The sequence below is a fragment of the Bradyrhizobium sp. MOS001 genome (assembly GCF_004634465.1).
Taxonomy (GTDB): domain Bacteria; phylum Pseudomonadota; class Alphaproteobacteria; order Rhizobiales; family Xanthobacteraceae; genus Bradyrhizobium; species Bradyrhizobium barranii.
Window position 1 is genome coordinate 1 of record NZ_SPVJ01000041.1, and the last position, 55711, is coordinate 55711.

Below are 55711 nucleotides of genomic sequence, written 5' to 3' on the forward strand. Positions count from 1 at the left end.
TGATTGCGGGACATCCCGCCCTCGATCGCGGACACGACACGCTTGCGAAGATCCAGAGAATAAGGCTTGCCCATCCATGCTGGCCTCCAACCCAGCCAGAATGGTGAATCAGAAACACACCGATTTGGGAATCCCAAATCGATTCAACCTAACCCCATCCCGCTTTAGGCATTCTCGCCAGCCGATGCCGTCTCTGCGCTCTTCGCCAGCTCCAGCTCGCCAATCGTCGCAGGCGACTGCGCAGCCTTTCGCCATTGCGCGGGAGTGATGCCCATGTGGCTCTTGAACGCCCGCTGGAATGCCGCCTCGGACAGATATCCGACCGCTTCAGCCACCGCTCCGGTCGAGAGCGAGGATTTCCTCAGTTCGTTCGTTGCCAGCGTCATGCGGATGTCGGTCAACAGCTCGCTCGGCGAACGTCCGACCTTCTCCTGGAATTGACGAGCGAGTGTCGCACGCGACATGTTGGCGAGCTGCGCGAGCTCGGGCAGCGTCCATGCGCGCGCGGGCGCGTTGAACATGGCCGCGACGACCGGCGCGAGGCGTGGGTGACCTGCGAGCGCAAGCAGCCCGCGTGGCGCGTCTCCGGTCTCGCTGGCGAGGCGCAGCACGAGCGCGAACATCGCCGTCGACAACGCGTTCAGCATCGCGCGGCCACCCAGCTGATCGTCTGCGGTCTCGCCGCGCATCAAGGCAACGAGACCCGCGAGCTGCCCCGCCGTGTCCCGCTCTCCGGCCTGCGCGCCGGCCCTCACGATCAGCACCGGCGGCAGATAGTTGCGCAGCAGCCGGTCGTGCGGCGGGGCGATCGAAAAATGTCCGCACAGCAGATCGAGCCGGGCGTCCGAGCCGGGATTCTCGCTGATCGTGAAGTTGAGTGACGCGCGGTTGCGGGCCTTCAGCGGCGCGGCTCCGCTGCCGTCGTGCATGACGTGCCGGGGGTTGCGCGGCAGCAGCAGAATGTCGCCGGCCTCCAGTAGCAACGGCCGGCCTCCCGCCGGATCGTCCAGCACCGCCGAGCCTACGAGCACCGCATGGTACGGGATCTCGTTGACCTCGCCCGGCCCCTGCTCGATCCGCCAGGGCGCGCCGTAGGAGCAGCGCAGGTCCAGACGGCCGCGCACCGGCATCATCTCGAACAGCCGGCTCAGCCAATCCATCGTATTCGCCTCTCAGTACGTCATTTGAGACGATTGAGCATATACACAAGCCTATAAAGCATTCAACATCTCACATCGCGACCCTACTGTCACTCCGCAATCGTTCACCACCCCAACACGGAGTGCCATCATGTCCCGACTTTCCGTCCCGAACCTCGAAACTGACGCCGGCCCCTCCGGCCAGGTCTATGCCCAGATCAAGAAGGCCATCGGCAGCGTGCCGAACACCTTTGCGGCCATCGCCGCCCATGGCCCCGCTGCGCTCAAGGCCGTGCTCGCTGCCGACACCGTGCTCGCCTCCGGCGGACTGACCAAGTCCGACAAGGAGATCATCAAGCTCGTCATCAGCGAAGCCGCCGGCTGTGACTATTGTGTCGCCGCCCACAGCCATCTCGCAAAGCTCGTCGGGCTGGCGCCGGAGATCCTGAAGCAGATCCGCGATGGCCGGCCCACCGGTGATGCCCAGCGTGATGCGCTGGTCGCTTTCGTCGACAAGCTTGCGCGCACCAGCGGCACCGTCAGCCACAAGGATTTCGTCGCGATCAAGGCCGCCGGCTACAGCGACGCGCAGCTCGTCGACATCAGCCTCGCCTTTGCCACCACCGTGTTCACCAACGTCTTCAACCGCATCAACGATACCGAGATCGACTTCCCGGCGCTCGCCTAACGCGACGGCCGCCACGTCGCTCATCTCACATCAGGGATCACGACCATGACCACGCTTGCCAACACCCACACCGCCCAAAATCCTCTCGTCCGCGCCCTGCAGGGATCCGGCCTGCTCGCGGAAGATCTCGACTACCATGTCGTCCGCGCCTCGATGGTGATCATGTTCTTCTTCTTCGGTTACCAGAAGTGGTTTCCGTACGAATTCGAACGGTTGGTCCCGTTCATCAGCAACGGCCCGTTGATCTGGTGGCTCTATCCCGTGTTCGGCCATGCCGGCGCCAGCTATTTCCTCGGTGTCTCCGAATGGACCTTCGGCGGGCTGCTGCTCGCGGGCTTCTGGAGCCACCGGCTTGGCGTGCTCGGCGCCCTCGGCTCGACCGGCACCTTCATCGCGACCGTCACGATCATTCCCTTCATGCCGGAGGGCTGGGACCTCGCCGCGGGAGGCTTCCCCGCGATGACGGGCAACGTGCCCTTCCTGATGAAGGACGTCGTGCTGCTCGCAGTCTCCTTCTATCTGCTAAGGCAGGATCTGGTTCGCCTGACGCGGTAACAGGTTGCATTCTGCCCAGGGCGACGCGTCGCCGGCGAGCTTTCCCGCTCGCCGGCGATGGCACGTCGCGACGATCACGGCAGTGTGCCCGCAAGCAGCCGCTTTCGCAGAGCATCAATGAACGCTCTTACCCGGACGGGCATTTGCGCGCGAGTCAGGAAAACCGCCCATATCCCAAGCTCGACCGGCGCGGCATCCGCCAGAACGATACGCTTCAACTCTCCGCGTTCAATCTGCTCGTACACATCCCAATAGGTCATCATGGCGACCCCCACGCCCGCAAGACAAGCCGCTCGAACAGCGTCGACTGTGCTGGCCGACAGCGGGCCGGCGATCCGGATCTGCTCCAATTCGCCTCCACGTACGAACGGCCAGGTCTCCATCGCATGAAGCTTGATGCAGGGGTGGCTCACCAGATCGCCCAAGGTTGCCGGTTCGCCGAAGCGAGCGATGTATGCTGGCGATGCGCAGAGGATGTAGGGATTGTCGGCGAGCCTTGTCGCGATCATGTCGGAAGGCTTCATCGGCGCCACTCGGATCGCAACGTCGAGACCCATCGAAGCGATGTCGACGCGATCGTCGCTCAGGACAAGATTGACCCGAAGCGCCGGGTTGTCCGCGATCAGCCCGGCCACGACGGGTACGATGACCGCATGGCCGATGACGTTCGGTGCGGTGACCTTGAGCACACCTGAGAGGCCCGAGCCGGCGGACGCCACGGACTCGAATGCTGAATCGCGGGCGGCTATCAGGGCGGCGGCGTGAGGCAAGAAGGCCTCGCCCTCAGGGGTGAGCGACAGTGAGCGCGTGGTCCGATGAAACAGGCGCGCGCCGAGCTCAGCTTCAAGCGCTGCGAGCCTTCGACTGACCAACATTGGCGTGGTGCCCATCTCTCGCGCCGCAGCGGACAGGCTACCGGCGGTCACGATGCTGCGAAACAGGGCCACATCTGCGAAATCCATTTTATAACGATAATTGATAAAGTGCTTAGCTTCCAGCCGGACTTCTGTCGGCTCACGGCAAGCTCTAGATCGATTTTCAGCAAGGGAGGCGACTCCCGAAGGTAAAGGCCCTGGAGATTCAGATTATGGACAACGAAGCGAAGGCGCTTTTCACGCCAATCGATATAAACGGCCGTACCGCAAAGAACCGTCTTGCTGTTGCGCCAATGACGCGCATCACGGCGACCCAGGACGGACGGGCCACCGAAACCATGACGCGATACTACGAGCGGTTCGCGCGAGGCGAGTTTGGAACGGTCATCACCGAAGGCATCTACACAGACCAGGCGTTCTCGCAGGGCTACGTCCATCAGCCCGGCATGACCGACGACGTGCAGGCCAGGGCCTGGAAGCCGGTCGTCAACGGCATCAAGGCGCACGGAGCGGTGGCCATTGCTCAGATGATGCATGCCGGAGCGATCAGTCAAGGCAATCGCTTTCGCGACAGCACGGTGGCGCCGTCTGCCATTCAGCCCAAGGGCGAGCAGATGACATTCTATCACGGAAAGGACCGCTACATGCTGCCGGCAGCCATCACGGAAGAGCAGATCGCCGACGCCATTGCTGGCTTCGCGGGCTCGGCCGCGCGAGCGATCCACATCGCCGGGTTCGACGCCATCGAGATTCACGGCGCCAACGGCTACCTGCTCGACCAGTTCCTGACCGACTACGCCAACAGCAGAACCGATCGCTGGGGCGGCACCACGGAGAACCGCGTGCGGTTAATCGCGGAAACCTTCAAGGCGGTGCGCGCGAAGGTCGGAAGCGCGGTGCCGGTCGGCGTCCGCATCTCGCAAGGCAAGGTGAACGACTATCATCACAAATGGGCGGGTGCGGAGCGTGACGCCGAAATCATCTTCGGCAGCCTCGGCGATGCCGGCGCCGACTTCGTCCATGTGACCGAGTTTGAGGCGTGGAAGCCCGCTTTCGCCAAGGCCGGCCCGTCATTGATGCGCCTCGCCAAGCGCTACGCCCCCAAAGCGACGATTTTCGCCAATGGCAGCCTGCACAACATCGAGCAGGCGGTGGCTGCGCTCGACGATGGCGCCGATGTCGTCACGATAGGCCGCGGGGCCTTGGCGAACCCCGATCTGCCCAAGCGTCTGTTGGACCGCAGCTCTCTGGATGAGTTTGACCCTGCGATCCTCGGCCCCATCGCTGACATCAAGGACACCGAACTGATGATGTGAGCGCGTCCCGCGACGTCGATGCCGAGGGCCGACGCTCTGAAGATCGTGCACGCATCGAAAGGAGCGATCATGACGGACGCGATCTCCGATGCCTCGGTGGCGTTGTCGCTCATGCTGGAAGCATTGCGCATGCTCGATGGGCCCGAGCATTCGAAGGCTGCGGCCCACCTTCGAGCAGCCATCGAGCAGCTATCGCCTCACGCCGCGCAACACTTGCTTCCACCTCTCGGTGAGGCTCCGAGCAGGTCCTAAGTCGTCATCGGGCGTGTAACCGCGACGACCTCATTCATCGTTTCGGCACCGCTCATCTCACCGCACGACCCGTGAAGACGGCAAGGCCGTGATGGTCGAGGCCGCCTGTGATTTTGTAAAAAGACTTCAGATATAACGCATATGAATCTCAATATTAATTCTTGATCACGACTCGCGACCGAAGATCATAACTAAACCAAGTAATTGAAATTACGCATATATATTATTCGCTTCGGTCACGACAAAGCGAACCAATCCCACGCGTTCTTTGGTGTGTTTTTATAAAAACACATTTTACATAGAGACGTCCAACAGTCGGATGTAATCGAAAGGATCAATGGCATGGCCAAGTTCGCCTTCTTCGTCGAGTTGAAAGCCAATCGGGGCAAGGAAGCGGAAGTCGAAGCTTTCCTGAAGCAGGGCGCCGCGATGGCGAAGGCAGAGGCCGGAATAGCGGCGTGGTACGGGCTCAAGGAAGAGGAGCCGGGACGCTACGGAATCATCGACACGTTCAATGACGAAGTTGGACGAGACGCGCATTTGAACGGCGAACTTGCAAAGGCGCTGTTCGCGAAGGCAGGCGAGCTGTTTTCCGAAGCTCCCAAGGTGCACCGGCTTCACGTCATCGCCCAGAAATAGAGCGTCTTACCGAGGCTCTTCGCTGCAAGGCAGATGATGAGCTTGGGCGGCGCGACTTAACGAACACTTCAGCGAAGCGACCTCCTCCCGAATTCTCCCGAAAAGGACTCACGATGAACCAGGAATCGCCCAAGCCCACTGTCGTCCTTGTGCACGGGGCCTTCGAAGACGCGTCGATCTGGAATGGAGTGATTGAGAGGCTCCAGCGCGACGGCTACCCGGTCGTCGCCTTCGGCAATCCGCTGCTGGGCCCGGCAATCGACACCGCGTACCTGCGCAGCCTGTTGGACAAGATCCACGGGCCCGTGATCCTAGCGGCCCACTCCTACGGCGGGGCCGTCATCACGCAGGCCGGGGACGACCCCAAGGTCAAGGGCCTTGTCTACGCGGCCTCCATCATGCCCGCGGTCGGGGAGGCCGCAACCCATTTGCTCGAACGGTACCCCGGCAGCACATTCCCCACGTCCGTCGAGCCGACCACGTACACCCTGCCCGACGGGACCAGCGGCACGTATCTCCTCTACCAGCCCGACAAGTTCCACAGCAACGTTGCCGCCGACGTGCCCGCGAGCGTGGCCGCCCTGATGCTCGCCGGCCAACGCCCCATGAACCTGGCGGCCCTGACCGAACCGCTGACATCCGCAGCATGGACGAGCAAGCCGAGCTGGCAAGTCAGGCCCCTGCAGGATCGCGCCATTCCGGTCGACGAATACAAGTTCGAAGCCGATCGCGCCCACTCCACCGTCATCGAGGTGAACGCTTCGCACGCCGTCCCCGTCTCCAACCCGGACGTCGTGGCTGACGCAATCAAACAGGCCGCCCGCGCAGCAGCGAAGTAACGGCGTCCGCAAAGCGTGGTCGCTTGGCATCATTCAAACAGGGAGGACCCATCCGATGACGCAGGACGGTGAGCAAGAAGCAACGCCGCCCTGGGATGCGGCTCGGGTGAACCTCACATCGAACGAACTGGCCCCCGGCGTTTTCGCGGTCATGCCTGACGACGTGTTCGAGAAAGACCACGTCGCCACCACCGCCGGCTTCGTGATCGGCGAACGCAGCGTACTCGTCGTCGAGTCAATGCTGAATGGCGATCTCGCCGCGCAGCTTATCGGGCTCGTACGTCAAGTGACGTCGAAGCCGATCCGCTTCCTCGTCAACACCAGCTATCACGGTGACCATGCCTACGGGAATTACCTGTTCCCCGACAGTACTGTCGTGATTCAGCATCCGGCGACCAAGCGCTACATGGAAGAAAGCTTCGAGGACGATCGCCGTTTCATGATCAGCCTCATGGGCAAGGGGAAGGGCATTGAACGCGTGCAGGCACGCGCCGCTGACATCACCGTCCCCGACATGATTAGCGTCGATCTTGGCCGCCGCATCGTCGAGGTCCGCCACTTTGGGTTCGCGCAGACGCCAGGCGATTTGGTCATATGGACGCCAGACGCGAAGGTGCTTTGGGTCGGTAACATGATCCAAGCACCGTCTCCGGCGCTTCCGTGGCTCCTCGAAGGGCGGCACAAGGAGACGATGACGACCCTTGCCCGCGTGCGCGACTTCCTGCCGGAAGACGCGACCATCATTCCCGGCCACGGCCGGCCGATGCGTCCCGCGGACATCGAATTCCCGCTTCGCTATCTTCGCGAGCTCGACAGCGCCGTGCGCACGGCGATCGCAGAAGGCCGATCGATCGAGGCCACGCTCGAGGCGGTCGCAATGGCGCACTACGGTGAGTACAGCCTGTTCGATTGGGCGCACAACTCCGTCAACGTGCCCGCCGCCTTCCGCCACCTGCAAGAGCCGGGCGGCGGAGTGGCCTAGAGGAAGATGCATCGGGGTCGACCGCGAGCCTTGAGCATCTCGTCGCGTTCGCAACCCTATCGATGTAGCTGATGTTACATCGATTTTTCAATCGCATCGCCGGGAGAACGTCGGCACGCCGACGTGTGAACGCAGCAGCGATCGAAGCGCTTGCTGTGTGCATCACCTCATTGTCGGCTCGCAAGGCAACCCCTTTCGCTGATAGACACGGGATCGGAGGCAGCTTTCGCCATGGAGCAGTTCGACTCGCTCCGAATCTTCCGGACCGCAGGTCAGAAAGCGACTGCGGATTGGTCGGCGCAAGGAAGTCTGCCCCCGTTGTGGTCTTCGCCCCTTGGGCGATCAATTTGCGGGAGCAACCCTTGGCGAAAGGGTTACAGGAAGGGGAAATCAAGCAGGAGCTGCAAAATGGCGGGCACCTGCGCAATGTCCTCATCATCACCAAGACGATTGAGGGTATGGCCGAACACCTGGCCTATGTTCGGCCGAGCTGGCGACGCGAATTCCTGCCGCTGCGAACCTGGGGCGACAAGGAAGATCGTACCTACAAGGATCTGGACCGGCTGCTCGTGCTTCTCCGCGACGACTTCGGCTATCGGGGCTTCATTGGGCTCTACATGGATTGTGATCCCGATCTCGTGCGCTATCGCGCGCTTTCGGAAAGCGAAGAGGCCGACGACAAGCCGTAAAGTTCGGATCCGACGGTGCCGCTGCCTCACTGCGAGGCTCGCGGTGACATCAGGACTCTCACCCGCAGAATAAAAATGGCTCGCTTGATGCGAGCCATTTTCTCATCGGGACCGGTGAAGTCCGAACGTGGCGGCGGGATACACTACCGCGACCATGCTGGGACGACGCCGTTCAGCAATTTCGGGCCGCCAGGGCACGTCGCGCGTCAGCGAAGGCCGCCGGTGACGTGAAGTGTCTCGCCCGTGACGTAGGAGGCTTCGTCCGAAGCGAAGAAGGCCACCGCGGCAGCGATCTCCTCAACCTTGCCGATGCGGCCGAGCGGGGTGGTGGATTCGATCCAGTTGCGCATGTCGCCCTCGTGCAGGCCGGCGGACACGACGCCTTCGGTGGCGATCATGCCCGGATTGACGGCGTTGACGCGGATCTTGCGCGGCGCAAGCTCCTTCGACAGCACGGAGGAGATCGCATCCACCGATGCCTTCGTCGCGGTGTAGACGGCGGTATTCGCCGGCGCGATGGTCGATACGCCGGAGCTGATGTTGATGATGCTGCCCCCGTTGGGATTGAAGTGCTGCACCGCTTCCCCCGAAATCAAGAGAAGCCCGAGCACATTGAGGTCGAAATGCTTGTGGAAATGCTCAGGCGTGATGGCCTCGAGCGCCGCGAACTCGTAGATGCCCGCGTTGTTGACGAGGATGTCGATCGCACCGAACGCCTTCACGGTCTCGGCGACGACGCTCTTCACGTTTTTGGCATCGGCCAGGTTGCCGTGGACGGCGACGGCTTTGCCACCCTTGGCGATGATGGCGGCGACCACGCGGTCGGCGGCCTCTTTGCTGGCGCTGTAGTTGACGGCAACCGCCGCACCCTCGGCCGCAAGCCGGGCGGAGATTTCGGCACCAATGCCTTTGGATGCGCCGGTCACGAGCGCAACTTTGCCTTCGAGTCTCTTGGTCATCGCATGTCTTCCGTTGTTCGGCGGGATGCCGATATTCAATAGTTCAATACTAGTGAACTATTGAATGAGTTCAAGGGACGTGCTATATTTTGGACATGGTGCAGTTCGTTCACCCATCGCAGGACGAGATTACACTCGCCGGGGTGCTTGGAGCTCTCGCGGATCCGATGCGGCTGCGCATCGTCAAAAGCCTGGCCGCGCAAAACGATTGCATGTCGTGCACCGAGGCGGCGCCTTGCCCCGACATGGCGAAGTCGACCCTGTCGAACCATTTTCGGATCCTGCGGGAGGCCGGCCTAATCCGGACGTCAAAGCAAGGCGTCCAGCACCGCAACGTTTTGCGCGAAGAGGACATCAACGCGCGGTTTCCGAAACTGCTGAAAATGATCCTGAGCTTTCCAGACTGAGGGCATTCGCGCACGACAGATTTGTGGAGCGCGCAAGGTATCGGCTGATGTTGCCACCGGGCGTGTCCCAAAACAAAAATGGCTCGAGCTTCCGTCTCGGCGCAGCGCGTTGCCCGGCGTTCGCGCCATGATCGATTTTCTGGCTACAGCGCCGAAGGCCCAGGTCTAGCGCGCCGTCTCTAAGCCGACCTGCTAGGGCTGCAAGACATGTTGCTCCGCGCGCGTGACGGAGCCTCCAAGCAGGCAACCTACGGGCCGGCTGTCAGCGAAGCCGAGCCGCACCCGGATCTCGGACAACGACCCCATCGCCCGGCCCTGCATGATGGTGATCCGCGCGCTGTTGCGCTCGACCAGGCCGTTCTTGAGCAGTCCGAACGCGAGCGCCGCGGCGGCAATGCCGGTGGCAGCATCTTCCGGGTAGCCTGATGACTTCGGAAACTGTCGCGCCTCGAAGCGCCGTTCGCCCTGATGTTCGATGGCGTAGGGGTAAAGTCCGGTGGACCCGATCCGCCCGCAGCACGCCTCGATCTGCGCCGGGTCCGGCACCAGCTCATTGAGCTCGCGGACGCCCTTGATCGGGATGAGCGTCTTCACGCGCGACGTGACGGCGTTCTGCACCGGCATATCAAGCAGATCGCGGCGCGACAGCTTGAGCGTCGACAGAACGTCCTCCTCTTCGGCACGCGAGAGATCGACGACCTTGCCGACAGGCTGGCTGATCTCGACGGACGGTTCGCCCGAGTCCACACGATCGACATAGCCCGTCACCGATCCGCTGCGTGTCTCGATGCGGACCTGTTCGCCCGGCAGGCGCCCCTTGGTCGCGAGGACCCAGAGCGCGCCGATGGTCGCGTGACCGCACATTTCCATCTCGTGTCGCGGAACCCAGAACCGGAAGACGTAGTCAGAGTCGAGTCCCGGCGCCGGCAGGACGAAGCCCGACTCATGCCCGAAGTGCCGGGCCACCGACTGCATCCCCGCAGCAGTCAGGTTCGATGCATCGATGACAATTGGACAGGGGTTGCCGCCGCGCCCCGTGTGGGTGAACACGTTGACAAGGTCGATCTCGGTCATCGGATAGCTCGCTTCATGGAGTGCGCGACGGCGTCAACGATCGCGTTGGCAACGGTTTGATGGATCATGGTCAGATTCTGACGGCGCTCGAATGCCTCGCTGGGCGGAAGCGACAACCTCTGCATGTCGAATCCAAACCTGGGAAGTCGTAACGCTATTCAAGTTTTAGTGACATGTCCGGCTAGATCATTTCTTACAAGCGTCGAAATATTTGCACCGCGCCGATGTTTCTTATGCTGATGACAGCAACACCAGGATCCCCGATGCCCCCGGCTGCGCTGGTCTCCCTGGCGACGTCGGTGCCTCCCCACGTGTTTTTGCAAGAGGACGTGCTGACGGCGGCATGGGATGTCTTCGGCGCCCGCTTTCCCGAATTCGAACGGTTCTCAAGCATTTTCTCGAATACCGGCATAGTCAAGCGTCACGGCGTCAAGCCGTTCGACTGGTATCTCGAACGACGAGGCTGGCCCGAACGCACCGAGGCCTTTCTCGAGGGAGCTGAAGCGCTATTTGTCGATGTCGCCGAGAAGGCGCTGGCGAGCGCGCAACTTGCCGGCGGCGAGGTCGACACTGTCGTGACCGTCTCTTCCACGGGAATCGCGACACCAAGTCTCGAGGCGCGCGTTGCTCGCCGGATGGGCTTCCGGTCCGACACGATGCGTGTACCGGTGTTTGGTCTTGGCTGTGCGGGCGGGGTTTCGGGTCTATCGATTGCGTCGCGCCTCGCCCAAGCCCGCCCTGGCACCAACGTGCTACTGGTCACGATCGAGCTCTGCTCACTCGCACTTCGCCTGGACGAACTTACGAAGGCCAACATCGTCGCCGTCAGCCTGTTTGGCGACGGTGCTGCTGCAATCGTGTTGCGCGCGGGCGATGGCGGTGCGACGCAGATCGAGGCTGCCGGCGAACACCTTTGGCCGGATACGCTTGGCATCATGGGATGGAGTGTCGATCCGGAAGGATTCGGCGTCATCTTTCGCCGCACCATACCTGACTTCGTCACGAGGCATTTCAACTCCGCCGTGACCGAAATTCTTTCCAGAATGCGTCTTTCAGTGGAAGACATTGACCGGTTCATCTGCCATCCCGGCGGCGCGAAGGTGATCTGTGCATTGGAAGGCGCGCTCGCGCTCGACCAAGGAACGCTTTCCCATGAACGACAGATTATCGCCGACTTTGGTAACATGTCGTCACCCACAGTATTGTTCGTGCTTGAGCAGGCTCGCGCGAAAGGGCTGCCGGCGCGCTCACTGTTGACGGCGCTCGGACCCGGCTTCACCGCGAGCTGTGTCACGCTACGGCACACTGCGTGACGTTTGCTGAACTCATTCTCGGCGCCATCACGCTGCAGCGCGTCGGCGAGCTCGTGATTTCGCGCGCTAACACTCGAAAGCTCCTGGCCCGCGGCGCCGTCGAGGTGGCACCCCGGCATTATCCGTTGATCATCACGGTTCATGCCGCCTGGCTGTTGTCGCTGTGGGTGTTCGGCCGCGACCAACCGGTGAATGTCGTTGCCCTGGCCGGCTATCTTATCCTTCAGTGCCTTCGCTTCTGGGTCATCTGGACGCTCGGCTCACGATGGACGACGCGGATTATTGTTCTGCCCGAACAGCCGCTCGTGTCAGCGGGACCCTATCGATTTCTGTCGCATCCCAACTATGCCGTGGTTGCCGGCGAGATTGCCGTGCTCCCTTTGGTTCTGGGTCTGCCGCTGCTGGCCATCGTCTTCACCATCCTCAACGCCGCGGTTCTCGCGATCCGCATACGGGCCGAAAACCTCGCCCTCGCCGCATCCCGTGAGACATTGTACGTAGCGCATAATGACTGAACGGGTTACCGAGCCGAGTGCAGCTACGTGGCTTGGCTTCGTCCTGATGTGCCTCGGCATGTTCATGGCGATCCTCGACATTCAGGTCGTCGCCACTTCGCTACCCACGATCCAGAGTACACTCGCCATATCGCGAGAGGCGATGAGCTGGATTCAAACCGCGTATCTGATCGCCGAGATCATCGCCATTCCACTGACCGGGTGGCTTACGCGCGTTCTGACGCTGCGATGGCTGTTCGTTATTGCGATCAGCCTCTTTACCCTTGCCTCCATCGGCTGCGCGTTCAGCAGCAGTTTTACGACGCTTGTCAGCTTCCGCGTGCTTCAGGGTTTCGCTGGCGGCGTACTGATTCCGGCGGTTTTTTCCGCTGTCTTTCTGCTGTTTCCGATCCGTTTGCATCCCGTTGCCACCACCATGGCCGGCATTATGGCCGTGCTGGCGCCCACGGTCGGGCCGGTGGTCGGTGGCTGGATCACCGACACCTGGTCCTGGCATTGGCTGTTTCTGATCAATGTCGCTCCCGGGGTGGTCGCCGCACTCGCCACGCCAATGCTGCTGCCGCGCGAACGACCCCGGCTTTCTGATCTGGCTACACTCGACGTGCCGTCTCTCGGACTTCTTGCGGTTTCGCTTGCATGCCTGGAGATCGGTCTGAAGGAAGGCCCGCAACGCGGGTGGCTTTCTCCATTCTGCTCCATCCTGATCGTCTTGAGTGCTGCCGCGGCAACCGTCTTCGCCATCCGAACACTCAGGGCCGCGCATCCAGTGGTCGAACTGTCGACATTTAGATCGCGCTCGTTTGCGATCGGTTGCGCATTGAGCTTCTTCCTCGGAGTTGGATTGTTCGGCTCGGTCTATCTCATGCCGGTCTTCCTCGCCTATGTTCGACATCATGACGCATTTGAAATCGGCACGATCATGCTCGTCACCGGCGTTGCGCAGCTTGCCACCGCGCCGATTGCGGGCCTGCTGGAAAGCAGGTTTGATCCCCGCTGGTTGTCGGCGGCGGGGTTTGGTCTGTTCGCGATCGGGCTGGGTTGCAGTGCATTCGAGAGCCGTGTCGCCGACTTCCAAGAAATGTTCTGGCCGCAAGTCTTGCGCGGCGTTGCGATCATGTTTTGCCTGCTGCCTCCGACCCGGCTGGCGTTGGGTTCGCTGACCGCATCACGGGTACCCGACGCAAGCGGCCTGTTTAACCTGATGCGAAACCTCGGGGGCGCAATCGGCATCGCGCTGATCGATACGATCCTTTACGGGCGCACCGGCGGGCACGCCGACGCTTTGCGCGAGCGCCTGATTGCGGGCGATGTGACTGCGGCTCAGGCAATCGGGCTTGACCTCACGCTGTTTACCCACCGCCCTCCGCAGGTCTCCGATGCCACGGTTGAAGCCTATCTGCGTCCCATGGTCGAAAAGGCCGCGTTCGCGCTCAGCGCCAACGAAGCCTGGGCCCTCCTCGCTTGCGTGGCGCTGCTCGGACTGTTGCTCATTCCGTTCGCGGCCGGTCCCTTGGAAGGCACTGATGAGAATTCTGGTGATGGCGCACTCAATTGAGTGGTGAATAGAGATCGCAATTGCCGCGACGCCCCGCCCAACCGGCGAAGTTCGGCGTGGTTCGCTTACCTATCTGAGGAAGGCCGCACTGCCCGAGGGGCTCGTCGTGACCTGAGACGGTAGGTGCCCGCCCCACCAAACAAAAATGGCCCGCGTGACGCGGGCCATTTTCGTATCGGAACCGGTAAAAGTCCGAACTTGGTTGCGGGGATAGGATTTGAACCTATGACCTTCAGGTTATGAGCCTGACGAGCTACCGGGCTGCTCCACCCCGCGTTAAACCGTCGCTTTGCCTAGGCCAAGATGCCGGGGACGGTGGATGAAGTGGCCGGCGCTGTTCGCGTGGCTTGCTTCGTCCGTCCCAAAGGCTTCCTTGGAAGGCAACCCCGGGGCAAAGCCCCTCGGGTGCGAGGCGTATGTACCAACCCGGGCTGCCTTTGGAAAGGGCCGTGGGGACGTTTTTTTCGACTTTATGACAGTGAGTTGGGCCGATTTCCGGCCCGTTTGGTGCGCTCTTGCCAGAAGTTCCACAAAGGGCCAGCTTGCGGCAACAAAACGTGGGGGGCCAACGCCATTTTCAGGAGGAACGCCATGGACCAGCCCCTGGATAAGTCCCCGGCGGGCGCCCCGCTTCGGGCCCTCTACGAGGCCTTCCACGCCATGGTCGCGCGGGCGCGGGCCGAGCCTGCACCTGACCTGGCCGAGCGGCTCGACCGGCTGGCGCGGCTGCGCACTGTCGTCGCTGACAACGAGGAACGCTTCCGGCAGGCGATCTCGGCCGATTTCGGCCACCGCTCGGCCGTCGAGACCACCATCGCCGAGACGATGCTGGTGTTCTCCGAGATCCGGCATGCGACCAAGCACCTGAAGAGCTGGATGGCGCCGCAGCGCGTGGCCACCGCGCTGCAATTCCTGCCCGCGCGCAACCGCCTGATCCCGCAGCCGCTCGGCGTCGTCGGCATCATCGCGCCCTGGAATTATCCGCTCCAGCTCACGCTTGCGCCCGCGATCGGCGCGATCGCCGCAGGCAACCGGGTCATCATCAAGCCAAGCGAACTCTCGCCGCACTTCTCAGTGCTGCTGAAGGAGACGGTGGCCGCGAAATTCGATGCCACCGAGCTACTGGTGACAGGCGTCGAGGACGAAATCGCAAAAGCCTTCGCACACCTCCCCTTCGACCATCTCGTCTTCACCGGCTCGACCCGGGTCGGCCGGCTGGTCGCGGAGGCCGCCGGGCGCAATCTCACGCCCGTAACGCTCGAGCTCGGCGGCAAGTCGCCGGCGATCATCGACGCCTCCGCCGCTCTCGAGGAGGCGGCCGAGCGCATCGCCTACGGAAAGCTGCTCAATGCCGGGCAGACCTGCATCGCGCCGGACTATGTGCTGGTGCCCGAGCGCTCGTTGCAGGCCTTCGCCGAAAAAGTACGCGCGCAGATGCGGCGCATGTTCGGCACCGATCCGGCCAACAAGGACTACACCTCCGTCATCTCCGACCGGCACTATGCGCGGCTGGAAAATCTCGTCGCGGACGCCGCCCAGCGCGGCGCAAAGATCCTGCAACCGGCGAGAGCAGACGATCCGAACTGGAAAGCACACCGCAAATTCCCGCCGACACTGATCGTCGGCGCGACCGAGGCGATGGCGGCGATGCAGGAGGAGATTTTCGGCCCCATTCTGCCGGTGCTGGGCTATCGCGATCCGGCGGAGGCGATCGCTTTCGTCAATGCCCGCGACCGGCCGCTCGCGCTCTACTGGTTCGGAAAGGATCGCGCCGCCCGCGACGAGGTGCTGTCACGCACGATCTCCGGCGGCGTCACCGTCAACGACTGCCTGTTCCACTTCGCGCAAGCCAACCAGCCGATGGGCGGCGTCGGCGCATCCGGCACCGGCGCCTATCACGGCGATTGGGGCTTTCGCACGTTCAGCAAACTGAAGCCGGTGTTTTATCGCTCCAAGTTCAACCGCCTCGCCGACCTCTATCCGCCCTACGGCGGCAAGATCGCGCGGCTGGAGAAGTTGATGCGGTTCATGTCGTAGCTTGCGTCAACACCGTCATTGCGAGCGTAAAGGCAATGCAAAAATCCAATCCTCACCCTGAGGAGCGCGCCAGCGACGCGCGTCTCGAAGGGCGAGGCCACAGACCGGGCCTTCATCCTTCGAGACGCGCGTTCCGCGCTCCTCAGGATGAGGAACGGAGACGCAACAACAAAGAACAATGCAGGGGGAAACATCAGTGACTGACACATTCGACTTCGTCGTCGTGGGCGCGGGCTCCGGCGGCTGCGCGATGGCGGGGCGGCTGTCGGAGGATGCGGCGACATCCGTGGCGCTGCTCGACGCCGGCGGGCGGAACGACAATTGGCGGATCACCACGCCATTCGGGCTCGCTTTGCCATACAGCGCGGCCAACTGGGCTTTCGATACCGTGCCGCAGAAGGGATTGAACGGCCGCATCGGCTATCAACCGCGCGGCAAGGGCCTCGGCGGCTCCTCGGCGATCAACGCCATGGTCTACATCCGCGGCCACAAATCGGACTACGACCACTGGGCCTCGCTCGGCAATGCCGGCTGGTCGTATGCCGACGTGCTGCCCTATTTCAAGCGTTCGGAAAACAATTCCGATTTCGACGGCGAGTATCATGGCAAGGGCGGCCCGCTGCATGTCAACAGACTGCGCTCGGACAATCCGATCCATGACGTCTTCCACCAGGCCGCGCGCGAGGCGCAGTTCCGCGTCCGCGAGGACTTCAACGCCGAGGACCATGAAGGGCTCGGCAGCTACCAGGTGACGCAGCACCATGGCGAGCGCTGGAGCGCGGCACGCGCCTATCTGCATCCCCACATGGACAAGCGCGCGAATCTGCGCGTCGAGACGGGGGCGCAGGCCACGAAAATCCTGTTCGAAGGCGGGCGCGCGGTCGGCATCGAATATGTGCAGGGCAAGCAGACCAAGCAGCTGCGCGCCCGCCGCGAGGTGATCCTCGCCGGCGGCGCCTTCCAGTCACCGCAGCTGCTGATGCTGTCGGGTGTCGGCGATGGCGATGCGCTTGCCGCGCACGGCATTGGCGTCATGCATCACTTGCCGGGCGTCGGGCGCAATCTGCAGGACCATCCGGATTTCGTGTTCGTCTACGCCTCCGACTATCCGCACTTCGTTCATTCATCGCTCGGCCGGTTGCCATCCCTGCTCCGCGCCATCCAGCGGTATCGCCGGGAGCGACGCGGCCTGATGACCACCAATTTCGCCGAGTGTGGCGGCTTCCTGAAGACCAGGCCCGACCTCGCGGTGCCAGACATCCAGCTGCACTTCGTCATCGCGATGCTCGACGACCACGGCCGCAAGAAGCACAAAGAGGCGGGCTTCTCGTGCCATGTCTGCCTGCTCAGACCGAAGAGCCGCGGCAGCGTATGGCTGAAGAGCGCCGATCCGCTCGCTGCACCGATGATCGATCCGAACTTTCTGGGCGAGGCGGAAGATCTCGAGTCGATGGTCGCGGGCTTCAAGACCACGCGGCGGCTGATGGAGACGCCCGCGCTGCGCGCGTTGCAGAAGAAGGACATGTTCACGTCGGATGTGAGAACGGACGACGACATCCGCGCCATCCTGCGCAATCGCGTCGACACCGTCTATCACCCCGTCGGCACCTGCAAGATGGGCACCGATGCGATGTCGGTGGTCGATCCGAAGCTGAAGATGCACGGCATCGAGGGCTTGCGCGTCGTCGACGCCTCGATCATGCCGACGCTGATCGGTGGCAACACCAACGCGCCGACCATCATGATCGGGGAGAAGGCGGCGGATATGATCAGGGCGGAGATGCGGACAAACTAGCGGTGCGGCACGAACGGGACTTTTCGAGCTGCAACCGGCCGGGATAGACTGCTCATCTAGCCCGGAGAAGTTGATACGCGCCGCTGCCTCGGAGTTTTGCCTGACATGACGCGTGGACGACGAGTCGGACTTGCGGCAGCGATCGCGCTGGCGCTTTTCGTTGCCTATGAGGTGATATCGTCGTTCGTCGCCTTCACCGACGACGCCTATGTTCAGTCCGATCTGGTCGCGCTCGCGCCTCAGGTGACTGGGCGCATCATTGCCGTAGATGTCGCCGACAATCAGGATGTGGCCGAGGGCAACCTGCTTGCGAGCATCGATCCCGTACCTTTCCAGTTGGCCCTGGATCAGCGGCGTGCCGATCTTGCCGAGGCCCGCGCGCAGATCGCCTCCGACCAGCACCGGATCGCATCGGCACGGGACGCGTTGGCGGCGGCGAGCTCGGCCGCGGATTTTGCGAGCGAAAACGAAAAGCGTCTGACGACGCTCGCCTCGGCCCAGGATGTCTCCCGCGTCGCGCTCGACCAGGCGAGCGATACGCTGCGACGCGCGAATGCGGCACGCGACGCTGCACAGGAGTCGGTCGCGGCGACGGAGGCCACGCTATCCATGCATCAAGCGAGCCACGCCCGCGCCAATTCGGCGCTGGCGCTCGCAGAATGGCAGCTCGCCCGCACCAAGCTGGTCGCACCAACCAGCGGCACGGTGACGTCGCTCAGCCTGCGCGTGGGCGACACTGCACAGGCCGATGTGCCGCTGATCGGCATCGTCGATGCCCGCGCCTGGCGCATCGTCGCCAACTTCAAGGAAAGCTACATCCGCGGCTTTGCCGTCGGCAGCACGGCCTGGGTGTCGCTGGACTCAAATCCCTGGCATCTACGCCGTGCCAAGGTGACCGGCATTGCTCGTGGCATCAGCCGCGAACCCGTGCCCAATCGCCTCCTCAACTACGTGGCGCCGACCACTGACTGGATCCGCCTCAAGCGCCGCTTTCCGGTGACGCTGACGCTGGTCGATCCGCCACCCGACCTGAGACTCTATATGGGTGCCGACGCCAGGGTGGTCGTGCTGCCATGAGCGGGGCCGCGACGAGAGCGATCTCTGCATTGCGGCGGGAGTTGCTGGAGATCGATCTGGCCGGCCCACGCGGCCATCATTGCAGCCGCGTTGCACTGGCCGTCACGCTGGCCGTGATCGTGGCGCTTGTGCTGCGGGTGGACGCACCATGGTGGGCGGCGATCAGTGCCTTCGTCTCGACGCAGGTGACGGCGCCCTCTTCCTTGCGTCGCGGCGCCCTGCGCATCGTCGGTACGGCGATCGGTGCCGCTGCAGGCCTGCTCTTGAGCCCGTGGCTGATCGAGGACCAGGTTGCACTGAGCCTCGCACTGTTCATCGCAAGCAGCATCGGCGTGCTCGGCCTGCAAGTCAGTCGCCACGGATATGCCTGGCTGCTCGGCGCCGTCACGGCCGACATGGTGCTGCTCGCAACGCTCGACGATCCGACCTCGGCGCTGTCAGTCGCCTGCAACCGTACTGCCGAGGTGACGATCGGCACTCTCGCCGCCATTCTGGTCTCGCACCTGCTGTCGCCGCGCGAGGATCATGCGCCGCCACGTGCGCGGGCGCCGGGCTGGTCCGACCTTCTCGGCGCGCAATGGGCCTCGACCCAGCACGCAATGCGCGCGGGCCTTGGTGTGATGCTGGTGCCGCTGGCATGGAGCTGGCTGCAATTGCCGAGCTTCTCGCAGGCCGCGATCACGGTCGCGGCCGTGATGGCCGTGCCGGCAATATCCGACGACGATGCTGCGAATCGCGAGAAGATCGCGGCCCGTGGCACGCATCGCATCCTCGGCTGCCTGATCGGCGGCCTCGCCGGCCTGGCGGTGCTGATCGCCTCGTTCGAAAACTTCCTGCCCTGGCTTGCCGCGCTTGCCATCGGGGTCTGGGTCGGTGCGCATGTCCAGGCGAGCGCGCGCGATATCGGCTATGTCGGCACACAGGGCGCGGTCGTCTTCATCATGACGATGGTGCAGGGATCAGGGCCGCCGTCCAGCATCATTCCCGGCATCGAGCGCCTTGCCGGTATCACCGGCGGGCTGCTGATCGTCGAGATCGTGGCTATCCTGCTGACGCCCTCGGCTAGGAACGCTGAAACAAGATAATGCGGTAGCTCTTCTCCCTCTCCCCGTTCTTACGGGGAGAGGGTTGGGGTGAAGGGCTATCTCGGCAAAAACGGTGATAGCTGGACTCGCGGAGACTCCCTCTCACCCGGAATTTGCTCTCGCAAACTCCGGCCTCTCCCCGCTTGCGGGGAGAGGCGAAGTCGGGCTCAATTCAGCAGGAAACCACCATCGACAGTGATGACACTCCCCGTCATGTACCGCGACGCCCGTGACGCCAGCAGCAGGATCGCGCCATCGAGATCGGACTCGGCGCCGACGCGGCGCTGCGGGATGCGTTTGGCCAATCGCTCGCCCGCGGGCGTCGACCAGAAGGCGTGATTCATTTCGGTATCGATATAGCCTGGCGCCAGCGCGTTGATGCGGATGTTCTGGCCTGCGAGCTCCAGCGCCATCGCCCTGGTCGCCTGGAGGATACCGGCCTTGGAGATCGCATAGGGCGACACCGCTTTCAGCACGCCGGTGCCGAGCACGGAAGCGATGTTGACGATGTTGCCTTCCTGCTTGCGCGCGATCATGCGGCGCGCGACTTCGGTCGCGAGGAAATAAGCGCCTTTCAGATTGGCGCCGATCACGGCGTCCCAATCGGCTTCGGTCTGCTCGGTCGCGAGCTTCTCGATGGCGATGCCGGCATTGTTGATCAGCACCGTGATCGGACCGAGCGCGGCTTCCGTGGCATCCACGGCCTTGGCGATCGATGACATGTCAGTGACGTCGAGCGCGACCGCGGCAGCGCGGCCGCCCTTGCCGCGGATCTCCTCCTCCAGGCTCTTCAGCTTGTCGGCCTGCCGCGCGGCGAGCGCGACGGCCGCGCCATGGTCCGCCAGAACCCGGGCAAATTGCCGCCCCAGCCCCTGGCTCGCGCCCGTCACTAGGATGGTTTCTTGACTGACGTCGAATAAGTCTGACATGACGCTTGCCTTGAGTGTTTTCCCTGAGCTTTGGAGCCACCAATACAGACGATTTTAACGATCTGAAACCGGAATGATCGGTCCGGCGTTCATTCGTTCCATCGAGGCAGGCCTGACGCTCATGAACAGTTTCGATCTCGCGCTCTATGCGGCACTCGTCGTCGCGATCGGCTTCGGTTTCAGGACCGGCCTGCTCGGCAGCGCCATGACCATTCTCGCCTATCTCCTGGCCGCTCCCATCGCCGTCGCGCTGATGCCGTTGATCGTGCCGCAGGTCGCGACCAATCCGAACGCGCCACTGCTGCAAAACTGGATCTGGTTCTTCGGCATCTTCGTGGTCGTCGGCATGCTCCTTGGTTATATCGGCCGCCTCGCGCTGAACGACACGATACGCGAAGCCGGGATCGGCGACCGGCTCGCCGGCGCCGCACTCGGCGCCGTCAGGGTCGGCCTCGTCGCCACCACGCTGGTGCTGGTGTTCGACCAGATCGTGCCGGCCAACCGCCAGCCGCCGTTCCTCGCCGGTTCGCATCTGCGGCCGCTGTTCTCGGCGGCCGGCAAGATGGGCTTCAAGACATTGCCGCCGGAGGCCGCGGCCGCGATCGACCGCCTCAAGCAGGAACGGCGTATCTAGCTTATTGTCTGGGCATGATCTTTTCGGAAGACCGCTGCACACTTTTCCGGATCATGCCCGCACATTTGCATCGCCGCGCGACCGCGCCATGCATTTTGACGCGGCCCCCTCCCTTATCAGCGGCGCCACGATTGGCTAGAGTGCGGCCTGTCTAAAACCTGCCTGACATTACGGGAGTGAAACAGTGGATCTTGGGATCAAAGGTCGCCGCGCCATCGTCTGCGCATCCAGCAAGGGCCTCGGCCGCGCCTGCGCCATCTCGCTGGCGGAAGCCGGCGTTGACGTCACGCTGACCGCGCGGGGCGCCGAAGCCCTGAAGAAGACGGCCGACGACATCCGCAAGGCCTATCCTGGCGTGAAGGTCACCGAGATCGTCGGCGACATCACGACGCCTGCGGGCCGCGAGGCCGTGCTGAAGGCCTGCCCCGAGCCGGACATCTTGATCAACAATGCCGGCGGCCCGCCGCCCGGCGATTTCCGCAACTGGACCCGCGACGACTGGATCAAGGCGATCGACGCCAACATGCTCACGCCGATCGAGCTGATCAAGTCGACCGTCGACGGCATGATGGCGCGCAAGTTCGGCCGCATCGTCAACATCACCTCGGCGGCGGTGAAGGCGCCGATCGACATCCTCGGCCTCTCCAACGGCGCGCGCGCCGGCCTGACCGGCTTCATCGCCGGCCTGTCGCGCAAGACCGTGATCAATAATGTCACCATCAACGGCCTGTTGCCGGGTCCGTTCGAGACCGACCGCCTGACCGGCACCGCAAAGGCCGAGGCCGACAAGCGCGGCACGACGCCGGAGCAGATCCTGGCCGAGCGCGCCAAGCTCAACCCCGCCGGCCGCTTCGGCCAGCCCGACGAGTTCGGCTATGCCTGCGCCTTCCTCTGCGGCGCCAAGGCCGGCTTCATCACGGGCCAGAACATCTTGCTCGACGGCGGCGCCTTCCCCGGAACGCTGTGAGAGCAGTCTGGTACGAGCAAACAGGACCGGCGGCGGATGTCCTCACCTATGGTGAGATGGCGACGCCGGTCGCTGGCCCAGGCGAAGTTCGCATTCGCCTGGAAGCCTCCGGCGTCAATCCGGCCGATGTCGGCCGGCGCGGCGGCAGCTATCGCGCGATGGAATTTTCGCGCGTCATCCCGAACAGCGACGGCGCGGGTTTTGTCGACCAGATCGGCGACGGCGTAACGCGCTTCAAGGTCGGCGACCGGGTCTGGCTGTTCAACGGCCAGCGCAACGGCCGCGCCTTCGGCACGGCGGCCGAATATATCGCGCTCGCCGAGCAGCTGGTGACGCCGCTGCCGGATCATCTTTCCTTTGCGGAAGGTGCAACGCTCGGCATTCCCGCGATGACCGCGTGGTGCAGCCTGTTTGCGGACGGGCCGATCGTCGGCAAGACCGTGCTTGTCACCGGCGGCGCCGGCGCGGTTGGCCATTATGCCGTGCAGCTCGCCAAATGGGGCGGCGCGCAGGTGATCGCGACCGTCAGCTCGGCGATGAAGGGCGAGCAGGCCCGGCGCGCGGGCGCCGATCTCGTGGTCAATTACAGGGACGAGGACGTCGTTGCCAAGGCGATGGCGTTCACCGGCGGACGTGGTGTCGATCGCGTGGTCGATGTCGATTTCGGCGGCAACATCGCGACCACGTTGAAGCTGATGGCGCTCAATTCGACGATCGCCGTCTACGCCACCAACGGCAACCGCACACCCACGGTGCCGATGCGCGAACTGATGGAGAAGTGCATCACGCTCCGGACGCTGGTGCTGTTCGCGCTGCCGCCGGCGCTGCTCGCGGCGGCGCAGGCCGACATCACGAAATGGCTGGCGGCAGGGCCGCGCATTCACAACGTCGCGGCGCAGTTCGCGCTATCGGATACCGCGCAGGCGCATCTCGCGGTCGAGAAGGGTGACAAGCTCGGCACCGTGATCGTCGACTGCGCGCGATGACGACTTAGGATACCGGCGTGGTCCGCTCGTCGGTCCAGTCGATGCCGAGTTCGTCCATGCCATCGGCGAGCAGATCGCCCAGCATCGGCTCGCCCAGCAGATATTGCACCGTTTCACGACGCGGGTTCTTGTATTCACCGCGCGCCTCGGCGGCGCGGGCACGCAGATCGTCCCACTCCTCCACTTCGCCGTCGCCGCGGCCGAGCCACATCATCGTGACGAGGTCGAGCTGCTCGTCCTCGTTCAGCGCGCGGATGAAACCGGAGAGCTCGGCTGCGACCGGGTCGGAATTGGTGTCCTCGAGCACGTCGATCTCGTCATCATCAGAGGGATTGGAGCCCGAGTCAGGGTCGGACGCCGCCTCCTTGACGTCGAATTCGCGGGCCTTCTCGATGATGAAGGCGACCTTCTCGGCGGAAATGGCAAGCTCTGGCATCGTCGCTCTCTCTGGCTGTCTCGGGGTTCCCCCGATAACGCAACATCGCGACAGATGATCCATTGCGTTCGACGGCGGAAGGCCGCATCTTTCGCGAAAGCAAGAAAATTGGGATCGCCGCATGCCGTGGACCGTGGGCAAGGTCAAAATCACCAAGATCGTGGAAATGGAGACGGTCGGCTCGACCCGCTTCATCCTGCCGGCCGCGACCAATGACGAGATCCAGAAGCTGCCCTGGCTGATCCCGCATTTCGCCACCGAGGAGGGCCGGCTGAAAATGTCGATCCACTCGCTGGTGGTGGAGATGCCGACGCGCCGCATCGTGGTCGACACCGGCCTTGGCAACGACAAGCAGGGTCGCGGTGTCCCGGTCTGGAATAACCGCAGCACGCCGTTTCTGGAGACGATGACGGCAGCGGGCTTTCCCCCTGACAGCATCGACACCGTGCTGTGCACGCATCTTCATGTCGATCATGTCGGCTGGAATACGAGGCTCGTCGATGGCAAATGGGTGCCGACTTTCCCCAGGGCGCGCTACCTGTTCGGCAAGACCGAGTACGAATATTGGCGCGACTATACGGCCGAGCCGGACAAGGTCGCGGTGTTCAAGGATTCCGTGAAGCCGGTCGTCGATGCGGGCCTGGCCGAGTTGATCCCGAGCGATCACCGGCTCTGCGAGGAGATCAGCGTGATCCCGACCCCCGGCCACAGCCCCGGGCATATGAGCGTCCTGATCGAGTCCGGCGGCGAACAAGGGTTGCTCAGCGGCGACGTCGCCCATCACCCCTGCCAGATGGCGCATCTCGACTGGTGCTCGGTCGTCGACACCGATACCGCCCAGTCGGCGGAAACCCGGCACAAGGTGTTCTCGCGCTTTGCCGATACCCCGACGCTGGTGATCGGCGGCCATTTCTCGGCCGGGCACATCAAGCGGGACGGGGATGCGTTCAAATTTGTGGCGCTGCAATCGTAGGGTGGGCAAAGCCACCGGGTCGCGCGAATGCGCGCCCGATGACAGGCTCCGCGTGCCCACCATACCGGGCCATCAAAAAGAATTGGTGGGCACGGCGCTCCGCGCCTTTGCCCACCCTACAAAGGAAGGGCTGCAATGCGCCCCACTTTGAGCGGTTGAATTTCCCGCCGCCCTGTTCCATGAAGCTATTTAACCGATCGGTCCATCTCCAGGGAGAAACGAGAATGAAGCTTATTCGTTATGGCGAAAAGGGTGCGGAAAAGCCCGGCCTGATCGACAAATCCGGCCAATTGCGCGACCTGTCGGCGCACGTGAAGGACCTGACCGGCGAGGCCTATTCGCCGGAATCCCTGAAGAAGCTGGCGAGCCTTGACCCGGCCTCCCTGCCCGCCGTCTCCGGCAAGCCGCGCTTCGGCGCGCCCGTCACCGGCATCTCGAAATTCGTCGCCATCGGCCTCAACTACAGCGACCACGCCAAAGAAACCGGCGCCGCGATCCCGACCGAGCCGATCATCTTCATGAAGGCCAACACCTCGCTGTCCGGCCCGAACGACGCGGTCGAGAAGCCGCGCGGCTCGACCAAGCTCGACTGGGAAGTCGAGATCGCCGCCATCATCGGCACCCGCGCCAAATATGTCTCGGAAGCCGATGCGCTGAACTACGTCGCCGGCTATTGCGTCTGCAACGACGTCTCCGAGCGCGCCTTCCAGACCGAGCGCCTGGGTCAGTGGACCAAGGGCAAGTCACACGACACCTTCGGCCCGGTCGGCCCGTGGCTCGCCACCAAGGACGAGATCAAGGACGTCCAGAACCTGTCGATGTGGCTCGACGTCAACGGCCAGCGTCGCCAGACCGGCTCGACCCAGACCATGATCTTCTCCATGGCCAAATGCGTCTCCTACGTCTCGCAGTTCATGACGCTGTTGCCGGGCGACATCATCACCACCGGCACCCCGCCCGGCGTCGGTCTCGGCATGAAGCCGCCGACCTTCCTCAATGTCGGCGATGTCGTTACGCTCGGCATCGAAGGCCTCGGCGAGCAGCGCCAGGAGATCGTGGCGGCGTAAGGTCTCCGCCCTCATCCTGAGGAGCGCGCAACGCGCGCGTCTCGAAGGATGCGCCAAGAATACAGTCACCCGACGTTCGCGCCGGGTGACCCAAGAACACCTCCCGTTGTCCATCCTTCGAGACGCGCGCCAAGCTGCGCGCTCCTCAGGATGAGGACCGTCTGTCTGGATAGAGGTTATTTCCCCATGAAACTCTCCTTCTCCGCCGCCTCGCCCTTCGCCCGCAAGGTGCGCATCGCCGCGATCGAGCTCGGGCTGATCGACAAGATCGAGCTGACGCCCGCGACCGTCGCGCCGGGCACGGTCAATGAGGATTATTCGCGCATCACGCCGCTGAAGAAGCTGCCGGTGCTGATCACCAATGACGGCGACGTCATTCTGGATTCCTACGTGATCGTCGAATATCTCAACGAGATGGCCGGCGGCAGCCTGATCCCCGATTACGGCCCGCGGCGCTGGAAGGCAAAGACCAATCACTCCCTGATCAACGGCATGCTCGATTCCATGCTGCTGTGCCGCTACGAGAAGATGGTGCGGCCGCAGGGCCTGCAATGGCAGGCATGGTCGGACGACCACTGGAACCGGGCCTGGACCGGCATGGCGCGCTTCGAGAACATGCCCGAAGTTTTGAACGGCCCGTTCGACATCTCGCAGATCGGCCTCGTCTGCGTGCTCGGCTATGCCGACTTCCGCTTCGCCGATTGCGGCTGGCGCAAGGCCTATCCGAAACTCGACGCCTTCCACCAGAAGATGCTGGAGCGCCCCTCGGTCAAGATCTCGGTGCCGCCTACGGCGTAAACTAGGCTGCGGGGAGAAGGACGATGCGCGATCGCTTCCCCCGCCTCAGCATTCTCGGCGCGAGCCTCGTGCTCGCGTTGACCGTCTCAGCCACTTCCGTGCAGGCCGACGGCATGGCGACTGGACGACAAAACCTCGCCTGTGGATCGCGTTCGTCAATCGACGACGGGTGGACGACTGCGTCGCCCGACAGCGTTGGCATGGACGGCATGCGGCTCTGCAGCATCGCCGCACGGCTCGATCAACGCGCGACCTCGGTCCATTCGGTTGTCGTCGTGCGCCACGGCAAGCTCGTCTTCGAGCAGTATTTTCCCGGCTACGACCAACCCTGGGGACAACCGGACGGCCAGCACGAATTCACCGCGACGACGAAGCATGACATGCGTTCGGCATCGAAGAGTGTCGCTTCGCTGCTCGTCGGCATCGCGATCGATCGCAAGCTGATCGAAGGCGTCGACGAGCCCGTGCTCAAATTCTTCCCCGACCATCAGGCGGCGAAGCAGGCGGGCTGGGAGGCCATCACGCTGCGCCATCTGCTAACGATGTCCTCCGGCATTGAATGGGACGAGGCACGGTCCTGGACCGATCCGAAAAACGACGAGCCGCATCTCACCTTTGAGGCCGATCCGATCGGCTATGTGCTCGCAAAGCCAGTCGCTGCGCCGCCCGACGTGCTGTGGACTTATAATGGCGGCGGGACTGAACTGCTCGGCAACATCCTCGAACGCGTCTCGGGCAAGCCGCTGGAGGCATTTGCTCGTGAGGTGCTGTTCCAGCCGCTCGGGATCAGCGATTTCGAGTGGAAAGCCTATAAGAACGGCAAGATCGCAGCGGCCGCGGGCCTTCGCTTGCGGCCGCGCGATGCGGCGAAGATCGGCCAGCTCGTGCTCAATCGCGGCCAGTGGAACGGCCGGCAGATCGTCTCGGCCGACTGGATCGCACAATCGATCACGCCGCGCTTCCAGGCGATCGGCTATTTCGGCAGCACGATGTTCTACGGCTATCAATGGTGGATGGGCCGCTCGCTCGCCGGCGACAAGGAAATCAAATGGGTTGCTGCCTTCGGCTGGGGCGGCCAGCGCATCTTCATCGTGCCCGAGCTTGATCTCGTCATTATGACGACCGCCGCGCAATACGGCCAGCCCAAAGAGGGTCTGGCCGCGATCGACATTCTCACCAACATCGTCATTCCATCCGTGCGCGACGCGCACTGATCACTGGGGAAGCGAGCATGAGCCTGAAATATGCGGTCGGCGATCTCACCATCCATCGCGTCATCGAGCAGGAAACCTCGTTCGTCCCGGCACTGGAAATGCTGCCGGGATTGACGGCCGAGGTGCTGGCCGAGAACCGGGCATGGATGCGGCAGGTCAAGGCGCTGGACGAGCAGGACGTACTGCTCCTGTGCTTCCAGTCCTATGTGGTGAAGACACCGCACCACACCATCCTGATCGACAGCTGCATCGGCAACGACAAGCCGCGCCCGCAGCGGCCGAAATGGAACATGAAGACCGACGACACGTACTTGCCCGGACTCAACGCAGCCGGGTTTGCGGTCGACGACATCGATTTCGTGATGTGCACGCATCTGCATGTCGATCACGTCGGCTGGAACACGCGATTGGAGAACGGCCGCTGGGTGCCGACCTTCCCCAAGGCGCGCTATCTCTTTGCGAAGCAGGAATACGACCACTGGTTCGCGGAGAATGCAAAGGCGGAGATTCCGCCCTTCGCCGACAGCGTGCTGCCGGTGGTCGAGGCCAGGCGCCACGAGCTGGTCGGCAACGATCACCAGATCGGCGATCACGTCCGCATCCTACCGACGCCGGGACATACGCCCGGCCATATCGCCATCACGATGGGCCGCGGCAAGGACGACGCCGTGTTCTCCGGCGACCTCATGCATTCGCCGCTGCAGACGCTCTATCCGGAGCTGTCGATCAAGTTCGACGTCGACCCGGCCGCGGCGGCGAAAACGCGCCGCAGCCTTCTGGAGCGCTATTGCGACACCGACACGCTGTGCTGCACCGCGCATTTCCCCTCGCCGTCGGTTGGGAAGATCAAGCGCAAGGGCAGCGCGTTCGTGTGTGCGGCGGTTTAGCAAGATGCCGTAGGGTGGGCAAAGGCGCGCGCTTCGCGCGCCGTGCCCACCATTCCTTAACGCGTTTGGCATGGTGGGCACGCTCCGCTTTGCCCACCCTACGATTCCACCCGTGTGGAGAAAGCAATGACAACACTCCCCGACATCCCTCTCCCCGCCGGCATCCGCTCGCGCTATGTCGACGGCATCAACGTCTTGCGCATGCACGTGCTCGAAGCCGGCTTCGAGACCAAAGGCCGGCCCTGCATCCTGCTGCTGCACGGCTTTCCTGAGCTCGCCTTCTCCTGGCGCAAGGTGATGCCGGTGCTGGCTGCGGCCGGCTATCACGTGATCGCGCCGGACCAGCGCGGCTATGGCCGCACCACGGGATGGACCGCGGATTACGACGGCGATCTCACGCCGTTCTCGCTGCTCAACCTCGTGCGTGACGCCCTCGCCCTGGTGTCGGCGTTCGGCTACCGGCAGGTCGATCTCGCCGGGCATGATTTCGGCAGCCCGGTCGCGGCCTGGTGCGCCATGATCCGGCCCGACGTGTTTCGCTCGGTGACGCTGATGAGCGCGCCGTTCGGCGGGGCGCCACCGATGCCGTTTGGCACGGTCGATGTGCCGGCAAAGCCTGCAGTCGAAGACCCCGTGCATCGCGAGCTCGCCGCGCTGCCACGCCCGCGCAAACACTATCAATGGTATTACGCGACGCGTCCGGCCAACGCCGACATGCAGCACGCGCCGCAGGGCGTGCACGATTTCCTGCGCGCTTACTATCACCACAAGAGTGCGGACTGGACCGAAAACAAGCCATATCCGTTGACGTCGTGGTCCGCGGGCGAACTCGCAAAACTGCCGACCTACTACGTGATGGACGCCGGTGAGACCATGGCGGAGACGGTTGCGAAGGAGATGCCCTCGCCGGCCGCGATCGCCGCCAACCAATGGCTGCCGGACAGCGACCTCGCCTATTACAGCGCCGAATACGGCCGCACCGGATTCCAGGGGGGCTTGCAATGGTACCGCTACGGCACGTCGGGCATGCTCAACAGCGAGATGCAGCTGTTTGCGGGCCGCAGCATCGACGTGCCCTCCTGCTTCATCTCGGGCAAACAGGATTGGGGCACCTATCAGCGCCCGGGCGTGTTCGAGGCGATGCAGGGGCGCGGATGCACAAGAATGTTCGGCTGCCATCTCGTCGACGGCGCCGGCCATTGGGTGCAGCAGGAACAGCCGGCCGAGGTGAGCCGCTTGCTGCTCGAGTTCCTCGCAAAAGCCGCCTGATTTGACCCGGGAACCCCGGCGCCTTATATAATTTAGAATAATTCTAAACTATCAAAACAGGGCCGCCGTGAAGACTTTTGCCGAACTGACCGAGCGCGAGGTGCTTGCGGTCGCGATCTCCTCCGAGGAGGAGGACAGCCGCATCTACATGACCTTCGCCGAGGACTTGCGCGAGCGTTACCCGGACACGTCGAAGATTTTCGAGGAGATGGCCGAGGAGGAACGCGGCCACCGGCATCGGCTGCTGAAACTCTATGAGGAACGCTTCGGCCAGCACCTGCCGCCGATCCGCCGCGAGAACGTCAAAGGCTTTCTGCGCCGGCGGCCGATCTGGCTGACGAAAAACCTGCCGCTCGACACCATCCGGAAAGAGGTCGAGACCATGGAGCTCGAGGCCGAGCGCTTCTACGCGCGGGCCGCCGAGCAGGCCGAGGATGTCGGCGTGCGCCGCCTGCTCGGCGATCTCGCCGAGGAGGAAAAGCATCACGAGAACCGCGCCGTCGCGCTGACCGACGAAATCCTGAAGCCGGACGTGCGCGCCGAGGAAGATCGCACGCGACGGCGGATGTTCGTGCTGCAATATGTGCAGCCGGGCCTCGCCGGCCTGATGGACGGATCGGTCTCGACGCTGGCGCCGCTGTTCGCCGCAGCTTTCGCCACCCACCAGAACTGGCAGACGTTTCTGGTCGGCCTCGCCGCCTCGATCGGCGCCGGCATCAGCATGGGCTTTGCGGAGGCGCTGTCCGACGACGGCTCGCTCACCGGACGCGGCTCGCCATGGCTGCGCGGCATCACCTGCGGCGCGATGACGACGCTCGGCGGGCTCGGCCACACCCTGCCTTATCTTGTCCCAGACAGCTGGCCGAACGCATTCTGGATCGCGACGGGAATCGCCGGCGTCGTCGTGTTCTTCGAATTGTGGGCAATCGCCTTCATCCGCGCGCGCTACATGGACACCCCGTTCCTCCAGGCCGTGTTCCAGATCGTGCTCGGCGGCGCCATCGTGCTCGCGGTGGGGATCTTGATCGGGGCGGCGTAGCTACCTCGGTGTCATGCCCCGCGAAAGCGGGGCATCCAGTACGCCGCGGCCTATCCGATCAATCACAGCCGTCTCGGAATACTGGATCGCCCGGTCAAGCCGGGCGATGACACCGACCTTGTGCTTGGCTGTCCTCGTTCCGTCCTACCGGCATATCAATCGCGATCAAACGGCGGTTGCGGCTTTGGGCCAAACTGCGCATCATCCTTTCAGGGAAGCGCAGGAGCATGTCGTGGCGAAATCGGAATGGAGTTACAAGAGCGCGGTCGAGATGTCGGCCGCGTTGACCGCAAAGAAGGTCTCCGCGGTCGAGCTCACGCAGGATGCGATCGATCGCATCGAACGTCACGACGGCAAGATCAACGCGATCTGCGTCCGGGATTTCGACCGCGCGCTTAGCGCCGCGCGGGACGCGGACGCGGCGCGGGCGCGCGGCGAGCGGAAGCCGCTGCTCGGCCTCCCAATCACCGTGAAGGAATCCTACAACGTCGCCGGCCTGCCCACGACCTGGGGCATTCCCGCGCAGAAGGATTTTGTCGCAAAGGAAGACGCACTGCCAGTCACGCGGGTGAAGGACGCCGGCACCGTCATCGTCGGCAAGACCAACGTGCCGCTCGGACTCGGCGACTGGCAGAGCTACAACGACATCTACGGCACCACCAACAACCCCTACGATCTCGGCCGCACGCCGGGCGGCTCGTCCGGCGGCTCGTCTGCCGCGCTCGCCGCGGGCTATGGCCCGCTGTCGATTGGCTCCGACATCGGCGGCTCGCTGCGCGTGCCGGCGTTCCATTGCGGCATCTATGCGCACAAGCCGACCTTCAGCCTCGTCGCCATGCGCGGCCACACGCCGCCGCCGCTGCCGCCTTTGCCGTTCGAGCGCGATCTTTCGGTGATCGGCCCGATGGCGCGCAGCGCCGCCGATCTTTCGCTTGTGCTCGACGTGATGGCCGGGCCCGATCCGATCGACGCTGGCCTCGCCTACCGGCTCGAGCTGCCGGCGGCGCGCCACACGGCATTCAGGGATTTCCGCGTGCTGGTGATCGACACCGATCCGGTGATGCCGACCGACACCGCCGTGCGCGGCACGATCAACCGGCTGGCCGACAATCTCGCCAAGGCTGGCGTCAAGATCGAGCGCAGCAGCCGGCTGCTGCCGGATTTCGCGGCCTCCTCGCGGCTCTATATGCGCATGCTGATGTCGTTCCTCGGCTCGACCTTCGCGCCGGATGTCTACGCCGGCGCCAAGGCAGCCGCAGCGGCGTTGCCAGAGGGCGACAACAGCTTGGCTGCCGAACGGCTGCGCGGTATCGCGCTCAACCATCGCGACTGGCAGGCGGCAAATGCCGGACGCACGCGGCTGCGGGCGCAATGGCGCGAGCTGTTCAAGACGTACGACGCGGTGATCTGCCCGGTGATGCCGACGGCAGCCTATCCCCACGACCATTCGCCCGAGCAGGAAAAGCGCCGGATCAAGATCGACGGCAAGGAGCACGTCTATCCGGACCAGCTCGCCTGGCCGGGCATCGCGACGCTCCCCGGTCTGCCCTCGACCGCGATTCCGACGGGCTTTGCGCCTGATGGACTACCCATCGGCGTGCAGATCGTCGGCCCGTGGCTGGAAGACCGCACGCCGCTCAAGCTCGCCGAACTGATCGAGCGCGAATTCGGCGGGTTCGTGCCGCCCCCTTTGTTCAATGACTAGTGCCTCCCGTCATTGCGAGGAGCCCTTGCGACGAAGCAATCCAGACTGCATCCGCGGAGACATTTCTGGATTGCTTCGCTACGCTCGCAATGACGGAGTAAAATAACATAGAGGGAGAGAAACGTCATGAGCCAAGACCTCGACCAGCTCACCACGCTCAACCACGACTATGTCGCCTCCGTGCAAAACTGCGACGTTAAACGCTTCGACGAAATCCTCGCGCCGGAGTTCTTTTGCTCCAATCCCGACAAGACATTGGTCGACCGCGCCGCCTTCCTGGAGCAGACGGCACGGCCGATTGCGATCCGCAATCTGCATGCGCATGATGTCATCATCCGCATCATGGGCGATTTTGCCATCATCCACGCCGCCACCAGCTACACCACCGCCGACGGCCAGCAGGCAACGGGGCGGTACACGGATTGCTGGACGAAGAAGAACGGGACGTGGCTCGCGGTGTCAGCGCACGTGTCGCGGTGAGTTGAGGTCAGCCATCCTCACACTCCGCTGTCATGCCCCGGCTTGACCGGGGCATCCAGTACGCCGCGGCAATAGTCGGTTCACACAGCTTCCGCCGCGGAGTACTGGATCGCCCGCTTTCGCGGGCGATGACACCGTCATTGCGGTTGCTAGCTGTCAAACACAATCACGCTACGCAGCGTCTTGCCGGCCTTCATGTTGGCAAAACCCTCATTGATCTCCGGCAGTTTCAGCTTGGCCGAGATCCAGTCCTCGAGGTGCAGCCGGCCGCGCAGGTAGAAATCGACCAGCCTCGGCATGTCCACGCGAAAATGGTTGGAGCCCATCGATGAGCCCTGGATCCTGCGCTCGCGCAGGAAGTCGAAGCCGTGCAGCTCGATCTTCTGACCGAACGGAATCATGCCGACGATGGTGGCCGTGCCGCCGGACGCCAGCATGCCAAAAGCCTGCTCCGCGGTCTCCTTGCGGCCGAGCACCTCGAAAGAATGATGCACGCCGCCATTGGTGAGGTCGCGCACCTGCTTCACGACGTCGCCGTCGGCGGGATTGATGATGTCGGTCGCGCCCAGCTTGGTCGCGAGCTGCAGCTTTGCCGGATTGGTGTCGATGGCGATAATGCGTCCGGCGCCGGCGATCTGCGCGCCGTTGATCGCGGCCATGCCGACGCCGCCACAGCCGATCACGGCCACGGTCTCGCCGGCCGTCACCTTCGCCGTGTTCACGACCGCGCCGTAGCCGGTGATGACGCCGCAGCCGATCAGCGCGGCGAGATCGAGCGGCATCTCCTTCCGGATTTTGACGATCGCATTCTCGTGCACCAGCATCTGCTCGGCGAAGGACGAGAGGTTGAGGAACTGATGCAGCTTCTCGGACTTCGACCATTGCATCCGGTTGGAGGCGCCCGGCAGCAGCTTTACGGTGGTGTCGGTGCAGAGCACGGTGCGGCCCGTGGTGCAATTGTCGCAGGTGCCGCAAAACACCGACAGGCACGTCACGACGTGATCGCCGGGCTTTACGTAAGTCACGTCGGAGCCGACCTGCTCGACGATGCCGGCGGACTCGTGCCCGAGCACCGCGGGCAACGGATGCGGATACAGGCCTTCCATGAAGTGCAGGTCGGAGTGGCAGAGGCCGGCGACCGCCGTGCGGATCAAAACCTCGCGCGGGCCCGGCTTCGGCAGGCTGACATCCTCGATGACCAGCGGCTGATTGACTTCATAGAGGACGGCGGCCTTCATCGAGCACTCCCTATCGCGTTTCTTGGTTTGAGCGTGGCGTGCAGCCTACGCTGCCAGAACCAGTTCGCCAACCTCGCTCATGCCGGCGTCGCGATCGCCGAGCAGCAGCGCGGCGATCTTCGCTTGCGCGGCATTTTCCGTCAGCCGGAACGGATCGCTCGGCGACACGCGATGGTCGATCACCAGCCGCGATAGCAGCAGGCGGCGCGCATCGCCGCGCATCTCCTGGATGCGATGCGCTTCCCAGGCGAGCGCGACCGCGCTTGCGACGTGATAGAGCAGGCTGGTCGCACGCCGCGCATCGGCCTCGTTCTCGGAATTGCCCGCGACCTCGCGCGCGAAGCCGACGGCACGATCGACGAGACCGCGCAAATTGTCGCGCCAGGCCTGCGGGACCGACACGCTATCATCGAGCCGCGCATGCAGATCGGCTGACAGCGCGGATTCGGCGCCGTGGCGGCCGACCGCGCGCCGGAGCGCATCGATCGCGACGATGTTGCCGGTCCCCTCCCAGACCGAGCCGAGATGCGCATCGCGCAGCAGGCGGGGCGTGGCGAATTCCTCGATATAACCGATGCCGCCGCGCATCTCGAGCGCGTCGCCGCAGACCTTGCGCGCATCGCGCGTCGCACGGAATTTCAGCGTCGGGGTCAGGATACGCAGCAGCGCAGCCGCCTCCTGACTGCCAGCCTCGGCGCGGTCGAGCGCGTCGGCAGTCAGAAAACTCATCGACAGCGCCTGCTCGACCGGCAGCATGATCTTCAGCATCTGCCGGCGTCCGAGCGGCAGATCGATGATGCGCTTGCCGAACACCACGCGGTTCTTCGCCACCGTCATCGCGTCATGATAGGCGCGGCGCATCAGTGCGGTGGATTTGACGCCGTTGGAGAGCCGCGACGAATTGACCATCTCGGCCATCTGCACAAAGCCGCGGTCGAGCTTGCCGACCGCATAGGCGATCGCGCCTTCGAGCTTGATCTCGCCGGAGGCCATCGAGCGGGTGCCGAGCTTGTCCTTGAGGCGCACGATCCGATAGTGGTTCTGCGAGCCGTCGTCGAGGAAGCGCGGCATCAGGAACAGGCCGACGCCGCGCGTGCCGGGGCCGGCGCCTTCGGGACGCGCCAGCAGCATCACGACCTTGGCATCGGCGTTCGAGCAGAACCATTTCTCGCCATGGAGGCGCCAATGGTCGCCCTCCTGCGCGGCGCGCGTGGTCAGTGTACCGACATCGGAGCCGCCCTCCTTCTCGGTCATGAACTGGCCGCCCTGGGTCAGCTTGCTCATGTCGGTCTGGGTCAGGCCGTCGAGATATTTCGCCTTCAGCGCCTCGCTGCCGAAATTCGCCAAGAGCTTGGCGCAGCCGTCGGTGACGTTGATCGGGCAGCCCATGCCGAATTCGGTCTGGTTGAACAGGAAGGTGAAGGCGTGCTTGGCCACGACGGGATATTTGTCCGGCCATCCCATGATGCCCTTGCGGATCGACAACGCATGGATGCCGAACTCGCCGAACGCGGCGTTCTCCAGTTCGCGATAGGCCGGGTGATATTCGATCCACTGCACGTCGCGGCCGAACTTGTCGCGCTGGTGCAGTACCGGCGTGTGCCGGTCGGCGAGCCGCGCGCATTCGTCGAGATGGCCGCCGGCGAGTTCGCCGAGGCGATCGAGATGCGGCTCGATGTGGCGGAAGAGCGTGTCCGGCAGATGGATACGCAACAGATCCGTTAGCGCCGGATCGGCGCGATAGAAATTCATGCCTGATGTATCGGGCGCCAGCAGACCGGATGGTGCGGCCGCGACACTTTTTGGCTCACCTGTGACCGGCTTGTGCATGATCGTCCTCTTCGTTCCCGCCCGACGGCAATTCTTATCGCTTGCCGCTTGGGATGATGTCGATCATGCTCCAGTCGCAAAGGCGGATAAAGCCGCAAATTGTCAGGGAGGCATGATCGCCGTGAAGGAGCAATTCGCTCTGCGGAATTATGATCGACCCGGCTGGTTGTCCGCACGGCGGATGCATAGATCAGCGGCTTCCCGTCTCCGAGAGATCACGCCATGGAACATCCGAAATACAAGATCGCCCTCATCGTCGGCGCCGGCGAAGGCCTGAGCGCCTCGCTGGCGCGTCTGCTGTCCGCGCAAGGCATCCGCGTCGCGCTGGCCGCGCGCAAGATCGAGAAATTAGGCGCGCTCTGTCGCGAGACCGGCGCCAAGGCCTATGCCTGCAACGCCACCGAGCCTGAGGAGGTCGAGCGGCTGTTCGGCCTGGTCGAACGCGAGATCGGCACGCCCGACCTCGTCGTCTACAACGCCAGCGGCCGCACGCGCGGGCCGTTCGTCGATCTCGTTCCGGCCGATGTCGCGCAGGCGATCGCGATCAGCGCCTATGGCGGCTTCCTGGTGGCGCAGCAGGCGGCCAAGCGCATGCTGCCGAACAAGCACGGCGCGATCCTGTTCACCGGCGCGTCCGCCAGCGTCAAGGGCTATGCGCAGTCGGCCTCATTCGCGATGGGCAAGTTCGCGCTGCGCGGGCTGGCGCAGAGCCTGGCGCGCGAGCTCTCGCCGCAGGGCATCCACATTGCGCATTTCGTGATCGACGGCGGCATCCGCAGCGCGGCGCGGACCGAACCCGCCGACAAGCCGGATTCGATGCTCGATCCTGATGCAATCGCGCAGAGCTATTGGAATGTACTGCAGCAACCGCGTAGCGCCTGGAGCTGGGAGCTGGAGCTGCGGCCGTGGGTGGAGAAGTTTTGAGTTGAGCTGTCGTAGGGTGGGCAAAGGCGCATAGCGCCGTGCCCACCGCCGTGAATGAACAAACAGATGGTGGGCACGCTACGCTTTGCCCACCCTACAAGGGCGGGAAACAATGACCACGGAAACCACCATCGACACCGGCACCAACGAACTCCTCTGCGTCATCCGCGACCGCGTCGCGGTGATCACGCTGAACCGGCCGGAGGCGCGCAACGCGCTGTCTGACACCTTGACGCCGGCTCTGCGGACGATGATCCGCACCTGCGGCGAGAGCCCCGAAGTCGGCGCGCTGCTGATCACCGGCGCGGGCGCGGCCTTCTGTGCCGGCGGCAACGTCAAGGGCATGGGCGCGCATCGCGACCAAGCCAAGCTCGACATGTCCTTTGACGACAAGGTCGCCGATCTCCAGGAACGGCAGCGGCTGCTCACCGGCGCGCTGGTCTCGGTGCGCAAGCCGACCATCGCCGCCCTGCCCGGTCCCGCGGTCGGCGCCGGGCTCGCCATTGCCATGGCCTGCGACATCCGCATCGCCGCGCAATCGGCCTTCGTCGCCACCGGCTACGCCCGCATCGCGCTTTCCGGCGACTACGGCATCGCCTGGCTGCTCACCCGGCTGGTCGGCACCGCGCGGGCCCGCGAGCTGCTGTTCACCGGCGATCGCGTCGACGCCGCGCGTGCCGAGGCCATCGGCCTCGTCAACCGCGTCGTGCCCGACGACAGGCTGCAAGACGAGGCCTTTGCGCTGGCCAAGTCGCTCGCCGAAGGCCCGCGTCAGGCGCTGCGCTACATGAAGGACAATCTCGACGAGGCGCTGCTGTTCGATTTCGAGACCGCTCGCGACCACGAAGCCGGACGGCTGATCCGCCTGACCACGACCGCTGATCACAAGGAAGCCGTGCAAGCCTTCATCGAGAAGCGGAAGGCAGTGTTCACGGGGAAGTAGGGCTACGCAGCCAAGACCATCAGATCATTCCATAGAGTAGGTACCCCATTTTCAGGAGGGCTGAATGGATTGGTCTGAGATTGTGCGGAAAGCCGTGCTCCTGGCGGAGAAGACTGGGTATGTCACGTTCGATCAACTGAACGAACTGATGCCGTCCACCAGGCTGGAACCGGAAGACATCGAGGCCATACTGACCGCTTTGAGCGACCGGGGTATCTGGATTGCGGAGGAGTAAGGTTCGCTCCTCCGTCCTCGTAGTAGGTCCGTAGCCCGGATGGAGCGGAGCGTAATCCGGGGCCGCTGGCGCACGTGGCACGAATCCCGGATTGCGCTTCGCTCCATCCGGGCTACGCAGCTCACTACTTGGCGGGCGCCCTCGCGAAATCCACGAACGCGCGCAACGCGGCCGGCAATTGGCGGCGGCTTGGGTAGTACAGGAAGAAGCCGGGATAGGCCGGGCACCAGTCAGCGAGCACGCGAACCAGCTTGCGCTTGGCGAGCAGCGCTTCGACCTGCGCCTCAAACACGTAGGCGAGCCCGATGCCGTCGAGGGCGGCATCGACCATCAGATCCTGGTCGTTCATCGTCAGCGGTCCCGCGACGTCGATCGCGAGCTCGATGCCGCCGCGCTCGAATTCCCAATGATAGAGCGCGCCTGAGGTGAAACGGTAGCGGATGCAGGGCAGGCCTTTCAGGTCGCGCGGCGTGGTGGGCGGCTTGCGCGATTTGAAGAACCCGGGCGTGCCGACCACGGCAAAACGGTGCCGCGGGCCGATCGGGACCGCAATCATGTCGGCGGCAATGGTCTCGCCGAAACGCACGCCGGCATCGAAGCCGGCCGCGACCATGTCGATCAGGGCGTCGTTGATGACGATCTCGACGCTGACGTCGGGGAATGATTTCAAGAAGCGCGTCACGATCGGCAGCAGCACCAGCTGCGCGGACTGGCGCGCGGCGGTGAAGCGCAGCGTGCCGGCGGGCTTGCCGCGGAAATTGTTGAGGTCCTCGAGCGCGTCGTCGATGTCGCGAAAGGCCGGCGTGATGCGGGCAAACAGCCGCTCGCCGGCCTCGGTGAGCGCGACGCTGCGGGTGGTGCGGTTGACGAGGCGCAGGCCGAGCCGCTCTTCGACATTGCGCAAAGCGTGGGACAGCGCCGATGGCGTGACGCCGAGCTCGGTCGCCGCCGCGCGAAAACTGCGGTGGCGGGCGATGGCGAGGAAGGTCGCGAGGTCGGACGGGTCGATCCGCATTGATGAATTTTTCTCAAGAGCTTGCAAAATATATAGCTGATTATCTCAGCTATAGCGAGCCGCTACACCTTGCCCGTCGGCTTCGGCACACCGCCGGACCAAATTGGAAAGGGCAACATCATGCGTGTCTGGTTCATCACAGGAGCATCCCGCGGATTTGGCGCTTTGATCGCCGAAGCCGCCTTGAAGGCAGGTGACGCCGTGGTCGCGACCGCGCGCGATCCGTCCACCGTCACGGCGCGGCTCGGCAGCCACGAGCGTCTGCTGGCAACCCGGCTCGACGTCACAAGTGAGACCGAGGCGCATGAGGCCGCAGGTCAGGCCGTTAAAAAGTTCGGCCGCATCGATATCCTGGTCAACAATGCCGGCTACGGCCTGCTCGGCGCGATCGAGGAGGCCAGCGGCGCGGAGACGCAAAAGCTGTTCGGCACGAATGTGTTCGGCCTGCTCGGCGTCACCCGCGCGGTGCTGCCGCATATGCGCCGCCAGCGTTCCGGCCACGTCATCAACATCTCGTCGGTCGGCGGTTACACCGGTTATCCCGGGTGGGGCGTCTATGGCGCGACCAAGTTCGCGGTCGAGGGTCTAAGCGAAGCGCTGGCCGGCGAAGTCGCGCCACTCGGCATCAAGGTCACCGTGGTCGAGCCGGGCTTCTTCCGCACCGACTTCCTCGACGACACCTCGCTGTCGCGCACCGCGCAGGTGATCGACGACTATCACGAGAGCGTCGGCAAGACCCGCGCTCACGCCGCCGAATTCAACCACGGCCAGCGCGGCGATCCGCGCAAGCTGGCGCAGGCCTTCCTGACGCTGGTCGATGCCAAGAACCCGCCGCTGCGCCTGCCGCTCGGCAGCGACACGGTGGAGCGGATCGAGGCGAAGAACGCATTCGTTGCGCGGGAGCTGGCGGGATGGCGATCGGTCGCGACCTCGACCGACTTCGCCAATGACGGCGCATAAGCGAAGGCAAAAAAAGGCCCGGCCCTGGATGACCAGGCCGGGCTCGCAGTGGTGTCAGGCCGAGGCTGAGGGGCTGTCGGCCTGACGGGAAAGGGCGGCGAGGCGCCAGCTCGCGCAGGGAATGTCTTTCGGTGCGACGGCGATCTCCTTGTTGAAGCGCACCAGCTTCCAGTCGTCGGGATGATTGACGAAAGCGAAACCGGATTTGCGGGCGAGCGAGATCATGGTCTCGTTGGAGCGCAGCGTGTCGCCGAACATATGCTCGGCACCAAGAGCTGCCGCGCGGCATTCGAGATTCTTCATCAGCGCGGTGGCGATGCCGTGGCCCTGCCAGCGGTCGTCGACCGACAGGCCGAACTCGAGTGTGGAGGTCTCTGGATGGAAGGCGTAGCGCGCTTCGGCGACGATGGTCTCGAAGCCGTCGACCATCTTGGTCGCAACAACGGTGAAGCGCTCGCGCGCTCCAACGTCGAGGAACTCGCTCAGCAGGCCCTTCGGCAATTCGCTGATCGCACCGAAGAAGCGGTTGTAGCGGGAGCGGGTCGAGAGCGAGCGGAAATAGTGCTGGAGCTCCTCGGTGTCGCGCGGCTCGACGAAGCGAACGTTGATCGCCTCACCCTGCCGGGTGCGCAGCACGTCCGAATATTGCTTCAGATCTTCCAGGCGAAGAGTGCTCATGACACGAGCCCTTGCGGAAAGAGGGACCGCCGGCGCCCCTGTGATCAGGCGGCGCCGGCCTGGCGGCCAATCAGGCCCGCCAGAAGGGTTTGTCAGCCTCGTAGGCGATGTCGGTCCAGGACAGGCCAACGTCGTGGAGATCGCGGGCCGTCCAGTGGGTCAGTTCGCGGCGGGTCCGGTAGCGCTCGTGCCAGACGTGAAGCGTCTCGCCGATCTGCTGGATGAGGCCGGGTGCATGATGATTTGTCATCGAATTGTGGGTCAAAGTAGACATTTTCAGCTCCTTGAGCTAAGATCGCCGCCAATATCTGCTTGCTACCGCGCTGCGACAAACGACAATTTGTACCCCTTCGCATGAAATAACGTCATGCATCCTGCTGCCAGATGACTGCCAGATTGCCCTCCCTGAACGGATTGCGGGCCTTTGAGGCCGCCGCGCGCCATCTCAGCTTCACGCTGGCCGCGTCCGAGCTGAACGTGACCCAGACCGCGATCAGCCATCAGATCCGGCGGCTCGAGGAGGAGCTCGGCATCCGCCTGTTCGTCCGGCAGAACCGCGCGCTGGCGCTGACGCCGGAAGCGCGCGACTATTTGCCGGGCGTCCGCGCCGCCTTCAACGACCTCCGCCTTGCGACCGACCGGCTGCTGCGCAAGGACGACGACAAGGTGCTGACCGTCTCGACGCTGGCATCGCTCGCCGCGAAATGGCTGCTGCCGCGGCTGACCGATTTCCAGGAGCAGCACCCCGGCATCGACGTCCGCATCACCACCTCGACCAGCCTCGTCGATTTCCAGCGCGACAATGTCGATGCCGCGATTCGCTATGGCCGCGGTCAATGGCCGGGCCTGCGCGCCGACTGGCTGATGGCGGACGAGCTGTTTCCGGTGTGCAGTCCGTCGCTGCTGCGCGGCGACAAGCCGCTGCGCCAGCCTGAGGATCTCAAGGGCTATCCGCTGCTGCACACCTCCAATGCCAACAGCGATGACTGGCGGCTATGGCTGACGGCGGCCGGCCTTCCGGGCGACATCGCCAAGCAGCCCGGCATCACCTTCGACATGATCTTCATGACCATCCAGGCCGCAATCGACGGCATCGGCGTGGCAATGGGGCGAACCTCCTACGTCCAGGACGACATCGCCAAGGGCCGGCTCGTGGTGCCCTTCAAGATCGCGCTGCCGGCCGATGCCGGCTTCTACCTGGTCGCGCCGGAGGGCCGGCGCGAGGCGCCGAAGCTGGCCGCGTTCCGCGAGTGGATGATCGCTGCAACGCAGAATAAAGCGTGAAAAATCATCAGCTTCCCCGGTGAAATCGATTGACTCGCCGCGCCCCGCGCGAGAGGGGTAGGACAGATTGTCGCAGCCGACAATCTGATGCCTTGCCGTGAAATGAGTTCCGGTCCGGCCGCGCCTTCCAGGGGAGAAACGTCATGGCTGGACCAGCAACCAATCCGCCCGAGATCAAGTCGCGCATCGGCGCGATCCTGCGCGCCACCTCCGGCAATTTTCTCGAGCAGTTCGATTTCTTCCTGTTCGGCTTCTATGCCGCCGCCATCGGCAAGGCGTTCTTTCCCTCCAGTAACGAGACAGCCTCGCTGCTCAACACTTTTGGCGTGTTCTGGCTCGGCGCGCTGATGCGCCCCGTCGGCGCGATCGTGCTCGGCGCCTACATCGACCGCATCGGCCGCCGCCAGGGCCTGATCGTCACGCTCGGCATCATGGCCATCGGCACCGTCGTGATCGCGTTCTGCCCGAGCTATGCGACCATCGGCATCGCGGCGCCCGTCATCGTGCTGATCGGCCGCCTGCTGCAGGGCTTCTCCGCCGGCGTCGAGCTCGGCGGCGTCTCGGTCTATCTCGCGGAGATCTCCACGCCCGGCAATCGCGGCTTCTACACCTCGTTCCAGTCGTCGAGCCAGCAGGTCGCGATCTTCGTGGCCTCGATCCTCGGCTTCATCCTGTCCGAGGTGATGCCGGCGGACGTCGTGACCGCCTGGGGCTGGCGCATTCCCTTCTTCGTCGGTTGCCTCATCATTCCCCTGATCTTCATGCTGCGGCGGACGCTCGAGGAAACGCCGGCCTTCCTCGCCATGAAGAAGCACCCGACGGCAAACGAGGTGTTCGCCTCCGCGCTCGCCAACTGGCGCATCGTCATCCTCGGCATGATGATCGCGGTCCTGACCACGACGACATTCTACTTCGTCACCGTGTACACGCCGACCTTCGGCAAGACGGTGCTGAAGCTCTCGACGCAGGACGCACTGCTCGTGACGCTGCTCGTCGCCGTGACCAACTTCTTCTGGAATCCCGTCGGCGGCGCGCTGTCCGATCGCATCGGCCGCAAGCCGGTACTGCTCGCCATCGCCGGCCTGGCGCTCGTCACCGCCTACCCGGCACTGTCCTGGCTGGTCGCCGCGCCGACTTTCGGCAAACTGCTCGCGGTCGAGATGTTGTTCTCGTTCTATTTCGGCATGTACAGCGGCACCATGCTCGGTGCTCTCGTCGAGATCGTGCCGGCGCATGTCCGCACCACCTGCTTCTCGCTGGCCTTCGCGCTCGCCGCCGCGCTGTTCGGCACGTTCACGCCATTCGCCTCGACCTTGCTGATCGACTACACCGGCAACAAAGCCTCACCCGGCTTCTGGCTGATGTTCGCCGCTGCGCTTGGCATCATTGCCGCATCGATCGTCTATCGCGGTGGCCGCCAAGCGGTGACGACGTACGATGCGACCGGTGAAGCGGCGCCGGCGGTGAGCCACTGATGGTCATTCCGGGGCGCCTCGAAGAGGCGAACCCGGAATCCATTTCTCCCAACATTCTTGCGGCACGATGGATTCTCCGATGCGCAATTGCGCATCAGAGCTCGATGCTTCGCATCGCCCCGGAATGACAGCAACCTAAAGCTCCACCACCACGTAATCGCTCTCGACCTTCACCGGGATGGTCTCGGCGACATACGGGCCCTTCACCACACTCGCACCCGGCTCGACATGCGCCGGATAGGCCTTCACGCGGAAGCGGCGGGGGTCGCAATAGGACTGGCCGGTGCGGATGTCGAACTCCCAACCGTGCCAGGGGCAGCGGATGATCTCGCCGAGCTTGGTGTATTCGATCTCGCCGGGATCCTTTGATTGCGCGAGCCCGATCAGCGGGCCCTCGCACAGCGCGGCGCCCTGATGCGGGCAGCGGTTCATCAGGCCGAAATACTCGCCCTTGATGTTGAAGACCGCGATCGGCCGTCCGTCGATCTCCAGAAATTTTCGCGTGCCCGGCGGAAGCTCATCCACCGCCGCAATCACGTGCCGCGCCATCAAGCAATCCCATAGAGCTTGCGCGCATTGCCGAGATAGAACGCTTCGCGGTTGGCGTCGCTGACGCCCGCCGGCAGCACGCGCGACGGCTCGTCATAGTCCCAATGCGGATAGTCGGTCGCGAACAGCAGTCGGTCCCAGCCGATCCATTTGATGACGTCGAACAGATCCTCGCGCCGCTCCGGGTCCTCCATCGGCTGCGTGGTCCACCACACCTGCTCGCGGATATATTCCGACGGCGGCCGCTTCACATGCGGCACTTCGCTGCGCAGCCGGTGCCAGACCTTGTCGAGCCGCCAGGCGAGCGACGGGGCCCAGCCGAAGCCAGCCTCGATCATCACCATCTTCAGCTTCGGAAAGCGCTCGAACACGCCTTCCAAGACAAGGCTCGCCAGCGCCGATTGCTGACACTGCGAGTGGCCCACCATCTCCTCGATGTAATAGGAAGGCCAGCCGGACGGCGTGATCGGATTGCCGCCGAAGCCGAAAGCGTGCACGCCGACGGGAAGCCCTGCCTCTTCCGCGGCCTGATAGATCGGCCAGTAACGGCGCTGGCCGAGCGGCTCGACATTGCGGCTGAGCAGCAGCACCTGCACGAAATTCTTGTCGCCGGCGCGCTCGCGGATCTCAGCGGCGGCCGACAGGCCGTCCTCATTGCCGACGACAATGGACGCCTTCAGACGCTTGTCCTTGCTGGTCCATTTGTCGATCTGCCAGTCGTTGATCGCCGAGCACAGCGCCGCCGAAAGCTCGTGATTGCGGATGCCCTGCCCGGTGTTGAGCGGATTGAGCACGCCGAGTTCCACGTTGTTGGGATCGAGCAGCTGCTTCCGCATGAAGGACAACGAAGAGCCCTGCGGCCCGCCTTCCGGCGGATAGGCGTCGCGACGCGAGGCGTTGGGCTGGGCCTTCGGATAGGGCGGGCCTTCCATCATGCCCTGATAGGCATGGACGCCGTAGACTTCGAGATGATGCTGCCAGCGTTTCGCCAGATAAGGATAGAGCTCGGTGCGGGTGGCGCGTGCCGGATGGATGTCGCAGTCCGCGATTGCGGTTTTGACGGTCAGTGGGGAAGCGGCTTCGGTGCTCTCGCGGAATTGGACGTTCATCGCCTTGCCTCCTTTGGCAGCGGGCTAAGTCAGGCGGGGATAGGTCGCATGCGGATTTTCGATCATGATCTTGCGCACGAGATCGGGGGTGAGGCCCTCGGGCAGCGCGTCCTGGCCGTCGAATTGCCAGTGCGGATAGTCCGTGGAGAATAGAACCAATTCGTCGGACTGCATATGATCAAACAGGCGAATTAATGTCTCAGGTTCCGGCGGCGCATCAAATGGCTGTAAAGAGAACCGGATGTTGCTGCGCACAATGTCGAGCGGCGCGCGATCGATCCATGGCGTCTCCATTCGCACCCCGCGCCAGAACTTGTGCAGGCGCCAGAGAAAAGGGGAGATCCAGGAGACGCCGGATTCGAGCATGACCATTTTCAGCTGCGGATATTTGGCGAACACGCCCTCGACGATCAGACTGGTGAGCTGAGTCTGGAACGCCTGGGCCTGACCGACATAATCCTCGATGTGATAGGAACCCCAGCCCACGGCAGTCGGCGGATTGTGATAGGCGGAACCGGCGTGAATCCCGACGGGCAGCTGGAGCCGTTCCGCCGCTTCGTAGATCGGCCACAGCGCGCGCTTGCCGAGCGGCGTGTCGCCCATGACCAGCATCAGCACCTGCACGAAGCGGCGGTCCTGTGCGCAGCGCTCGATCTCGGCGACGGCTTTCTCGACACTTTGCGTGGGGATCACGATCGAACCACGCAGCCGTGAATCGCGATCGAGCCATTCCTTCACCAGCCACTCGTTCAACGCGCGGCAGAAGGCGGCCTGCAAATCTTCCGAAAACACCATCTGCACGCCGTAGAGTGGATTGCAGATGGCGTGCTTAAGCTGGAAGGGTTCGAGCAGATGGCGCTGCATGTCCTCCAGGCTTGCGCCGGGCTTGCCGGTTTCCGGCCGCCAATCGGGACGCGCAACGATCGGCGAGTTCTGCGGATAGGATTGCGAGACAAGGTCGACCATGCCGCGCGTCGTCACCTGATCGCGCCAATAGTCATTCAGGTACGGCAGCAGGCTGGTCAGATGCGGCACGGCCGGATGCACGTCGCAATCCACCCCGCCGGCGATCAGGGACGCCATCACGTCTCCTTCACGTTTCCTCGTCACGTTTTGTCTTGCGCACCATTCAAGCAGGCCTGCCCGTCGCCCGCAACTCGGCCAAGGCCGCTGTCATATGCTAGGAAGGCACAGCTCCGTTGCGAGGACTGAGAGGTTAAAGGGATGAAAGAGCTCGTCGGCATTGCGGAACAGGTTGCGGCCCGACTAATCGCGCGCAAACAGACCATTGCAGTGGCTGAATCCTCGACCGGCGGCCTGATCTCGGCCAGCCTGCTCGCGGTGCCCGGCGCCTCCGCCTATTTCCTCGGCGGCGCCGTGGTCTACACCCGCGATGCCAGGCGTGAGCTGATGGATATTTCGGACGAAGGAATGAAGGGCTTTCGTTCCTCGTCGGAGCCATATGCGAGGCTCCTCGCCGAACAGATGCGCAGCCGCTTCAGCTGCGACTGGGGCCTGTCCGAAACCGGCGCCGCCGGCCCCACCGGCAACCGCTACGGCGACGCCGCCGGGCACAGTTGCATGGCCGTCGCTGGCCCTGCGGCGGAGGTGATCACGCTGGAGACGGGCAACAACGACCGGTTTGCGAACATGCAGGTGTTTGCTGCCACCGCGCTGAAGCTGTTGCTGCGGAAGCTGGAGGGGTGAACGCCCTCACATGGGAACCGCACGCGCTCCCCATCTCTTGCCGGACTGACCGTCGTGCCGGCGCATGAGCGAGCGCGTCACCGCCCAGGCGCGATAGGAGCAATGATGCAACTTCCTGCGTTCGTCTTCGCTGCCCTGCTCGTCCTTGGGATAACGACGGCGCAAGCCGCCGGGGTCAGAAACTTCGACATTCCTGCCGGTCCGGCGGGACCGGCAATCCGATTGCTGGTCTGGACTCCGTGTGCAGAGCCACCTCGCGAGATGGATGCGCGTGGCGCCACCTTCTTCGCCGTGCCCGCATGTCCGGTCACCGGAGAAAAGCTTCCACTCATCGTGATGTCGCACGGCCGCCGAGGATGGTTCGGCGGTCACCATGACACCGCCGCGGCTTTGGCCGATGCCGGGTTCGTCGTGGCGGCGCTCAATCATCCCGGCGACACCATGCGTGACACCAGCCGCACCGACAGTCTTTCGGTTCTCGTCGAGCGCCCCACGGATATGAGCCGGCTCATCGACTATATGCTGGACGGGTGGCCGGACGCATCCCGCATCGATCCTCAGCGCATCGGGCTCTACGGGTTTTCGTTTGGCGGTTACACCGGCCTCGTCGTCATCGGCGGCAATCCCGATCTGCGCAAGGGATTGCCAAATTGCGAGACCTCCAGCCTGAAGGCGTGCAAGCAGCTCGAAAGCGGCGAGCTTCCTGATCAGCCGACGACCCATGATAGGCGCGTCAAGGCCGCAGTCATCATCGATCCCTATCCGGTGTTCGTCTTCCCGGAGGAGAATCTGAAAGCGATAACAGTGCCGGTTCAATTGTGGAGTTCTGACCCCGCGCAGAATGCCGATGGTCTATCCGGATGCTGTGCGGCAGCGATCAATCAAAGGCTTCCGATCAAGCCGGACTACCATTTCGTGGACAATGCCCGGCATTTTTCCTTCCTCGCGACCTGCACCCCAAAGGACGCCCGGGAGGCGCCCGCCGTCTGCACCGATGCGCCGGATTTCGATCGCGTCGATTTCCACCGACGGCTTCACGCAGATGTCGTTGCGTTCTTCCGCAAGTATTTCGCCGAAAGCGCCAAGCCGTAACGCGGCCCACGGCCCGGCGCCGCGCCGGCCTAAGAGCAGGACAAGCCGTTGCCGGGCTCGCGGCATAGCTTCGCGCGAACCTCGACGACATCGATGTTGTAATTCCCGGCTCTCCGCTTGCGCGAGGCGGAGGCCGAGTCGGCACTGTCCATTGAAAGCAGATTGAGCTGCTTCTTGGTCGCCGCGCTGCACATCAGAGCGGCGTTGCCGCCGAGGTATCTCGACTGGGCGCCAAGCTCCTGCCGGGTGAGCTCCGCGAATGGCCCCAGACGCAATTGCGTTTCGACCGCTGCGATTTCAGCGTCGCTCGCCTGCGTCCGGGCAACACCCTTCATCCTGCGTTCGAAGCCGTTTGCGATCGCCGCCCCATGTGCCGCACCAAGATCCGCAACCTCTTGCGCTGCGTCCGTAAACTCACCGCGCTGGGAACCGGCCAACAGATAGGACTTGCAAGCCAACGGGTTGCTCGCGAGCTTCAGGAGGGTCGCCAGTTCCGCCCGGTCCAGGGCATTGATGTGCTCGTCGTCGGCATAGACTTCCATCTCGCTCGCCAGGATCATGTTGAGTGCACCATTGGCGGCGGACCATCCGCCCTCGTTGAAGGCCTCTTCGGTCTCCCGAAGGAAGACCGCCCTGAGCGCGGGATCGCTGCGGGCAATCGACGCGGCCAAAGGGAAGCGCGCGATGTTCTGATCGAAATCGCGCGCAAACGCGCTCGGCCCGGAGAGGCTCGCATATGCCAGGTTTCCGGCCAGCAGGGCGACGACGACGAGCAGCAGGATTGATCTTCTGGTCATGTGAGAGTTTTGGTGTGGGTTACCGCGAGAGATCATCTCACGCCGGGTCACCGCCATCCATTGCAACTACAGGCTGCCCTTAATGAATCCTTTCGCAGCCGTGGCGAGTTGCGCGGATGCCCTGCTATCTTGCCAGATGCCGCATGAAGATCCGCACCACATATCCCTGGACCCGCGGCGCTTCGTCATAGATATCCGACGCGAGCCGCTCGATGGTCTCACGCAGGGATAGGAACTGCGCCTGGCGCGCGCTGCTCTCGGTGCCCTGCATGCCCGCGAGCTCGTCCATCGCGGCATCGCTGATCTGGCAATGCACGACCTCATCCTCACGCATCATCGTGAAGCGAAAGGCCAACCGTTCGAGGTCGTGGCCGATGATCCTGTCGCGCGACAGCGGCATTCAATTGTCCCGTTCGCGCCCCCGAACGGGACAATGCTGAAAATCTGGCGCTTTGTCACCATCCGCGCCAGGAGGCATCGCTGTCATGCGATGTTCATCAACAGCGAGCTTCCGTCGGTCGGCCCGGCTCCAACGTCAGTAGGCGAGCGCCGTGCCGGTCGGCTTGTCGAGTGCCGCGGCCAGCGATCGATACTCCTCACAATCCGTCCCGCAGATCGCAGCGATCCGGCTGAGATGATAGAGCGCCTGCTCGCGGTTACCCCGCTCGAGCTGCCACAACCCGTAATACTGCCACGTCAATACGTGGTTCGGATCTGCCTTCAACGCGCGCTCGTACCAGACCTGCGACTGCTCGTAGTCGCCGAGCTTGCGGTAGGAATAGCCGATGAGGTTGGCGACGTTCGGATGGTCGTCATGGCCGAGCGATTTTAATTCCGCGATCGCGGTCGCATAGTCGTTGCGCTCGTAGATGGTGTCATAAGCCACGCGGTAGCCGGCCGCGAAAGCGGGATCGCCGATACTGGACTGGTTGTTCGGCTTCCTGCCTTTGTGTGTCGCCTTGGTGCCCCAGCGTTTCGGGTAGACTGGCTGCGGCTGCGGCCTCGGATCCGCATAGGCTCCGGCATAGGGATCGGTGGAGCTGATGCCGCCCCCGCCGCCACCACCGCCGCCGCCGGCGGCAAAGGCCGGCGAGCTCAACAGTACTGCCGCAAATGTACCGAGCGTGACGAGCCTGATCATCGCTATGATCATGTCTGCCTCCTGTCCTGTTCAAGCGGCCCCGGACGACGTGATAACCCTGCGTCGGCCGCGATATTCCGGGACACTGTGCTCACAGAGACGTCAGCGTTCGTACGACAGTCACGTTGTCCTTTACTGGAACGCGACCTCGGCGAAGCTTCGCAGCTTTCGCGAATGCAGCCGTTCCGATTCCTGCTGCTTGAGCCGCTCCAGCGCCTTCAGGCCGATCTCGAGATGCTGGCCGACGCGGCGGCGGTAGAATTCGCTGGCCATGCCCGCGAGCTTGATCTCGCCATGCAGCGGCTTGTCGGAGACGCACAGCAGCGTGCCGTAGGGAACGCGGAAGCGGTAGCCGTTGGCGGCGATCGCGGCCGATTCCATGTCGAGCGCGACCGCGCGCGACTGCGACATGCGGCGGATCACCTCGGGCCCCGAGATCTCCCAGTTGCGGTTGTCGACACTCGCGACGGTGCCCGTGCGCATCAGGCGCTTCAGCTCGAAACCTTCGAGGCCGGTGACGTCCTCGACCGCCTGTTCGAGCGCGACCTGCATCTCGGCCAGTGCCGGGATCGGCACCCAGAGCGGCAGCTCGCGGTCGAGCACGTGGTCCTCGCGTACATAGCCGTGGGCAAGCACGTAGTCGCCGAGCCGCTGCGTGTTGCGCAGGCCTGCGCAATGGCCGAGCATCAGCCAGGCATGTGGGCGCAGCACTGCGACGTGATCCGTGACGTTGCGCGCGTTCGACGGGCCGGTGCCGATGTTGATCAGGGTGATGCCGCGATAGCCAGGCGCGACCAGATGGAAAGCCGGCATCTGCGGCGCGCGGGCAGGCGCCACCCCGCTGGTTGCGCCGCCGCTGCCCGTGATCACATTGCCGGGCGCGACGAAGGCTTCGAGGCCGGCTTCGCCGGACTGCAGCCGCTGCTGGCAGAGCTGCGCGAAGGCATCGACATAGAACTGGTAGTTGGTGAAGATCACGAAATTCTGGAAATGCTCCGGATCGGTGCCGGTGTAGTGATAGAGCCGCCGCAACGAATAATCGACACGGGCGGCGCGAAACAATGACAACGGCTCGGGCGCGCCTGGCTGGAGTTCGAAGGTGCCGTCGGCGATCGAATCGTCCATGGTGGCGAGGTCGGGCACGTCGAACGCATCGCGCAGCGATCGCGTCACAAGGGAATTCTCGCTGGTGGTGATGGCGGCTTCGATGTTGATGTCGCGGCGATAGGCGAAGTGGATCGGGATCGACTCGGCGGATTCGCCGATCTCGACGGGAACGCCGTGGTTCTGGATCAACAATCCGATCTGCTCGGTGAGATAGGCGCGGAACAGATCCGGCCGCGTGACGCTGGTCTCGTGCACGCCGGGGCCGGCGACGAAGCCGTAGGCCAGACGCGAGTCCAGCCGCGCATACGTCGCGGTGGTGACGCGGACGAAGGGATAATAGGCCCGCACCCGCGTCGTGATCGCCTCGCCGTTGACATAGGCCTCGAACCGGTCGCGCAGGAATTTCGTGTTGCGCTCGTAGATTTCCTCGAGGCGGGCGACGGCGAGGACGGCGTCGGTGAAGGATTTGGTGGCGATGGAGGGTGGGGACTGCATTGTTCGACCGCCGGGTTGCTGGGCTTGAGTCGAACTATAGCAAAGAAGAAGGTGCTGTAGGGTGGGCAAAGCGGAGCGTGCCCACCATCTTGATCATCGCACGAAGAGCGGTGGGCACGGCGCGTTGCGCCTTTGCCCACCCTACGAGATCGCGTATGTCGCCCGAGATCCCGGATGCGCGCTAAGCGCGCTCCGGGACGACGCGCTTTCGCGCGTCACTTCTCGCGGAAGGCCCGCATCAGCTGGTCGTGCAGCGGCTTCATCAGATAGGACAGCATGGTGCGGTCGCCGGTCTGGACGAAGGCTTCCGCCGGCATGCCGGGGATCAGCTTGGAGTCGCCGAGCTTGGCGACCTCTTCCGGGGACATCGACACGCGGATGGTGTAGTAGCTCTGGCCGGTGCGCTGGTCGGTGGTGACGTCGGGCGAAACGCGGCTGACGACGCCGTTGAGCTCGGGCGTGGTGCGCTGGTTGAACGCGGACAGGCGCAGCAGCGTCTTCTGGCCGATCTGGAGCTTGTCGATATCGACAGGATTGACCTTGGCCTCGACCTGGAGATCGTCCGCCTGCGGCACGATCAGCATGAGCGCATCGCCGGCGGTGACGACGCCGCCGACGGTATGCACCGTCGATTGCAGCACCATGCCGTCCTGCGGCGCACGGATATCGACGCGGCGGAGCTGGTCTTCGGCGGCGACCTTGCGCTCGATCATTTCACCGATCTTGTCGTTGGTCTCGCGCAGATCCTTGGAGACCTCGCTCACCATGTCCTTGTCGACCTGGATGATCTGGAGCTCGGTCTCGGTGATCTTGCCCTTGGCCTGCGCGCGCGAGGCGATGTATTGCGCGCGCTCGCCGTTGAGGCGGGCGCTGTCGCGTTCCAGCGTGGTCAGGCGCGAGATCTGCACCAGGTGCTTCTCGTAGAGATCGCGGACACCGACCAGCTCCTGCTGCACCAGGACGATCTCCCTGTCCTTGGCCTTTTCCTGCGCGGAGAGTCCTTCGATCTCCTCGTTGAGCTGCTGGACACGCTCGCGGAGCTGCGCCTTCTGCCCGGCGCGGCCATTGACGCGGACGTCGAACAACTTGGTTTCGGCGGAGAGCAGGTTCTTGACGTCGGGATCGTTGCCGCGATCGAGGAGCGATTGCGGAAACTCGATCTTGTCGACACCGCGCTGCTCGGCCTGGAGCCGCGCCGTGCGCGCCAGCGCGGCGTCGAGATTCTTGGTGACGATGGCGAGGTTCGCCTTGGTGACCGTGTCGTCGAGCCGCACCACGATATCGCCGGCCTTGACCACGTCGCCGTCGCGGGCACGCAGCTCGCCGACCACGCCGCCGGTCGGATGCTGTACCTTCTTGACGTTGGATTCGACCACGACCTGGCCCGGCGCGATCAGGGCTCCCGAGATCAGCACCGTCGACGCCCAGCCGCCGAGACCGATGACGAGGGCCAGCACGATGGCCAGCCCGAGCATCAGATGAAACCTGATGGAATCCCGCACGGTCCTCTTCGCGGCGGGCTTCCTGCCGCCGATAGCCATCGTGCTCATGACTTGGGCACTCCGCCTTCGCTGACGATCTTGATCGGTGCCGGCGGCGTCACGCGCGGCTGGAGCACCTGGGCAAGCACCTGCTCCTTCGGCCCGAACGCCTGCATACGGCCGTCGCGCAGCACCAGGATCTGGTCGACCGCCTCGACGCCGATCGGGCGATGCGCCACCACGATGACGATGGCGCCGCGCTCGCGCGCGCTGCGGATCGCGCGGGTCAGCGCCTCGTCGCCTTCGGTGTCGAGATTGGAATTTGGCTCGTCGAGCACGATCAGGAACGGGCTGCCGTAGAGCGCGCGCGCCAGCGCCACGCGCTGCGCCTGGCCCGCGGAGAGCGCGGTGCCCTGCTCGCCGACCTGCGTGTTGTAGCCCTCGCGCATCTTGATGATCATCTCGTGCACGCCGGCTTCCTTCGCCGCGGAAATGATGCCGTCAGAGGTGGCCTCGGGATCGAAACGGCTGATGTTCTGCGCGATGGTGCCGCCGAACAATTCGACGTCCTGCGGCAGATAGCCGATGTGGCGGCCGAGCATGTCGGAGGCCCACTGGTCGAGCGCCGCGCCGTCGAGCCGCACCTTGCCACGGACCGGATGCCAGACGCCGACAAGCGCGCGGATCAGCGACGATTTACCGGAGCCGCTCGGCCCGATCACGCCGAGGCCATTGCCGGCGGTGAGCGCGAAGCTGACGTCCTGCACGATGAGGCGCTGATCGCCCGGCGGCACCATGGCGATGCCTTCGACCGACAGACGACTGGTGGGCGCCTGCAACTGGGTCGGCATCGTCTGCGGCGGCATCTGCTCCAGCAGGCGCGTGAGGCGCTGCCAGCTCTGACGTGCCGCGACAAAGGATTTCCAGTGCGCGATGGCGAGATCGACCGGCGCGAGCGCGCGGGCGGAGAGGATCGAGCCGGCAATGATGATGCCTGCGGTCGCTTCCTGGTGGATGACGAGATAGGCGCCGACTGCGAGCACGGCCGATTGCAGCATCATGCGCAGCACTTTTGCGACCGCACCGAGGCCGCCGGCGACGTCGCTCGCACGCTGATTGCCGTCGAGGTATTTTTCGTTGGCTTCGCTCCAGCGCTGGTTCATCCGGCCGGTCATGCCCATCGAGACCATGACTTCGGCGTTGCGCCGGCTGGAGGCGGCGAGATCGTTGCGCTGGGCGGCGAGGCCCATCGCGTCCTTCGCCGGCTGGCGGGACATGAATTCGGTGACCAGCGTCAGCCCGACCAGGATGATGGCGCCGACCAGAGCGGTGAGGCCGATCATGACGTGGAAGGCGAAGCAGATGGCGAGATAGAGCGGCAGCCAGGGCAGGTCGAAGAACGCGCTCGGGCCCATGCCGCCGAGGAACGAGCGGACATTGTCGAGGTCGCGCAGCGGCTGCAGGCCCTCGTTGCGGCTGCCGACCAGGAGCGGCAGGCGCACGACGGTGTCGAACACGCGCTTGTTGAGGGCTTCATCAAGCGCCGTGCCGATCCGCCCCAGGATCCGGTTTCGGATCATGTCGAGCATGCCCTGCGCCATATAGAGGAAGCTGGCGATGATGATCAGGCCGACGAGAGTCGGAACGCTGCGGCTCGGCAGAACCCGGTCGTAGACCTCCAGCATGAAGATCGACCCAGTCAGATAGAGCAGGTTGATCATGCAGCTCATCAAGCCGACGCCGACGAACGCCGTGCGACAAGCACGCAAGGCGTCACCGAGCTCTGAACGGCGGACGCCGGGTACGGCTGCCATCAGTCTGATCTCTTTCGGGTAAGGGGCAACGCCCCTGATTTCCTAGGTCGTTCAGGGGTACGCGACCTGGATTAACATCGTATTCCCCCGCGACGAACGCGGTCGAATTAATCCAGGTCCCTGATAGGCCACCTCTACCCCTGACGGCCTCGCACGCAAGTCCGGTATTTCACAGTCTTTGCGGCTTTTTATAGCAGACATCGCGGCCTCTCCCCAGCGGGGGAGAGGCGAAAGTTCTGGCTCACCGAGCCAATGTGACGCTAGAGCCGGCCGCCGCCGCGCACCAGCCGCACCACCAGGAGCAGGATGATGGCGCCGATGGCGGAATAGATGATCTCGGACACGAGGCCGGTGCCGAGATGGATGCCGAGCTTCGGGAACAGGAAGCTTGCGACAAACGCGCCGGCGATGCCGATCACGATGTCGCCAATGATGCCGAACCCGCTGCCGCGCACCACCTTGCCGGCGAGCCAGCCGGCGACGAGGCCGACGAACAGGATGACGATGAGGCCTTGGCCAGAAATGTACATAAGTTGAAGTCCCTCTCCATGAACGGGGGCATGGAACCGGAACCGGGATGAATGGGGTCTGAATGGTCGGTTCGGATAAAAATGTCGAAAACAACCCCATGCACAGTAGGCGTGCAGTTGGCCGGTGGTGCG

The 55711-nt window shown here is 63.9% G+C and carries 56 protein-coding genes and 1 tRNA gene; 35 read left to right on the top strand and 22 right to left on the bottom strand.

The window, feature by feature from the left end; translation table 11 throughout:
- Positions 1–164 precede the first annotated feature (164 nt).
- Positions 165–1160 (bottom strand): AraC family transcriptional regulator, encoded by a 996-nt coding sequence (locus tag CT676_RS33390; protein ID WP_135216232.1) that lies wholly within the window; start codon positions 1158–1160, stop codon positions 165–167.
- A 130-nt stretch (positions 1161–1290) separates the two neighbouring features.
- Between CT676_RS33390 and CT676_RS33395 the strand changes: the two genes are divergently transcribed.
- Together CT676_RS33395 and CT676_RS33400 are read left to right on the top strand one after the other, a co-directional pair.
- Positions 1291–1827, top strand: a complete 537-nt coding sequence (locus CT676_RS33395) for a peroxidase-related enzyme (RefSeq protein ID WP_085403490.1) — start codon at positions 1291–1293, stop codon at positions 1825–1827.
- Positions 1828–1872: 45 nt separating this feature from the next.
- Positions 1873–2382 carry a DUF417 family protein gene (locus CT676_RS33400; RefSeq protein ID WP_085403489.1) on the top strand — a complete coding sequence of 170 codons (510 nt, stop codon included), beginning with the start codon at positions 1873–1875 and terminating at the stop codon, positions 2380–2382.
- Positions 2383–2456: 74 nt separating this feature from the next.
- Here the strand turns inward: CT676_RS33400 and CT676_RS33405 are convergent, their stop codons facing one another.
- Positions 2457–3344: a LysR family transcriptional regulator gene (locus tag CT676_RS33405; protein WP_135216233.1), complete on the bottom strand. Its 888-nt coding sequence runs from the start codon at positions 3342–3344 to the stop codon at positions 2457–2459.
- A 125-nt stretch (positions 3345–3469) separates the two neighbouring features.
- On the opposite strand from CT676_RS33405, the gene CT676_RS33410 reads away from it, so the two are divergent.
- The 5 genes from CT676_RS33410 to CT676_RS33430 all read left to right on the top strand — a co-directional run bounded on the left by CT676_RS33410 (position 3470) and on the right by CT676_RS33430 (position 7974).
- Positions 3470–4573: an NADH:flavin oxidoreductase gene (locus CT676_RS33410; protein ID WP_135216234.1), complete on the top strand. Its 1104-nt coding sequence runs from the start codon at positions 3470–3472 to the stop codon at positions 4571–4573.
- 594 nt (positions 4574–5167) lie between these two features.
- Complete coding sequence (locus CT676_RS33415; protein WP_063980866.1) at positions 5168–5464, top strand: hypothetical protein; 297 nt, start codon at positions 5168–5170, stop codon at positions 5462–5464.
- A gap of 113 nt (positions 5465–5577) precedes the next feature.
- Positions 5578–6303 carry an alpha/beta hydrolase gene (locus CT676_RS33420; protein WP_085403485.1) on the top strand — a complete coding sequence of 242 codons (726 nt, stop codon included), beginning with the start codon at positions 5578–5580 and terminating at the stop codon, positions 6301–6303.
- Between the two features lie 55 nt (positions 6304–6358).
- Positions 6359–7285: an MBL fold metallo-hydrolase gene (locus CT676_RS33425; protein WP_135216235.1), complete on the top strand. Its 927-nt coding sequence runs from the start codon at positions 6359–6361 to the stop codon at positions 7283–7285.
- 290 nt (positions 7286–7575) lie between these two features.
- Positions 7576–7974 carry a hypothetical protein gene (locus CT676_RS33430; protein WP_205124618.1) on the top strand — a complete coding sequence of 133 codons (399 nt, stop codon included), beginning with the start codon at positions 7576–7578 and terminating at the stop codon, positions 7972–7974.
- A 206-nt stretch (positions 7975–8180) separates the two neighbouring features.
- Here the strand turns inward: CT676_RS33430 and CT676_RS33435 are convergent, their stop codons facing one another.
- Positions 8181–8933 carry a glucose 1-dehydrogenase gene (locus tag CT676_RS33435; RefSeq protein WP_014498385.1) on the bottom strand — a complete coding sequence of 251 codons (753 nt, stop codon included), beginning with the start codon at positions 8931–8933 and terminating at the stop codon, positions 8181–8183.
- 95 nt (positions 8934–9028) lie between these two features.
- Between CT676_RS33435 and CT676_RS33440 the strand changes: the two genes are divergently transcribed.
- Positions 9029–9340 (top strand): helix-turn-helix domain-containing protein, encoded by a 312-nt coding sequence (locus CT676_RS33440; RefSeq protein WP_085403482.1) that lies wholly within the window; start codon positions 9029–9031, stop codon positions 9338–9340.
- Positions 9341–9532: 192 nt separating this feature from the next.
- Here the strand turns inward: CT676_RS33440 and CT676_RS33445 are convergent, their stop codons facing one another.
- Entirely contained in the window at positions 9533–10414 is an 882-nt protein-coding gene (locus CT676_RS33445; protein ID WP_135216236.1) for a PhzF family phenazine biosynthesis isomerase, read from the bottom strand.
- A 263-nt stretch (positions 10415–10677) separates the two neighbouring features.
- Here CT676_RS33445 and CT676_RS33450 point away from each other — a divergent pair, with 263 nt between their 5' ends.
- Genes CT676_RS33450 through CT676_RS33460 form a run of 3 tightly spaced genes read left to right on the top strand, consistent with a single transcriptional unit; the run spans position 10678 to position 13797 of the window.
- Positions 10678–11727: a type III polyketide synthase gene (locus CT676_RS33450; RefSeq protein ID WP_085403480.1), complete on the top strand. Its 1050-nt coding sequence runs from the start codon at positions 10678–10680 to the stop codon at positions 11725–11727.
- Positions 11724–12242 (top strand): isoprenylcysteine carboxylmethyltransferase family protein, encoded by a 519-nt coding sequence (locus CT676_RS33455; protein ID WP_085403479.1) that lies wholly within the window; start codon positions 11724–11726, stop codon positions 12240–12242. Before CT676_RS33450 ends, CT676_RS33455 begins: the two co-directional genes overlap by 4 nt.
- Complete coding sequence (locus tag CT676_RS33460) at positions 12235–13797, top strand: DHA2 family efflux MFS transporter permease subunit (RefSeq protein ID WP_244623346.1); 1563 nt, start codon at positions 12235–12237, stop codon at positions 13795–13797. The genes CT676_RS33455 and CT676_RS33460 overlap by 8 nt, the downstream gene beginning before the upstream one ends.
- A 199-nt stretch (positions 13798–13996) precedes the next feature.
- On the opposite strand, the gene CT676_RS33465 is transcribed toward CT676_RS33460, so the two are convergent.
- Positions 13997–14073 (bottom strand) — tRNA-Met (locus CT676_RS33465).
- 315 nt (positions 14074–14388) lie between these two features.
- On the opposite strand from CT676_RS33465, the gene CT676_RS33470 reads away from it, so the two are divergent.
- The 4 genes from CT676_RS33470 (at position 14389) to CT676_RS33485 (ending at position 19791) form a co-directional block, all read left to right on the top strand.
- Positions 14389–15834, top strand: a complete 1446-nt coding sequence (locus tag CT676_RS33470; RefSeq protein ID WP_085403477.1) for a coniferyl aldehyde dehydrogenase — start codon at positions 14389–14391, stop codon at positions 15832–15834.
- A 196-nt stretch (positions 15835–16030) separates the two neighbouring features.
- Complete coding sequence (locus CT676_RS33475) at positions 16031–17629, top strand: choline dehydrogenase (RefSeq protein WP_085403476.1); 1599 nt, start codon at positions 16031–16033, stop codon at positions 17627–17629.
- Positions 17630–17734: 105 nt separating this feature from the next.
- Positions 17735–18706, top strand: coding sequence for an HlyD family secretion protein (locus tag CT676_RS33480; RefSeq protein ID WP_085403475.1), 972 nt, complete (start codon positions 17735–17737; stop codon positions 18704–18706).
- A complete protein-coding gene (locus tag CT676_RS33485) occupies positions 18703–19791 on the top strand; it encodes an FUSC family protein (RefSeq protein ID WP_085403474.1) in 1089 nt (362 codons plus the stop codon). Before CT676_RS33480 ends, CT676_RS33485 begins: the two co-directional genes overlap by 4 nt.
- A 167-nt stretch (positions 19792–19958) precedes the next feature.
- Here CT676_RS33485 and CT676_RS33490 read toward each other — a convergent pair whose 3' ends face one another.
- Entirely contained in the window at positions 19959–20720 is a 762-nt protein-coding gene (locus CT676_RS33490; protein WP_085403473.1) for an SDR family oxidoreductase, read from the bottom strand.
- Positions 20721–20841: 121 nt separating this feature from the next.
- On the opposite strand from CT676_RS33490, the gene CT676_RS33495 reads away from it, so the two are divergent.
- From CT676_RS33495 to CT676_RS33505, 3 genes are all read left to right on the top strand, one after another.
- The gene (locus CT676_RS33495) at positions 20842–21354 is read left to right on the top strand and encodes a CvpA family protein (RefSeq protein ID WP_135216243.1); all 513 of its coding nucleotides are present in this window, start codon (positions 20842–20844) and stop codon (positions 21352–21354) included.
- 184 nt (positions 21355–21538) lie between these two features.
- Complete coding sequence (locus tag CT676_RS33500; protein ID WP_014498394.1) at positions 21539–22321, top strand: SDR family oxidoreductase; 783 nt, start codon at positions 21539–21541, stop codon at positions 22319–22321.
- Positions 22318–23307 carry an NADPH:quinone reductase gene (locus CT676_RS33505; RefSeq protein WP_085403472.1) on the top strand — a complete coding sequence of 330 codons (990 nt, stop codon included), beginning with the start codon at positions 22318–22320 and terminating at the stop codon, positions 23305–23307. The genes CT676_RS33500 and CT676_RS33505 overlap by 4 nt, the downstream gene beginning before the upstream one ends.
- A gap of 4 nt (positions 23308–23311) precedes the next feature.
- Here the strand turns inward: CT676_RS33505 and CT676_RS33510 are convergent, their stop codons facing one another.
- The gene (locus CT676_RS33510) at positions 23312–23743 is read right to left on the bottom strand and encodes a DUF3775 domain-containing protein (protein ID WP_028149244.1); all 432 of its coding nucleotides are present in this window, start codon (positions 23741–23743) and stop codon (positions 23312–23314) included.
- A 121-nt stretch (positions 23744–23864) separates the two neighbouring features.
- Between CT676_RS33510 and CT676_RS33515 the strand changes: the two genes are divergently transcribed.
- The 9 genes from CT676_RS33515 (at position 23865) to CT676_RS33560 (ending at position 33175) form a co-directional block, all read left to right on the top strand.
- Entirely contained in the window at positions 23865–24716 is an 852-nt protein-coding gene (locus tag CT676_RS33515) for an MBL fold metallo-hydrolase (RefSeq protein WP_085403471.1), read from the top strand.
- 224 nt (positions 24717–24940) lie between these two features.
- Positions 24941–25783: a fumarylacetoacetate hydrolase family protein gene (locus CT676_RS33520; protein WP_085403470.1), complete on the top strand. Its 843-nt coding sequence runs from the start codon at positions 24941–24943 to the stop codon at positions 25781–25783.
- Between the two features lie 186 nt (positions 25784–25969).
- Positions 25970–26581: a glutathione S-transferase family protein gene (locus tag CT676_RS33525; protein ID WP_085403469.1), complete on the top strand. Its 612-nt coding sequence runs from the start codon at positions 25970–25972 to the stop codon at positions 26579–26581.
- A 23-nt stretch (positions 26582–26604) separates the two neighbouring features.
- Positions 26605–27795: a serine hydrolase gene (locus tag CT676_RS33530; RefSeq protein WP_085403468.1), complete on the top strand. Its 1191-nt coding sequence runs from the start codon at positions 26605–26607 to the stop codon at positions 27793–27795.
- A 17-nt stretch (positions 27796–27812) separates the two neighbouring features.
- Positions 27813–28682, top strand: a complete 870-nt coding sequence (locus tag CT676_RS33535; RefSeq protein WP_135216237.1) for an MBL fold metallo-hydrolase — start codon at positions 27813–27815, stop codon at positions 28680–28682.
- A 126-nt stretch (positions 28683–28808) separates the two neighbouring features.
- The gene (locus CT676_RS33540; RefSeq protein WP_085403466.1) at positions 28809–29951 is read left to right on the top strand and encodes an alpha/beta hydrolase; all 1143 of its coding nucleotides are present in this window, start codon (positions 28809–28811) and stop codon (positions 29949–29951) included.
- Positions 29952–30018: 67 nt separating this feature from the next.
- Positions 30019–30990 carry an iron exporter MbfA gene (gene mbfA / locus CT676_RS33545; RefSeq protein WP_085403465.1) on the top strand — a complete coding sequence of 324 codons (972 nt, stop codon included), beginning with the start codon at positions 30019–30021 and terminating at the stop codon, positions 30988–30990.
- A gap of 232 nt (positions 30991–31222) precedes the next feature.
- A complete protein-coding gene (locus CT676_RS33555; RefSeq protein ID WP_085403573.1) occupies positions 31223–32695 on the top strand; it encodes an amidase in 1473 nt (490 codons plus the stop codon).
- Positions 32696–32821: 126 nt separating this feature from the next.
- Positions 32822–33175 (top strand): nuclear transport factor 2 family protein, encoded by a 354-nt coding sequence (locus tag CT676_RS33560; protein WP_085403464.1) that lies wholly within the window; start codon positions 32822–32824, stop codon positions 33173–33175.
- A 149-nt stretch (positions 33176–33324) separates the two neighbouring features.
- On the opposite strand, the gene CT676_RS33565 is transcribed toward CT676_RS33560, so the two are convergent.
- Together CT676_RS33565 and CT676_RS33570 are read right to left on the bottom strand one after the other, a co-directional pair.
- On the bottom strand, positions 33325–34413 hold the full coding sequence (locus CT676_RS33565) for a Zn-dependent alcohol dehydrogenase (protein WP_085403463.1): 1089 nt from the start codon (positions 34411–34413) through the stop codon (positions 33325–33327).
- A 45-nt stretch (positions 34414–34458) separates the two neighbouring features.
- A complete protein-coding gene (locus CT676_RS33570; RefSeq protein WP_085403462.1) occupies positions 34459–36243 on the bottom strand; it encodes an acyl-CoA dehydrogenase family protein in 1785 nt (594 codons plus the stop codon).
- A gap of 222 nt (positions 36244–36465) precedes the next feature.
- On the opposite strand from CT676_RS33570, the gene CT676_RS33575 reads away from it, so the two are divergent.
- The 3 genes from CT676_RS33575 (at position 36466) to CT676_RS33585 (ending at position 38345) form a co-directional block, all read left to right on the top strand.
- Positions 36466–37167 (top strand): SDR family NAD(P)-dependent oxidoreductase, encoded by a 702-nt coding sequence (locus CT676_RS33575; protein ID WP_085403461.1) that lies wholly within the window; start codon positions 36466–36468, stop codon positions 37165–37167.
- Between the two features lie 112 nt (positions 37168–37279).
- On the top strand, positions 37280–38110 hold the full coding sequence (locus tag CT676_RS33580; RefSeq protein WP_085403460.1) for an enoyl-CoA hydratase: 831 nt from the start codon (positions 37280–37282) through the stop codon (positions 38108–38110).
- Between the two features lie 64 nt (positions 38111–38174).
- The gene (locus CT676_RS33585) at positions 38175–38345 is read left to right on the top strand and encodes an RNA polymerase sigma factor region1.1 domain-containing protein (protein ID WP_085403459.1); all 171 of its coding nucleotides are present in this window, start codon (positions 38175–38177) and stop codon (positions 38343–38345) included.
- 124 nt (positions 38346–38469) lie between these two features.
- Here CT676_RS33585 and CT676_RS33590 read toward each other — a convergent pair whose 3' ends face one another.
- The gene (locus CT676_RS33590; RefSeq protein ID WP_085403458.1) at positions 38470–39360 is read right to left on the bottom strand and encodes a LysR family transcriptional regulator; all 891 of its coding nucleotides are present in this window, start codon (positions 39358–39360) and stop codon (positions 38470–38472) included.
- A 120-nt stretch (positions 39361–39480) separates the two neighbouring features.
- Here CT676_RS33590 and CT676_RS33595 point away from each other — a divergent pair, with 120 nt between their 5' ends.
- Positions 39481–40320 (top strand): oxidoreductase, encoded by an 840-nt coding sequence (locus tag CT676_RS33595; protein WP_085403572.1) that lies wholly within the window; start codon positions 39481–39483, stop codon positions 40318–40320.
- Positions 40321–40374: 54 nt separating this feature from the next.
- On the opposite strand, the gene CT676_RS33600 is transcribed toward CT676_RS33595, so the two are convergent.
- Positions 40375–40998 carry a GNAT family N-acetyltransferase gene (locus CT676_RS33600; RefSeq protein WP_085403457.1) on the bottom strand — a complete coding sequence of 208 codons (624 nt, stop codon included), beginning with the start codon at positions 40996–40998 and terminating at the stop codon, positions 40375–40377.
- A gap of 70 nt (positions 40999–41068) precedes the next feature.
- Positions 41069–41272, bottom strand: coding sequence for a DUF1127 domain-containing protein (locus CT676_RS33605; RefSeq protein WP_063980835.1), 204 nt, complete (start codon positions 41270–41272; stop codon positions 41069–41071).
- 110 nt (positions 41273–41382) lie between these two features.
- On the opposite strand from CT676_RS33605, the gene CT676_RS33610 reads away from it, so the two are divergent.
- Positions 41383–42282: a transcriptional regulator GcvA gene (locus CT676_RS33610; protein ID WP_135216238.1), complete on the top strand. Its 900-nt coding sequence runs from the start codon at positions 41383–41385 to the stop codon at positions 42280–42282.
- A 143-nt stretch (positions 42283–42425) separates the two neighbouring features.
- Complete coding sequence (locus CT676_RS33615; protein WP_071916835.1) at positions 42426–43757, top strand: MFS transporter; 1332 nt, start codon at positions 42426–42428, stop codon at positions 43755–43757.
- 135 nt (positions 43758–43892) lie between these two features.
- On the opposite strand, the gene CT676_RS33620 is transcribed toward CT676_RS33615, so the two are convergent.
- Genes CT676_RS33620 through CT676_RS33630 form a run of 3 tightly spaced genes read right to left on the bottom strand, consistent with a single transcriptional unit; the run spans position 43893 to position 46498 of the window.
- Positions 43893–44306 carry a Rieske (2Fe-2S) protein gene (locus CT676_RS33620; protein WP_028149261.1) on the bottom strand — a complete coding sequence of 138 codons (414 nt, stop codon included), beginning with the start codon at positions 44304–44306 and terminating at the stop codon, positions 43893–43895.
- The gene (locus CT676_RS33625) at positions 44306–45415 is read right to left on the bottom strand and encodes an amidohydrolase family protein (protein WP_085403456.1); all 1110 of its coding nucleotides are present in this window, start codon (positions 45413–45415) and stop codon (positions 44306–44308) included. Before CT676_RS33625 ends, CT676_RS33620 begins: the two co-directional genes overlap by 1 nt.
- Before the next feature lie 24 nt (positions 45416–45439).
- Complete coding sequence (locus tag CT676_RS33630; protein ID WP_167768238.1) at positions 45440–46498, bottom strand: amidohydrolase family protein; 1059 nt, start codon at positions 46496–46498, stop codon at positions 45440–45442.
- A 141-nt stretch (positions 46499–46639) separates the two neighbouring features.
- On the opposite strand from CT676_RS33630, the gene CT676_RS33635 reads away from it, so the two are divergent.
- Both CT676_RS33635 and CT676_RS33640 read left to right on the top strand, forming a co-directional pair.
- Complete coding sequence (locus CT676_RS33635) at positions 46640–47122, top strand: CinA family protein (RefSeq protein WP_085403454.1); 483 nt, start codon at positions 46640–46642, stop codon at positions 47120–47122.
- A gap of 261 nt (positions 47123–47383) precedes the next feature.
- Complete coding sequence (locus CT676_RS33640) at positions 47384–48214, top strand: dienelactone hydrolase (protein WP_343287557.1); 831 nt, start codon at positions 47384–47386, stop codon at positions 48212–48214.
- 29 nt (positions 48215–48243) lie between these two features.
- Here the strand turns inward: CT676_RS33640 and CT676_RS33645 are convergent, their stop codons facing one another.
- From CT676_RS33645 to CT676_RS33675, 7 genes are all read right to left on the bottom strand, one after another.
- Positions 48244–49068, bottom strand: a complete 825-nt coding sequence (locus CT676_RS33645) for a hypothetical protein (protein WP_135216240.1) — start codon at positions 49066–49068, stop codon at positions 48244–48246.
- A 67-nt stretch (positions 49069–49135) separates the two neighbouring features.
- Positions 49136–49411, bottom strand: a complete 276-nt coding sequence (locus CT676_RS33650) for a DUF1488 family protein (protein ID WP_063980827.1) — start codon at positions 49409–49411, stop codon at positions 49136–49138.
- A 135-nt stretch (positions 49412–49546) separates the two neighbouring features.
- The gene (locus tag CT676_RS33655; protein ID WP_085403452.1) at positions 49547–50164 is read right to left on the bottom strand and encodes a tetratricopeptide repeat protein; all 618 of its coding nucleotides are present in this window, start codon (positions 50162–50164) and stop codon (positions 49547–49549) included.
- 120 nt (positions 50165–50284) lie between these two features.
- Positions 50285–51754, bottom strand: coding sequence for an AMP nucleosidase (locus CT676_RS33660; RefSeq protein WP_167768239.1), 1470 nt, complete (start codon positions 51752–51754; stop codon positions 50285–50287).
- Between the two features lie 215 nt (positions 51755–51969).
- Positions 51970–53304 carry an HlyD family type I secretion periplasmic adaptor subunit gene (locus CT676_RS33665; protein WP_085403450.1) on the bottom strand — a complete coding sequence of 445 codons (1335 nt, stop codon included), beginning with the start codon at positions 53302–53304 and terminating at the stop codon, positions 51970–51972.
- Positions 53301–55049 (bottom strand): type I secretion system permease/ATPase, encoded by a 1749-nt coding sequence (locus tag CT676_RS33670; protein WP_085403449.1) that lies wholly within the window; start codon positions 55047–55049, stop codon positions 53301–53303. The genes CT676_RS33665 and CT676_RS33670 overlap by 4 nt, the downstream gene beginning before the upstream one ends.
- Before the next feature lie 260 nt (positions 55050–55309).
- Complete coding sequence (locus CT676_RS33675; protein WP_063980822.1) at positions 55310–55579, bottom strand: GlsB/YeaQ/YmgE family stress response membrane protein; 270 nt, start codon at positions 55577–55579, stop codon at positions 55310–55312.
- Positions 55580–55711: the final 132 nt, after the last annotated feature.

Excerpts from the sequence above, each read along its gene's own strand:
- CT676_RS33600 (WP_085403457.1), bottom strand. The coding sequence starts at position 40,998 with ATGAGCACTCTTCGCCTGGAAGATCTGAAGCAATATTCGGACGTGCTG.
- CT676_RS33585 (WP_085403459.1), top strand. The coding sequence starts at position 38,175 with ATGGATTGGTCTGAGATTGTGCGGAAAGCCGTGCTCCTGGCGGAGAAG.
- CT676_RS33485 (WP_085403474.1), top strand. The coding sequence starts at position 18,703 with ATGAGCGGGGCCGCGACGAGAGCGATCTCTGCATTGCGGCGGGAGTTG.
- CT676_RS33610 (WP_135216238.1), top strand. The coding sequence starts at position 41,383 with ATGACTGCCAGATTGCCCTCCCTGAACGGATTGCGGGCCTTTGAGGCC.
- CT676_RS33575 (WP_085403461.1), top strand. The coding sequence starts at position 36,466 with ATGGAACATCCGAAATACAAGATCGCCCTCATCGTCGGCGCCGGCGAA.
- CT676_RS33525 (WP_085403469.1), top strand. The coding sequence starts at position 25,970 with ATGAAACTCTCCTTCTCCGCCGCCTCGCCCTTCGCCCGCAAGGTGCGC.
- CT676_RS33520 (WP_085403470.1), top strand. The coding sequence starts at position 24,941 with ATGAAGCTTATTCGTTATGGCGAAAAGGGTGCGGAAAAGCCCGGCCTG.
- CT676_RS33620 (WP_028149261.1), bottom strand. The coding sequence starts at position 44,306 with ATGGCGCGGCACGTGATTGCGGCGGTGGATGAGCTTCCGCCGGGCACG.
- CT676_RS33405 (WP_135216233.1), bottom strand. The coding sequence starts at position 3,344 with ATGGATTTCGCAGATGTGGCCCTGTTTCGCAGCATCGTGACCGCCGGT.
- CT676_RS33645 (WP_135216240.1), bottom strand. The coding sequence starts at position 49,068 with ATGGCGGTGACCCGGCGTGAGATGATCTCTCGCGGTAACCCACACCAA.
- CT676_RS33460 (WP_244623346.1), top strand. The coding sequence starts at position 12,235 with ATGACTGAACGGGTTACCGAGCCGAGTGCAGCTACGTGGCTTGGCTTC.
- CT676_RS33480 (WP_085403475.1), top strand. The coding sequence starts at position 17,735 with ATGACGCGTGGACGACGAGTCGGACTTGCGGCAGCGATCGCGCTGGCG.
- CT676_RS33400 (WP_085403489.1), top strand. The coding sequence starts at position 1,873 with ATGACCACGCTTGCCAACACCCACACCGCCCAAAATCCTCTCGTCCGC.
- CT676_RS33670 (WP_085403449.1), bottom strand. The coding sequence starts at position 55,049 with ATGGCAGCCGTACCCGGCGTCCGCCGTTCAGAGCTCGGTGACGCCTTG.
- CT676_RS33510 (WP_028149244.1), bottom strand. The coding sequence starts at position 23,743 with ATGCCAGAGCTTGCCATTTCCGCCGAGAAGGTCGCCTTCATCATCGAG.
- CT676_RS33650 (WP_063980827.1), bottom strand. The coding sequence starts at position 49,411 with ATGCCGCTGTCGCGCGACAGGATCATCGGCCACGACCTCGAACGGTTG.
- CT676_RS33675 (WP_063980822.1), bottom strand. The coding sequence starts at position 55,579 with ATGTACATTTCTGGCCAAGGCCTCATCGTCATCCTGTTCGTCGGCCTC.
- CT676_RS33415 (WP_063980866.1), top strand. The coding sequence starts at position 5,168 with ATGGCCAAGTTCGCCTTCTTCGTCGAGTTGAAAGCCAATCGGGGCAAG.
- CT676_RS33410 (WP_135216234.1), top strand. The coding sequence starts at position 3,470 with ATGGACAACGAAGCGAAGGCGCTTTTCACGCCAATCGATATAAACGGC.
- CT676_RS33445 (WP_135216236.1), bottom strand. The coding sequence starts at position 10,414 with ATGACCGAGATCGACCTTGTCAACGTGTTCACCCACACGGGGCGCGGC.
- CT676_RS33560 (WP_085403464.1), top strand. The coding sequence starts at position 32,822 with ATGAGCCAAGACCTCGACCAGCTCACCACGCTCAACCACGACTATGTC.
- CT676_RS33595 (WP_085403572.1), top strand. The coding sequence starts at position 39,481 with ATGCGTGTCTGGTTCATCACAGGAGCATCCCGCGGATTTGGCGCTTTG.
- CT676_RS33570 (WP_085403462.1), bottom strand. The coding sequence starts at position 36,243 with ATGCACAAGCCGGTCACAGGTGAGCCAAAAAGTGTCGCGGCCGCACCA.
- CT676_RS33625 (WP_085403456.1), bottom strand. The coding sequence starts at position 45,415 with ATGAACGTCCAATTCCGCGAGAGCACCGAAGCCGCTTCCCCACTGACC.
- CT676_RS33425 (WP_135216235.1), top strand. The coding sequence starts at position 6,359 with ATGACGCAGGACGGTGAGCAAGAAGCAACGCCGCCCTGGGATGCGGCT.
- CT676_RS33435 (WP_014498385.1), bottom strand. The coding sequence starts at position 8,933 with ATGACCAAGAGACTCGAAGGCAAAGTTGCGCTCGTGACCGGCGCATCC.
- CT676_RS33655 (WP_085403452.1), bottom strand. The coding sequence starts at position 50,164 with ATGATCATAGCGATGATCAGGCTCGTCACGCTCGGTACATTTGCGGCA.
- CT676_RS33470 (WP_085403477.1), top strand. The coding sequence starts at position 14,389 with ATGGACCAGCCCCTGGATAAGTCCCCGGCGGGCGCCCCGCTTCGGGCC.
- CT676_RS33605 (WP_063980835.1), bottom strand. The coding sequence starts at position 41,272 with ATGTCTACTTTGACCCACAATTCGATGACAAATCATCATGCACCCGGC.
- CT676_RS33590 (WP_085403458.1), bottom strand. The coding sequence starts at position 39,360 with ATGCGGATCGACCCGTCCGACCTCGCGACCTTCCTCGCCATCGCCCGC.
- CT676_RS33450 (WP_085403480.1), top strand. The coding sequence starts at position 10,678 with ATGCCCCCGGCTGCGCTGGTCTCCCTGGCGACGTCGGTGCCTCCCCAC.
- CT676_RS33490 (WP_085403473.1), bottom strand. The coding sequence starts at position 20,720 with ATGTCAGACTTATTCGACGTCAGTCAAGAAACCATCCTAGTGACGGGC.
- CT676_RS33420 (WP_085403485.1), top strand. The coding sequence starts at position 5,578 with ATGAACCAGGAATCGCCCAAGCCCACTGTCGTCCTTGTGCACGGGGCC.
- CT676_RS33665 (WP_085403450.1), bottom strand. The coding sequence starts at position 53,304 with ATGAGCACGATGGCTATCGGCGGCAGGAAGCCCGCCGCGAAGAGGACC.
- CT676_RS33440 (WP_085403482.1), top strand. The coding sequence starts at position 9,029 with ATGGTGCAGTTCGTTCACCCATCGCAGGACGAGATTACACTCGCCGGG.
- CT676_RS33535 (WP_135216237.1), top strand. The coding sequence starts at position 27,813 with ATGAGCCTGAAATATGCGGTCGGCGATCTCACCATCCATCGCGTCATC.
- CT676_RS33615 (WP_071916835.1), top strand. The coding sequence starts at position 42,426 with ATGGCTGGACCAGCAACCAATCCGCCCGAGATCAAGTCGCGCATCGGC.
- CT676_RS33565 (WP_085403463.1), bottom strand. The coding sequence starts at position 34,413 with ATGAAGGCCGCCGTCCTCTATGAAGTCAATCAGCCGCTGGTCATCGAG.
- CT676_RS33495 (WP_135216243.1), top strand. The coding sequence starts at position 20,842 with ATGAACAGTTTCGATCTCGCGCTCTATGCGGCACTCGTCGTCGCGATC.
- CT676_RS33390 (WP_135216232.1), bottom strand. The coding sequence starts at position 1,160 with ATGGATTGGCTGAGCCGGCTGTTCGAGATGATGCCGGTGCGCGGCCGT.
- CT676_RS33530 (WP_085403468.1), top strand. The coding sequence starts at position 26,605 with ATGCGCGATCGCTTCCCCCGCCTCAGCATTCTCGGCGCGAGCCTCGTG.
- CT676_RS33635 (WP_085403454.1), top strand. The coding sequence starts at position 46,640 with ATGAAAGAGCTCGTCGGCATTGCGGAACAGGTTGCGGCCCGACTAATC.
- CT676_RS33515 (WP_085403471.1), top strand. The coding sequence starts at position 23,865 with ATGCCGTGGACCGTGGGCAAGGTCAAAATCACCAAGATCGTGGAAATG.
- CT676_RS33640 (WP_343287557.1), top strand. The coding sequence starts at position 47,384 with ATGGATGCGCGTGGCGCCACCTTCTTCGCCGTGCCCGCATGTCCGGTC.
- CT676_RS33580 (WP_085403460.1), top strand. The coding sequence starts at position 37,280 with ATGACCACGGAAACCACCATCGACACCGGCACCAACGAACTCCTCTGC.
- CT676_RS33395 (WP_085403490.1), top strand. The coding sequence starts at position 1,291 with ATGTCCCGACTTTCCGTCCCGAACCTCGAAACTGACGCCGGCCCCTCC.
- CT676_RS33630 (WP_167768238.1), bottom strand. The coding sequence starts at position 46,498 with ATGGCGTCCCTGATCGCCGGCGGGGTGGATTGCGACGTGCATCCGGCC.
- CT676_RS33540 (WP_085403466.1), top strand. The coding sequence starts at position 28,809 with ATGACAACACTCCCCGACATCCCTCTCCCCGCCGGCATCCGCTCGCGC.
- CT676_RS33660 (WP_167768239.1), bottom strand. The coding sequence starts at position 51,754 with ATGCAGTCCCCACCCTCCATCGCCACCAAATCCTTCACCGACGCCGTC.